Below are 56,864 nucleotides of genomic sequence, written 5' to 3'. Positions count from 1 at the left end.
CAACACCGGTTCAGCTCTGTCCCCAATGAGTGCCTTCATGCTGCTCCAGGGTATTGAGACACTTCCTCTGCGCATGGAACGTCATTGCGACAATGCACTGGCAGTGGCCAGATATCTGCAACAGCACCCTCTGGTGGAATGGGTGAACTTTGCCGGCCTAGAAGGTGACCGCTACTACGACCTGGCCCAAAAATATTTCGATGGCCGCCCCTCCTCTCTGCTGACATTTGGAATCAAGGGCGGATTCGACGCCGGGGTCAAATTCTACGATGCGCTGAAAATGGTTAAACGCCTTGTTAATATCGGCGATGCCAAAACCCTTGCCTGCCATCCTGCGTCGACCACTCATCGCCAGTTGACCGAGGAAGAACAGAAAACCGCTGGCGTCACACCAGAGATGTTACGTATTTGCGTAGGCATCGAACACATCGATGATATTATCGGTGATATTGAACAGGCCTTTGACAGCCTGAATCAATAATCCCGATTCATCAGGAGACCAGAGTGACGATTCCTATAGACGCCCCCGAAGTTCTCAGAAAGTATGAGGCTTATCCAAATGAGGTTCGTCCCGGAATGCTGTCGCTCAGGTCCCTGATTTTCGAATCCGCCCGGGATCTTGACATTACTGATCTACAGGAAACATTGAAGTGGGGAGAGCCCAGCTACCTGTGTCATGGCGGAAGCACTGTGAGGATCGACTGGAAACCGGCTACTCCCAACGTTTACGGCATCTACTTTCACTGCCAGACCTCTTTGGTTCAAACTTTCAAAGAGCTGTACGGAAACCTGTTCCAGTACCAAGGCAAACGCGCCATCCTGCTTGATATGGCATCGCCGATTCCCTCTCAGCAGATCAGACACTGCATTGGACTATCCTTGCAATATCATAAGGTTAAACATCTTCCACTGCTGGGTGCAGTCCCTGCCTGCTGAGCTCCAAAGACTCTTCCTGAATCACTCGCCGTATTTGACCTCTCAAATCATGAACAGTATGAACAAAATAGGCTAAATGCCATAAAAACCTTTTAGTTACACATTATTCAGTTTCCAACGGGTTGGGCGTAGTGTCGAAGCCACGACGTAAATCGTCATACCCATACACAACTAAGTACAAAAACAAGAAGCGGAGACTGAAAATGAATGTAAAGTTCTTCTCACGTAAATCTCTATCACTGGCCGGCGCTTTGGTTCTCGGGGCCGCATCACTCACCTCTTCAGTTAACGCTCTTGCCGTTGACGAACTCCATATTCTCATACCTGGTGGCGCCGGCGGCGGCTGGGATGGCACCGCACGCGGTACCGGGGAAGCGCTGACCAAATCCGGTATGGTTGAGACCGTATCCTACGAAAACATGTCCGGCGGTGGTGGCGGTAAAGCTATCGCCCACCTGATCGAAACAGCCGATCAGCAGGACGGAACCATCATGGTCAACTCCACGCCAATTGTGGTGCGTTCTCTGACCAAAGTTTTCCCACAATCTTTCCGCGACCTGACACCTATTGCCGGCATCATCGCCGACTATCAGGCCCTCATCGTTACCAACGACTCCAGATATAAAACCTGGGGTGATGTTGTCGCTGATCTGAAGAAAAACCCCCGTTCCGTCAAGATTGCTGGTGGGTCTTCCAAAGGCAGCCTGGATCATCTGGTTCCTGCAGCCGCAGCCAAGGCCGAAGGCATTGACCCACGCCAGATCCGCTACATTCCTTATGATGCAGGCGGTAAAGCCATGGCAGCCTTGCTCAGTGGCGAAACAGAATTACTTTCCACAGGCCTTGGTGAAGCGCTTGAAATGGCACGCGCCGGTCAGGTCCGCATCCTGGTCAACACAGCGCCAGCCCGCGTAAAGGCCGCTCCGGACGTCCCGACTTTGAAAGAACTGGGTAACGGTACTGTATTCGCTAACTGGCGCGGATATTTTGGCGCACCTGGTCTGGCCAAGGACAAAGTCAACGAATACGCGCAACTGCTGGAAAAGGTACAGGGCACTTCTGAGTGGGAAACTGTGCGTGCCCGCAACGGCTGGGTGAATGATTACAAAGCTCCGCAAGATTTCTATGCTTTCCTGGAACAACAGGAAGAAGACCTGGGCGCGCTGATGCGTGAACTTGGCTTCCTTCAATAAGTCCTGTTAACGGCAGGACCTCAACCACAGGTCCTGCCGAATCCATGATCAACCACATTACCTGAACACGTCCTCTCCGAGGTAGCTATGACCATCTCCAGAGATCAGATTGCAGGGCTTGTGTTTCTGGTTTTCTCACTAGCCTACGGTTTCTACGCCACTGACATTGCGTTGTTACCGGGTGAAGAATTCGAACCAATCAATGCCCGCACTATGCCTTATGTTCTGAGCGGATTAGGCGCTGCTCTATCGTTTTTCTTTGTACTGGCCTCCTGGCGCAGTGCTGGAACTCTCAAACCATTAAAGCTTGGCCTGATGGCCTGGCCTCCAGTGATTGCACTACTGGTGGTAATGGTGATTTATGGCTTGATTCTGAATTGGCTGGGGTTTGTGGTAAGTACTGCACTATTCCTGATTGCCGGATTCAGAATCATGGGGGAAAGAAGACCCAAAATACTCTTTGGTGTATCCATTCCCTTTGTCGCCATATCCTGGTTCTGCCTGACACAGTTACTCGATATTTATCTCGCACCGGGCAGGCTGTTCAGCCTGTTAGGAGGTTAAACCAATGTTAGAGGGAATTCTTACCGGTCTGTCCACCGCGACGATGCCGGTCAACCTGTTCATGGTGTTTATCGGCTGCTTTGTCGGTACTTTTATCGGCATGCTACCGGGTCTCGGACCAATCTCCGCCATCGCACTGATGATCCCCATTACCTACGGTCTTGATCCGGCTTCCGGCATCATTCTTATGGCAGGTGTCTATTATGGTGCTATCTTCGGCGGCTCCACGTCTTCTATTCTGATCAATGCCCCTGGCTGCTCAGGCACGGTGGTCACCGCATTTGATGGCTATCCTCTGGCACAGAAAGGTCAGGCGGGCAAAGCCCTGGCACTGGCGGCTTACGCCTCTTTCACCGGCGGGACCATTTCCGCTGTATTCCTGTTGGTGGCCGCTCCGGCACTGGCATCGGTTTCTTTAAGTTTCCAATCGGCCGATTACTTTGCCTTGATGGTTCTGGGTCTAAGTGCCGTGGCAGCATTTTCCGGTAAAGGAAACATTCTCAAAGCGCTGATGATGACAGTCCTCGGGCTGATGATTTCCACTATCGGTACGGATCGTTCCTCCGGTGTCGACCGGTTTACATTCGGTCGCATGGACCTTGTGGACGGGATCAGCTTCCTCCTGCTTGCCATGGCCACTTTTGCCCTGGCTGAAGCCCTCATGTCGGTATTAAAGCCGGAAGACAATGGTGAAGCAGATGAAGATGCCATGAGAAATCTTGGCAGCATGAAGCTGAACAAGGAAGAGATTAAGGAAGTGGCACCAGTCATTGCCCGCTCTTCCGTGCTTGGTTTCTTTGTCGGTGTCCTGCCCGGCGCAGGAGCCACCATCGCGGCTTTTCTTGCCTACGGATTCGAACGTAACCTGGCCAAAGCCAAGGAAAAACTCAAATTTGGTCTTGGCAGTCTGAAAGGTCTTGCCGCGCCTGAAGCTGCCAATAATGCAGCCTCTTCCGGCTCTTTTGTCCCTTTGCTGACTCTCGGCATTCCGGGATCAGGTACCACCGCCATCATGCTCGGTGCATTGATTTCCTATGGTATCCAGCCTGGCCCACGACTATTTCTTGATAACCCGGAAGTGTTCTGGTCGGTGATTATTTCCATGTACGTTGGGAATATTGTTCTGCTGATTCTGAATCTGCCGTTGATCCCCTATATCTCCCGACTGCTGGCAGTTCCCCGTCAGGTTCTGGTTCCCATGATCCTGCTGTTCTCCATCACTGGCGTATATCTGGTGTCATTCAACAGCGCCGATATTCTGATCATGGTGATCATTACAGTACTGGCCATCGTCCTGCGTCTTCTGGACTTCCCCCTTGCACCACTGCTGCTGGGATTCATCCTGGGCGGTATGCTGGAAGATAATCTGAGACGGGCTTTGCTGATTAGTGATGGTGGTTACAGCTTTATCTGGGAGCGTCCGATTACCCTGACCATCTTCTGCATTACCCTGTTTGTACTGGTGGCACCTTTAGCCAGTGGTATGTGGAAAAAGTACCGCAAAAAAACGGTTGGCTACGGGGCCTCAATGCAGGAGTAAAGAAACAGAATCCCAGATAGCTTCCATGCGTTCATTCTGAAGCTACCTTATACCTAGTCCCATGCGGTACCCCGCGTTGGTATTGGGGCATGATCTCGCGATCATGCCCTTTTTTTATCCCTGCGCTTTTTCAGTTTAAGGAATCAACCGCCTAAAACTGATAAGTCACTGCCACTGAAACGAAACCAAACACATTGCCAATGTCATCCTCGATCTTCTGTCTTTCCCGATCAATGTTTTGCACTGACAAGCGATTACTTGGATCTGTCGCATTGAGTTTCACGTCCGCATCGCTGAAAGGTGCCATAACACCCAGTTCCGCCTGAAAGGAGAGTCCTCCCTCCTCTCGGATCCGGTTCCCCCAACCCATACTCAAGTAGGGAGCGATGGAAGACTGCTCTATCTCAGCATTCAGCTTCACCCGGTCCGCCTTTGTCACACTGGTATCACCAATATTGGTGCTCAGATAGTCCTTGCTGGTGCCTTCAATATCATGGTCAAAGTAGGTGAGTCCGGTCGAGAAGAAAAAGTTATCGGTATACTTTCCGGAAAACGGATACCAATCTACGCCACCCTGCAATGAGTAGGCGCTGACATCCCCTTTATAATCCCGTCCATTCAATTCCAGGTCATCAACATCATTGACATCCACTCCCATGACCAGAAATCTGAGCTGCAACTGATCGCCGTCGACCAGTGTCCAGTCCTGTTTTACTGTATAACTGGCCCCTATTCCCTGAGACCCCAGCCGTCCGCCGACGCTATGTTCCGCACTGTGGGCCAGTGAAGTCGTCACTAATGTAACAGCCAAGGTTACCGGTCCTGTTAGTTTCAAAGAAGAAACGCTTTTTGCCTTCCATATACCTGTCATTTTTTACTCTCCAGTTTGCATAATCGAGCATTCAACCCAGAGAAAATGCTAAATCGGGATTTGTCTGGAGTATGTGGCTTGATTGGGACTGACTGTGACTCAAAAATGACAAAGAGACGAGTTATGGACAATGCTGTACGAGAGAGTTGCCCGGTGGACTTATCCGGTTTTCACAGGCCAGGAAAACTCAAACCCCGCACCTCCCAGTGGAGAGTCAAAAATCTTCAGCGTCCCTCCATGCCACTGGGCGATCTGACTGACTATCGCCAGCCCCAAACCGTGACCTGAGCTGGCTCCCCGTTCAGGATTATTCAGTTGGGCAAATGGTTGCAGAATTCGTTCACGCTCTGACACAGGAATTCCCTGTCCATCATCCTCAACCTTGAGATAACAGGTTCCCGACTTCTGGTAAAGGGTGACCCGTATGACAGATCTGGCAAAACGGCTGGCATTACTGAGCATATTGTCCAAAGCCCGGGTAATGGCTCTGGAATCGACCCATACTGAGCGCCCCTCCATAAATTCATCACAGATAAACTCACAATGCAGGCCATTGGATTCCGCCTCCTGCATTTCAACCTCTTCCCTCACAATCACGCTTAATTTTGACTGGTTGAAGTGATTGATATCGGTCTGTCGACTGTAACGGGAATAGATCAATAGCTGATTTATCAGATCTTCAAGCACTCCGATGCTGTTGTTCACACTTTTACGATATCGGGTACGTTCTTCATCCGTACAGTCATCGGATTCCAGCATTTCTACCGCAAACCGCAAACGTGCCAGCGGGGTTCGCAAATCGTGAGCCACCGCATTGGTTAACTGCTGATGGGATCGCAACAGTTTTTGTATGCTGTTGGCCATTCCGTTAAATGAGCCGGCAAGGCGTGCAGCTATCGAACTTTTGCGTATTTCCACGCGTCTCTCCAGATGCCCCTGGCCAAACTCCCGCGCCGTCTGATCAAGTGTTTTCAGATCCCGCCACAACGGCATTAACCATGACAGCAAGGCCAGGGATATCACCAACAGAAACGCGACAACCAGAGTGGATACCAGAAGATAAAAAACATTGGTCGAAGGAAACGTCGGCCCGGCAATCAATACTTGACGACTACCTTCCATCGCCAGATAAAAAACAGAAGATTCATCTTCCTCGTCTTCCCAGGTATAACCGGATTCTCTGAATTCGGAGAGCTCTTCCTCCGCAAGCGGGAGGTCTTCAAGGTCGACCAATTTCAGCTCAAAACCAAACGCGGACTGCAATCGGCCAATCTGCTTGGGCCATTCCGATTCAGGTGTTCGGGAAAAATAGTCCTTGAGTAAAAACAGTGTCCCGCTGGCAGCTCTCTGAGTCTCTTCATCATCGGTTTCTTCTAACGCCAGGACTATCGCAGCTCCACTTTGGCCGATTCTACGAATCAGATGACCCGTGTCATCGTTATCGGTAAAAACAAACTCGCCATTATAGATGTTTTCACCAACCTCAAATTCCTCAATCACCTCGTTCAACGAACTAATACTGAGCTGATAACCAAACTCATTTTTCCACTGTGCTACTTCAGTCTCCCACTCCTCTTCAGGCAGGCCTTCCAGTTTCTGCTCTATCAGAAAAAATGTGCCTTTAAACAGCGTCGTAAAGTAATATTCAGCGGTTTGCTTCTGCACCCAGAAAACGGGGTTGTAGGATTCCACATAAATCGCCAGCACCAGAGGTACCAGTATCACCAATAACAAGCGGAAAAATGCTCTAAACATCCAGGACCTTCACATTCACTTGACCGCCTATACCACACACAACTGATAGCCCTTGCCACGGACTGTTTTAATCAAGTCCATGGGCTGAGATCCCACCTGCAGTTTTTGCCTCAGTCTGGACACGCGGCGATCAATGGAGCGATCCAATCCGTCATAATCAAATCCCCTGAGGGTCTGGAGAATCGTATCCCGGTCCACCACCTCTCCCGGAGACTGAGCCAAAAGATGAAGCAGATCAAATTCTGCCGTTGTCAGTTCCACGGACTGGTCTTCCAGTAATACTGAGCGATTGCGCAGGTCAATGGTCAGGGGAGGCACTTCAATCACACCGGACTTGCTGCCAATGTCTGCCACAGCTAATCCATTGTTGGTTCCAGTACTAACAGCATTCCCCACCGCCAGGTTTGCACGGCGCAATAGTGCGCGCACCCGGGTCAGCAGTAATCTCGGCTGAACAGGCTTGATGATATAGTCATCTGCGCCAAGCTCCAGACCGAGCATCTGATCCATGTCTTCATCGAGCGCGGTCAGCATCAGTATCAAGCCCGAATAAAAGGTTCTTGCCTGACGGCAGACATCCATACCGGACAGTCCGGGCAACATGACGTCCAGAATCACCAGATCCGGATTCAGAGCATTGATTTCTCCTACGGCAGTAATGCCATCACTGACAACAGTGACCTTGAACCCGTTTTTTTGCAGATAATCCTGTATCAGCGAGGACAGCTCTTCATCATCCTCCACCAACAGCAAGTGACACGCCTGATCACAGCTGGCATAGGTCGTTTTCATTCCAGCAGAGAACTCCACAATTGTTTGTGGGATGAGTTTAGGCAAAAAAGCAGACAGGTGATACCTATACAGGTATCCGTTTGTGACAGATTGGGACTGTGACAACTTGTGACAATCGGAGGCAATTACCGGGAAGACAGGGGATAGAGAGCCAAAGGGAGTGCTAACACTCCCTTTGAAGTTAGACTTTTTTATCCCGTATCAGATGTCGGGGAAACTAATCCCGCTTATAAGAACCAATCAGACGGCTCATCCCCAATACGTGTGGCTCAATTTCCTTCAACAGTTGCCACATCGTCAATCCTTCCGGTAGGACCGTTTCAGAATCCAGCGCCAATACCCAGAAATAATACAAGTGAGTTCCATGACCATTGGGAGGCATCGGACCTCCATAGCCATGTTTGCCAAAATTATTCGATCCCTGAGTAAACTTCTGCACACCTTCCTCGAGAGCACTGACATCACCGGGAATGTTATAGAGCACCCAATGTACGAACCCATAGGTGCCGTTATCAGAAACCAGGGGGGCATCCGGATCATGGCAGATAACCGCGTAACCTTTGGTTCCTTCCGGAGCGCCGGACCAACGAATCTCGGGAGATACGTCCTCTCCTTCCCCTGTATATCTGGTCGGGATTGATCCGTGATTTTCAAACGCCGGACAGGTGACCGACATGGTCGATGGTGCAAAACCCATAGTGTTACTCCTTTCAAAATATCCTTAGACTAATATGGCGTGTTATCGCGTAACTTCAACCAGAAACGCGGCAAAGCGATTCCAGGATTTCATATCCGCATCCGCACGATAACGGTCTGAACCGTATACAGTAAAGGCATGAGGGGCGCCGCTATAGGTAATCATTTCATGCTTGACTCCGGCCGTCTCCAATTCTGCTGCCAAAGTAGCGAAATCCTGCATGGAAATGGCGGTATCCGCTGTCCCATGCATCACCAGAACAGGTCCGGATGTATGACGGTAGCCTTGTCCCTCCGGCGTACTCAGACCACCGTGGAAGGTAGCAAAGCCTTTCATCGATTGACCTGAACGGGCCAGTTCAAGCACTGCTGCACCACCGAAACAGTAACCCATTGCAACGGCATTTCCGATGTTGGCTCCATTAGCCCGCGCCGTGGCCAACGCGCCATTCATGAGCGCACGCACTTTGTCACGGTCTTTGTATAATTCTCCCGTGTGCTGGCGTTTGTCTTTGACCTCTGTGGGGCGAACTCCGGCACCAAACAAGTCCGCTGCAAAGACACTGTAGCCCATTTTTGCAAGCATGCCGGCCCGTTGAATTTCGTAGTCAGTCAAACCATCCCAGTCATGTATTAATAAAATCAAAGGGGCCTGAGGACCAGCATCCACATAGTAACCTTCGTAGTCCTGTCCATTAACGCTGTAGACAACAGTCTTGCCAGCCGCCATGACGCTTCCTGCCATCAGTATACATACAGCCAGCAACAGTGATTTACTCATCTTCATTCTCCTTGCCATTCTGAGGTCGCTATTGAATAGGGTCATACGAAAATTCTATTAAAACCGCTCTCTTTAGTTTCAGGAGCATTAGTATGGATCCACGAAAAGATCAGGCTTTTTGACCTGCTGCATAATTAGCCTACTATTATATTCATCATTGCCCTGATGCAGGTTCAGTGATATGACCCAGCACCTCACTCCCAACCTATCGCAAGTCATGGAGTTTATTGACCGAAGCCAGGACGGATACGGTATTTTCGACCACGAAGATGTACTGAGTTATTGCAACTCCCAGTTCGCAGCACTGTTTTGCTACCAGACCGGGGAAGCAACTGGGAAGCACTTTTCTGAGCTTGTGAAACACGCCCACTCTCTGCAACAGGGTATTCGTCTTGATCATCAAAATATTGATGCATTTATTGACGATGCCAACCATAAACGACGGTCCCGATTGTTTCGAATTTTCGAGGTCGACTTGATCGACGGTCGCTGGTTTCTCTTCTCTGAACAATGCAACCCCCGAGGAGACATGCTGGTCCAGGCCAAGGACATCACCAAACAGAAAATCCTCGAGCAGTCACTGCAAAACTCCATCGAGGAGCTGAATGAACTCGCCTTGACCGATGAACTCACCCGGGTGGCCAACCGACGCAGTTTTGTGGGGTCTGTGGATTCAGAGCTGTCCCGTTGCAGACGCACGGGTGCATCAATGACATTGGCATTATTGGATCTGGATCACTTTAAAGCCGTGAATGACACATACGGCCATATCGTCGGCGATGCAGCATTGCGACATGTGGCGCAACTGATTCGTCAAAGTTTGCGACAATATGACATTCTTGGTCGCATCGGTGGAGAAGAGTTTGCCGTATTCCTGAGCAACACGGACCAGGCTTCTGCCTTTACGGTCGCGGATAGAACCCGCAGGGAAGTCTATCAACACCCTCTGCAATTCGAAGGCAGTTATGTGCAGCTATCAGTATCCATAGGGTTGAGTACACAAGGTTGCAATGCCACGTTCAATGATCTTTATACTGAAGCAGACAGTGCCCTGTATAAGGCCAAACATGAAGGGCGCAACCAGATTGCAATCGCTTCCTGAGCCAATGAGAACGCTCAGGACACCAGACTGTACATTCTTTCTGGCCGGCCAACGGTGCCGTATACCACATCAGCCTGCAGCTCATTCGTAGACACCAGATATTCCAGGTAACGCCTGGCCGTGGTTCTGCTGGCACCGACTTCCGCGCCCACATGCTCGGCACTGAACGAGGACTTCGGCGAACTCTCAAATACTTCGCGGACCTTTTTCAGGGTCAACTGGTCGATCCCCTTGGGCAACCTCTGAGGTTTACTAACTCCACTACTCCGTGGCAGCAGGTGATCGACATCTTCCTGCTGAACATTACTCAATCCCAGAATTTTACGGTGGTGTTCACTGTAACGATCCAATGCTTCTTTCAGACGTTCAAATACCAGCGGCTTGAGAATGTAGTCAAACACGCCACCACGCAGCGCTTCCTGCACGGCAGTCGCTTCTTTTGAAGCGGTTATCAAAATAACATCTGTGGCCTGATTGCCCGCACGCAGCTCACGCAGAAATTCCAGCCCGTTACCACTGGGAAAGTGAACATCAAGCAGCATAAGATTAGGTTTCATCACCTCTACCAAGTCTTTTGCCTGATCCAACTGATGGGCAATTCCAACCACTTCAAATTCCGGCAAACGCTCAAGAAAACGCCGTTGAATTTCCGCGTTCTGGGGATCATCCTCAGCAATTACTACCGTCAGTTTTGTCATGGTTACGTCTTAATCTCTTACCGCTATGCTCTGGCTGCCCACAGTTCAGGCAAGAATGGCCTGACCGGCTTTTTGTTTTGGAATATAAACGGTGACCCGTGCGCCGATTTCACCATCCTCAACAACAATGTCACCATTCAGATTTTCCAGAATGGTCTTAACAAGATAGAGCCCGATGCCATGGCCTTCAATGTTTTTTTGACTGACACCCTTAACGAATATTTTATCCCGGATTTCCGGGCTGATACCTGAGCCATTATCCTCTATCTCAAATATCAGATCTTTGCCCAGATCAGTCATGCTCAAACGCACTTCCCTGGGCGAATCCGGACGTCTCAGTGTCGCTTCAAAGGCATTATCCAGCAGATTCCCAATCACAGAGACCAGCTCATCCCTGGACAAATATTCCGGGACATCCGCCATATGACTTTCGCGATCGATTTCCAATTGCAGACCCAATTCTCTGGCGCGGTTGAATTTCCCCAGCAGACAGCCCGACAGAACCGGGTCAGGCACGGCCTCAACCAGAAACTGGATCAGATTCTGGTGAGTACTGGTCTCCTGATTAATTAACTCAATGGCCCTATCCGGGGCACCGATCTGGATGAGCCCGGCAATGGTACTGAGTTTATTGGAATATTCATGGGCCTGACAGCGCAAAAGGTCTGCATACTCTTCCAGATGCTCTATCTTGTGGGTTAACTGGTCAATCTCATCTTTGGCCCGGAAACTGGACACCACTCCGGCAATTTTATCGCCAATCATGATCGGTATCCGGTTAACGATAAATACCCGATTGTTCCTGACAATTTCCTGATCGTACTGGGGCTCACCGGTTTGCAGAACATTGGTAATTTCACCGTGGATCAACACCTCCTTGATAGGTTTTCCCTTACAGATCTGGCTGCGAGGTAAATCCATGGTTTCTATCGCCGCTTTATTTATCGTCATGATCTCGCCATCGGAGTTAATGGCGATAATCCCCTCACGAACCGATTCAAGAGTGGCGTCCCGCTCCTGCAGCAGACGGGCAATTTCCTCAGGTTCCAGGCCCAGTATCGCGCTTTTGACATAACGGGTAATGCCAATCGCGACGAGGATTCCCAAACCAATGGTCAGAAGAGTGACCACCTCGACAGTTGACTGGTAGCGTCCGACCGTCTGCTCCACTTGATCCAGCATATAGCCGACAGACACCAGGCCGATAATATTTCCCTGCTCGTCAAAAACCGGCGCCTTGCCTCTCATGGATGGCCCCATGCTACCCACCGCTCTGGAGACGTAGGACTGTCCTTCCACCAAAGCCGGCGCGTTATCCCCACCCACCATCCGTTTACCGAGGCGATCTTCAAGCGGATGAGAGTAGCGAATGCCTTCCGTATCACCCACGACAATAAAGGCTGCATCCGTTTTTCTGCGTATTTCCTCCACCAGTGGCTGAACCAGAGACAGATCCTGACTTTCCAGACCTTCCACCACCTGTGGAATCTGTGAGACCGTATGCGCCATCTGCAACGCCCGGCGCCCCATCTGCTCCTCAAGATTGGTAGCGACAAATTGCAGGGTGAATCCACTCAACAGCACTGACTGGAACAGCACCAGCACCACTAGGAACACCATCATGCGCTTCTGCAGGGAAAGGCTGGAAAACCAGCCGGAGAACGCCTTCAAAAACCTGGAAGCCGCAGACTTCACCGCCAGGTGGCTAACGCTGTTATTCGTACTCATGGACCCAAACCTCCGGAAAATGCCTGACTACCGGCGAAGACTGTGACTATATTAGCACGGGATTCCCCTTATACCCTTTGGTTGATTGACACAGACTCTCAGCAACTGAACAATTTATCACCTTTGAAATTCTGAAAATTTATCTGCAGGGATAAGGAAAAATGGCAGACGTCTATATCGCCAGGCAAGGCGACCCCGTTAAATCCATCGCACAAGACCTCCCAAACAATAGCTCCATGTCGTTAGAAGCGCGCATGGAGTATGTCATGGCCTTCAACAAAGAACTTAGTCAAACACCCGTTGTTCCAAAGAATGATTTGGTGATCCTGAATAAAGACGTCCTCTGTAACCCTCTTCTCAAGAGTGAATATCAATCTCTGAGAAATGAGCTACAGTGCATGTCGAGCGGTGCATTTAATAGCATCACCGAAATTGGTGGTAATGAGTCCATCGTTCTGATTCAGGCTATTACCCAATTCCTCAAAGATCAGGACTGGTTCAGCCACGCTGGAGATCTCAATACATTTGGCGGCGCTGGATTGGGTGCAGTATCTCAACGGACAGAGGGATTTGTTAAAGCACTGAACAACATAGAAGTGCTGCTGGAGCAGTATGGCAAAGCCCCTAGTCTGGAAAAAGCAAAGTTAAAAGCCAAGATCACCGATGCATATAAAGCGCTGGATCATCGCAATTGTTGTTATAGGTGCTGCAGCTGTCTCGGCTGACTATGCTTCAAAATCACTGGCGGGCACTATGTTTGATTTTGTTGATACACAATTTCAATATTACAACAGCCCCCCTAAGATTCAGCATCCCTATTTTGGCAACTAATCATATGGAGTCTGTGAATTGCCTACCAGCCCCCCTGAACTAATATTGAGCCCTAACCCGGTTTGGCACTACATATGGCTTGTTTGGATGCTGGTGTCCTTTTCGATACTGATCATACAACTGCCTGTCGCCTATTTTGCCCTTGTCAGGCCTTTCGACAAAAAGTTTGAAATGAAGAACGTTATTTTCGAGAAAGGGATCTTCTACGGTAGTTTTATCTCCCGATTGACTAACTACACTCATGGCATCGTTTTTCAGCCATATCGGGGCAAATTATCAAACCGGCTGATGAAAAGACTGGTTGACGGTAAGTTCAAATATCAGGACAGGCTGTATGAAAAAAAGATCGACATGAGATCTTACGCAAACCGGTTTCAAATCGGCTTATGCTACCTTCTGGTTGGCAGTACGATCATCATGGTGGTGGGTATCATCCCTTTTCTCATCCATGACTTTATTCTCTATCCTGAATTTGCCGCTGCCCGAAACAGGTGATAAGTGACAGTTATATGGAATCCGTCAGTATGCCAACAGCTCCTCCTGAATTTCTCTTCAGCCCTAACCCCGTCTGGCACTACATATGGTTATTTTGGGATCTGGTCATGTTTTCAATACTGCTCGTACAGCTCCCTTTGGCGTACTTCACAATAGTCCGTCCATTTGACAGGAAATTTGAAATAAAACATTACACCCTCGAGAAAGGGATATTTTACGTCAGTTTTCTGATGCGGCTTTTCAACTATGTCACAGGGATTCTATTGCAGCCATATAAGAAAAGGCCGCTTAAAGGTATCGCTAAGAGATTTGTCAGGGGAAGATTTGACTATCAATGGGGCGTTTATGAGAAAAGCATCAACTTTCGCGCTCATGCTTCTAACTTCCAGATCAGGCTCTGTTACCTGATGTATTACAGCACCATCATTTTTTTCCTGGGGCTCCCGGCTTTACTGGTACATAACTTTATCCTGTACCCGGAGTTTGCTACGGCTCGCGGAGGCTGAGTTATATGGGGACTATGGGGAGTTTCGATAAGTATCGATATCGATAAATGCCCCTACCTCTCCCAGAAATCGGACCACCTCAGGATCAAACCCCATCGCAGGAGTTGGGATTTCATCGTTCGTGGCGATTCTCAATACAACCACGAGTCGGGTCGTAAGGCTAAACCGATTCCTGGCCAAATTTACCAGATCTTTTTTACCCTTCAGTTGATCAACTATTTCCTTCGACAACTCATAAATATCGACATAATCATCAGCAATCTTGTCCGTAGATAATATCCATGAATCATGTTTAGGTAATCGACCTCCCATTCGATCCCCTTTCCGCCTAATTTCACTTGGCGTAATTTCCAGGACATTTGTCACTTCTTCTGGATCAATGTCTCCGTCCAAAGCAAAGTAAACCCTGGCTTCATTAGTCGACATTTCAAATACCTCTTTATCTGGAACTACATGGAATGCTTCTTCCGGAACCTTTACTAAAAGCTCGCAGTAGCCAGAATGAATCCCAGTAGCCCAACCGTAATCTCTGCGGTCTGACAAAGTTGACCCATCGATATTCTCAGTTCACTAATGTGTAATTCAGGCTTCATTCCCAGTATTTCTTCAATCTGCCGCAGTATTTCATGCAGCTCATCAGGTTCAATACTGGGAAGACTCACATGCTGGGTACTGCCTTGAAAGACAAATGCCAGGTATGTCGCACCGTTTTCTTCTGCAACAAACTCCCATCGTAGAATGTCAGCAACTTTTAAGTGGTAGTCCGGGAAAAACAGTCCGAGGTTTAAATAGAGTAATTTATTATCGCCTGAAACTTTCATTGCTGTATTTCTGGCCTCAGTTATCAGTAATTATCGTGATAGAATCAAACGCATCAATCGAATTCTGACCTTTGATAATCTTCAGAGCAACTCCAATAAATTCAACAAATAAAAAAGCCCTGCAAAAACAGGGCAAAGCAGGGATAGTTGGTGGTCGGTCATGGAACCTCAATGCATAAAATGGCGCTTTCCATCACGGTGTTTTTCCAGCCATTTGATCAGCGTATCTTTTTGCTCTGGTGACAAAGAGGCATGAAGCTCATTGATCCTGGGTAACACAGTTCTGAAACTTTCATTAATGAATTGCTGATGCTGCTCAAATGCCAGGAGAAGTTTGGCTTCATCCATCTGATCTGATTTCAGTTCATTGATCACCATTGACCTGGTCGTTTCACGCTCTTCCTTCATGGAACTGCGAAGTTGTTTCACGTCCCCCAGTAGTTGATTCCACATTTCATTCTGCTGTTCGTTGAACTCCAGCTCATCGCTGACCTTCTCAGCCAGATAATCCATTCTCCCGTCTTCACCATGACGACAGGCAACCAGACCCAGTACCAGAAACATGGATGACAACCAGATCATTGGTTTCTTCAGAATTGAGGCTTGCATCGTTTGATCTCCTATAAATAAATCTTCCGGCTGTCTCGTACGCCGTGTGATCATCTTAAAACCCCTGCCGCCGGGGTTCTTTTCGGCGGAGTATCAGGCTGTATCACTTTGTAACAGCCTATCCTTATGATTTTCATAGATATTTATCCATCTTCGATCAAAGCCGGAAGAATCAGCATATGGACTGGAAAAATAGTCTGGTTATGATGCGTTCATGAACGTACTTTTGATTGACGACGATATTAACCTGGCAAAATTGCTCGGGCACTACCTGGAGAGCTATCAATGGCAGCTCAGGCATGCTGCGGCACCTTCAGAAGCTTACGCTCAGCTGAAAGAACACCAGCCGGATGCCATTATTCTGGATATTATGCTGCCGGAAGAAGATGGCTTTCAGGTGTGTCGCCGTATCCGGGAAAAATGGGATATCCCGATCATTATGCTGACCGCCAGAGGTGATGTTACAGACCGGGTGGTGGGACTTGAGCTGGGTGCAGATGATTACTTGCCCAAACCCTTTGAGCCTAGAGAACTAGTGGCCCGGATTCAAACGATTGTACGCAGACTGGGCAAAGCCTCAGAACGTTCGCAACCGGTAATCGAGAATGAGCCTCTCAATTTCAAAGGCCTGACCATCCATCCCCTGCCTCAGGAAGTCATCGTGGAAGGACAGAAAGTTAAACTCACCACTTCTGAGTTCAGACTACTCTGTCTCTTTGCTGCCAGTCCGGGAAAAGTTTTCTCCCGGGACGACATCATGAATGAGTTAAGAGGTACGGAAGTGGAGCTGTTCTCACGCTCCGTCGACATTACCGTCAGCAGACTCAGGCAGAAACTGAAGATGAAATCCCAACGCATGTTTATCACAACCGTCTGGGGCAGTGGTTATCGATTTACCGGTGAGTCCCTGTAATGTTGGGTATCTGGACGTCAAAACGTCACAAAAAACCACACAGTTTAAGTGTCCGCCTGACGTTGATATTTCTGCTGACAGGTATTCTGCTATTGGTGCTGGCCATCGGCGCATTCAGGTTTTCGGCTGAGGAACACATACAAACTCGATGGCGCGACATGCTGGTGGATTATGTGGCCATTATTACTCAGGGTATCAATCCTCCTTTTACAGAAGCACAAACTCAAAGTCTTGCTGAACGAACCAATACTCAGGTCAGCATACTATCTGATCAGGGGTACTGGATTCCTCAGCAGCCTCCTTTCAGCCTGGAAGACCCTCACTGGCGAACAACCCCGGATGCCGACCTGAAAATCAGTCGATGGCACGGTTACTTCATTCTGACCCGCCAGATTACTGGCGGCACCATCATTTTTTATGACAGGCCAATAAAGGGATTCAACTTCCTGACGCCGGGAAGCATGATTTCGCTTGGACTGATTGTATTGGTGGTATTCGGGAGCTTTCATTACGTGAAGAAACTCCTTCGCCCGATCAAAACCCTCACCTCCGCCGCAGAGCATATTCGGGACGGAAACCTGGAAGTCAATGTCCCTGCCCGGAGCCGGGACGAACTGGGCGTTCTGACAATGACCTTTAACAGCATGTCACAACAGATCAAGCACATGCTGGATGCCAAACATCAGCTACTGATCGCACTAAGTCACGAGCTCCGTTCTCCGTTAACCCGTCTGCGTATCGCCGGTGAGCTTCTACCGAAATCAGCCACGAGAGAGAGTATCATCAGCGACTGCAGAATCATGGAAAGCCTCATAGCGGATATCATGGAGGGTGAGCGGCTAGGCGCAAATTCCCTTCATTTGAGATTCGAAACAATTCAGATACCGAAGCTGATAGACGAGACCTGTAAGGACTTCCCCACAAACCAACAAAGCCTTATCCAGATAATTGGTGGCCCTGGTGTTTCTGTTGTTGGAGATCCGATTCGCTTGAAGATATTACTTCGTAACCTGATTCAGAATGCGTTGGATTATGGCAATGCGCTACCTGTCACTGTGCAATGGACATTGAACAGTGAGCAAGTGGAAATATCAGTTATTGATCAAGGTCCTGGATTTGATGACAGTGACTTGCAACACATCGGAGAGCCTTTATTCAGAGCAGATAAAGTCCGCAGGCATCATCAGGGAAATGGCATGGGGCTATACCTGTGCACATTAATCTGCAGAGCTCATAACGGTCGTCTTCGGGTCCAAAACCGCCCCTTATCTCATCAGGAACGATCCCCTCAGGAAGGGCAAGAGATCACCGGAGCGGAAATCACCATTGAACTTCCCATAGCCTCACCTGAAATCTGATAAAGCTCACTTTGGCAAACGTCCTTCCAGCGCCTGCATTCGCCGCATTTCAAAGTCATTGAACCCTAATTCCTCACGCATTATCTGATCCAGGTGTTGGGAAACATCCTGCGGCGAAATACCGGAGCGGCTCAAGAGAACGTCCTTTCTGGCCAGGTAGGCAGATTTCTTCTGCTCCCAACCCTGCTTTTCTCTCTCTACCCGAGCCATCTTATCAGCCACATCACTCCCAAGCTCCCTGGACACCTCCTGGTACCAAGTCCCCAATCCGGGATGCATCCCCTCTTTCTGCATCAATTGTTTATATCGTTGAATCAACAGTGTTTGCTCTCTATGGGATCGTTGCTCAGGAGAAAGCGCCTGTTCGAGATTCGCGGACATCATTCTGAGCTCGGATTCACCCAAGCCGGATCGACCAAGGCGGATCTGAGCCAGCATAAATTGATCGTAACGCTGCTCTTCTGCAAAGAATGCATCGACTTCCTCGGGACTGAACAGTTCACGCTGAAGTCTGCTTCTTTCGTCATGAAAGAGTTCTACCGATGCCAGTGCATTCTGTTCATAACGACCATGAAAGCTGGCTTTGGCCTGCTCAATCTCCGGGTGCTGCTGCAGACCATTAACATATTCCGAATATTCCCAGTATCGTTGCAGAAGATCCATCGCCTCAGAGAGTGCTGGTTCCTCCAATTTGTTTTCAAGATATTGCCGGGCAAGTCTCCAGGCTGATTCCTGCGGAACATCTTCGACGCCCATCAATTGGGCAAAATAGTCCATCACCTGGCGCAACTTAAAGGAAACCACCAGGCGCCCTTCCTCATTCACCTGCAATCCATCAGGAGGTTCAGTTCCCTGTAATACTTTGGGAACAGAGATTGAATCTAGACTAGCCTTGCCTGACTCCCACTTACTGGCCGTATTGTCAGACAGGGTATCGGCTTTTAATAAAAACGCGCCAGACTTAGCGCCCGCTTTGCCTGATGCCAAAATGTCAATCGGTTCGGCCGCACTTTCTGAGAGTACGTACTCGTGCACCAACTGCACCGTCATTATCCCGCATAACAATACCAGGATGATCGCGGAAACCATCAGATTATGACGAACTTCTGGCCGCTTCATTCTATTATCCTCCGACATTTAAACAGACAAGTCGCCGCCACCAGACATTCCAGTGGCGGTAACTCACCGATCGGCTACAGACCAGCGTTTTTCAGTCGATTTGCCTGAGTTGTATAAAGGCTTCTGACAAAAGAGGGGGTTATACCGGCAAAGTGTCCTATCGCATCGAAGTGACTCATGTAGTAGTTACCGACAAAATCGCCCAGTTTGTGCCCACATTGCGGAACCAGGCCATCCCACTGGTATTGATTATCGAACCTGGGCACAACCACATTGTCCAGAACTCCGGTGATTGCCCAGTAAACCGGATCAAAGATTTCCCAGAAAGTCGTGAAGTCGGCATTGGATCTGGCACCGATTGAATAATAACGAACTCCGTTGACGACCGTGTTGTCAGACTCAGCGACATCCCCTCGCAACCCCCCGTTGATCTCCATACAGTTCTGGCTTGGCAGGCCGGCAGGGTATTGCTGGTTAAACACTTCGACGTTTGCCGGGTTGGTGGCGGCTTCCAGTGCCAGGAAGGACTGCCACTGACGGGTTGGACTGTTGTAATCACCATCGGTACCGGAGGCACTTCCCCCCTCCCAGCCAAAGGTAAAGATCAGCCCGATAAATATCTCCAATAACTGCTCCGCGGCACTTCCAGAGGTGACTCCAAGATCTTCAACCACTTGCCGGCTCCATGGGGAAATATGCGTGCCTCGATTCATCCCCGCAACGGTGGTTACCGAGGCGACTTGCCCGGGCATCACAGCCGCCACATAGCGAGAAGCCAGCGCTCCCTGACTATGCGCGATCAAATTCACTTTTTCCGCCCCAGTGAGCGTCAGTATTGCCTGAACGTCAGTAATCAGTTCGTCGCCACGGACTTCATTGGACTGTAGTCCGCTGAGATTGGTGACATAGACGTCTGCACCATCCCGACGCAACGCATTGGTAATGCCGTACCAATAGTCAATTTCAAACAACCCCAGATCGAAGGTGTCGAATGACGTTGCTCCCCCCACCATAACGATGGGATAGCGGGTTGAGGAATTTCCAGCCTGAGCCGTAAAAGACAGCGCCAGCAAACAGGCCACCACAGCAGCAGTTAATGTTTTCATCCATTGATTCCTTGTTTGTTGTTATTGGGATCTTTTGATACTGCGAAGGCAGAAGATTAGGGGAATCTTCTCTTATCCGAATCACACATTCGGGTGATAGCCAGTCAGACTAAAGGGGTTCCGGCTCTATTGAGTTACAACACTGATCTCATTCGGCCAGCACTCCTTTTACGATTTCTCACAATGGCCCGAAACCCCTTTGCTATACTCGTAGAGTCTGTCTGCTGACCGAAGACTCCATATGTTCAACAACCTGTCTATTTGTCTGATATGTTTTATCGCGGGATTGGCGGCATCCCAGATACTGGCTCCGGGGAGTGCGATTGCTGAAGACCCTCAATATTTCCGATTCCAGGTAGTTGATGACAAACAACAGCCCGTCGCCAACGCGGTGGTAGAACTGGTTACCGACACGTCTTCCCCCCCTGCCATGCCGCAGGTCCGTATGGATCAGGTGAACAAGTCTTTTGTCCCACATGTCCTGGCTATCACCAAAGGACAATCTGTGTCATTTCCCAACAGCGACCAGATTCGGCACCATGTTTATTCTTTTTCGCCTCCCAAACCGTTCGAAATCCGGCTCTACGCAGGCACGCCGGGAGAACCGGTGGAATTTGAAAAAGCAGGTGTTGTTGTCCTTGGATGCAATATTCACGACCGGATGGTGGGCTATATCTACATTGGCGATACTGTCTATACAGGGACCTCTGACACTCGTGGAGAAGTCCTGATTCCAGTACCGGCGGACTTCTCTGCCGTCAGGCTATGGCACTCGCAACTATCACTCGACGGTCAGACGCGGTTGACGCTGTTAAAAAGCGAACTGAAAAGGGAGCTGTCCCCGGAAGGCGATCCTACTTACCAGCTTAAGCTTCCGTTAACGATTCGCCAGACAGTACAGCCAACAAACGAATCCAAAGACCTGCGCAATAAGTTCCAAAAGTTCGGCTCATAACTGGCTTATAACTGACTCAAAAGAATAAAAGGATACGATCAGTGGGAGTTAACCGCCTCGGATCACAGATATTGCTACTTACCACCGTGCTGGTTTGTGCAGTCTCTCTGACAGTGCTTATCACTGTATGGATCTCAACAGCCACCTACACCCAAAGACAGGTATCACAGGATATCGCTGGCGCCGTCAATGTTTTCAATCAGTTACTCAATGAACGTCAGAATCAGTTGATAGCCTCTGCCGAAGTCCTGACCTCCGACTTCGGTTTCAAGCAGGCGGTCGCTTCCAATGATCGGGCAACGATAGAAAGCGTCCTGGAAAACCACGGAGCCAGAATTGACGCCGACCTGATGTTTCTGATCGGTCTGGATGGTGAAATGAAAGCCTCCTATGGCGAGAGTGGAATTCGCCCTGGAACCTACTTTGAACCACAGCAATTGCTGGAAGAAGCTCTGGCAGATGGAGGCGCCGCGTCTTTTGTGGTGAACAACAACGAACTCTACCAAATTATCATTCTACCGGTAAAAGCACCTGTCCCCGTGGCATTAACCGGAATCGGATTTCGCCTGGATCAGGAATTGGCTCAGCAACTTCTGCAACTGAGCAACCTGAACATCTCCTTTGTAGACATGTCCTCAGACTCACAAAATGTATTGGTCAGTACACTGCGAGATACTATCCGCGAAGAAGCCCTGGCAGCCTCGGACTCCGTCGATATGACTTTCCGGCTACCGTTTCTCAGACATCAGTCATTCACCTCTAAACATCAGCCCATTACCAGTTATGAGGGACACCGGATAGAAGCCATACTTACCGTAAACCTGGATCAGGTTTATGAAGACTTCGACAAGCTTCGGGACACCATTTTCCTCATTACACTGACCACCCTGATACTGGCCATTTTCGGCAGTGCTCTGCTGTCCCGTAACCTGGCAGGTCCTCTGGCAGAGCTGGAACGGGTTGCCGGGCATATTGCCAAGGGGGATTATCATAACCTGCCAACCATTCAGTCGCGCACCCGGGAAATCAAGGCCTTGTTCCGTGCCTTTGTACAAATGCGCAACGATATCAAGCAACGGGAACAGCGTATCAGCTACCAGGCCACCCATGATCACCTCACCGGCCTTTATAACCGTCCCAGTCTGATGGAGCAGGTCGATGCCAAAATCAGATCAGGACAAGCGGCATTTATTGTTGCCAGTATCAACATCAATGGCTTCCGAAACGTTAACGACACCTTTGGTCCCCAGGTTGGAGACCAATGCCTGTGCGCAGTAGGCGAACGTCTCACACAACTTTCCCAGGAAGACTCCCTCGCCGCCCGATCCGGTGCTGATGAGTATTTCATAGTTCTTCCGGTGCCTCCAGGGGCCTCCCCCTACATTTTGGGCCCCCAGATTCTGGAACAGTTATGCGAACCACTGGCATTTAAGAACCTGCGCTTATCACTCTCCTTCAGTGCCGGCATATCTATTTACCCCAATGACGGTGACAACGCTGAGAAACTGATCCGCCGGGCCGGGATTGCGTTGGATAAGGCGAGGACATCCCGCCAGGACCTCAGTTATTACCAGGAAGGAGAGGAGGAAGCCCACCTGGACCGCCTGACTCTGCTCGACGACCTGAAAAGAGCACTCAGGGATGACGATGGCCAGTTACTGATGTATTACCAGCCCAAGCTTAATCTTCAAACAGGCCAGATTGACAAGTGCGAAGCATTGATCCGCTGGATTCATCCAGTGCGTAAGTTTGTATCACCGGAGCTGTTTGTCTGCCTGGCAGAGCAATCGGGGCTCATTGACCAATTGACCGATTGGGTGATCAATGCCGTCATAAGGCAATCATCTGCATGGCAGAAAGAAGGTATCCGGATCCAGATTGCCGTCAATATCTCTGCACAGGATCTTGAACGAGAAGAACTTTTACCCAGTATCTGCGCTCAGCTTCAGGACCATGACCTTGCGCCAGATTGCCTCAGCTTTGAGCTGACGGAGCGGGATATGATGTCCGATGCAGAAAAGGCCGTTTTACTGATGGAACGTTTCACCCGAGAAGGATTCCATCTCTCCGTCGACGACTATGGAATCGGGCATTCTTCACTGTCCAAGTTAAAACAGATGCCAGTCAGAGAATTGAAGATCGATAAAAGCTTTGTACTACAGTTGGAACAGTCGGAGAGTGATCAGATTATTGTGCGCTCAACCATTGAACTGGGGCACCGCTTTCAACTTAAAGTCATTGCTGAAGGCGTTGAAACAGAAAACGCCGTCGGCATCCTCCGGGACATGGGGTGCGATTATATTCAGGGTTACCACCTGGCCAGACCTATGCCGCCAGAAGACTTTCAAAGCTGGCTGCTGCAACAAAACTCGTTTGAAGCCACCAGACCAATGACTTGATCCAAAGAGGATGACGCTCGAACCTCCAGTCATCTCTAAAAAACCAATATGGGCATAACGCATATGTGTCGGACTGCAGTACATTTTTTCTTACTATGTTGCGCAGCCACTGGAGTTCAGGCTGGCGAAGGAAAACTTCTCGGTACACCGGGCGTGACCCAACTGGAAGGTAGCGGCGGCGGAGGCATTGTCCCCTGGGCAACCATGGCAGGTTATGCCAGCCGTGACGAAACAGCTATATCCGGCTTTGCCACTAGGGTCAATGTGGACGACTATCGCCTCAGCGTCTGGGGAGCGGCAATCAATTTATATGATCGGGTTGAAGTCAGCTTTGCCCATCAGAATTTTTACCTTAAGGGCGCCGGTTCGGAGATCCGACAGGATATTGCAGGGCTGAAAGTCCGACTTTCCGGCGATCTGGTTTACACCGATTGGCCCCAGATCAGTGCCGGAATTCAGCACAAAATGCTGGCGGATGACACCATCGCTGACGCTGTCGGCGCCAAAGATTCCAATCACGGAACAGATCTTTATGTTGTGGCCAGTAAACTCCATCTGGGTGCGATTGGCGGCTACAACGCCTTATGGAGTTTGGCCGGCAGAGCAACCAAGGCCAATCAACTGGGCCTGCTTGGTTACGGTGGTGACGACAAGGACAGCTACTCGCTCAATCTGGAAGCCTCAGTCGCTGTCTTGCTAAGCCGCCAGTGGGCACTGGGTGCCGAATACAGACAAAAACCGGACAATCTATCCTTCGCCGAGGAGCAGGACTGGATGGACCTCTTTGTCGCCTATCTTCCCAATAAACACATCAACGCTACCCTGGCCTACGCGGACCTCGGCGATATCGCCGGCGCCGACCATCAAACCGGGGTCTATCTGTCCATTACCGGGTATTTCTGGTAAGGAGATGTTCCTGTGATGACTCGCAATGCCCCAGCTATCCAAGCTTACAACTCCCTGTCGATCCTTCGCGTTATGCTGACCGGTCTGATCGGAATCATGCTCACAGCCTGCGCTCATCAACCTGCCACCCCTTCGCTCTATGATTCGCTAGGGCAAAAAACGGGGATAGAAAACATTGTGTCCAGATTGATCTATGAAATCGGGGATGATCCAACAATCCGCCCCTACTTTGAAGACTCAGACCTTGACCGTTTTCACGAAAAGCTCAGTGAACAAATCTGCGAGGTCAGCGGTGGTCCCTGCACTTACTCCGGGGACAGCATGGTAGATGTCCATACCAGGATGAACGTCAACGAAGCCGATTTTAACCGTTTGGTGGATTTACTGATTGCGGCCATGGATCATCAGAAGATTCCTCACCCAACACAGAATCGACTGCTATCAATTCTGGCGCCGATGCGAGGTGATATTATTTACCGTTAACGATGACGGTTTACCAATAGAGTGGTCGCTTACCAGTGCTGTGGCCTCATACCGATATGGTGACACTGACCATCGGCAATCCTTCGACGGAGTCAACGATTGGCTGATGCTATTGCTGGATAGACCATTCATAAGATAGCCATCACCCCGGAATAATGTCTATACTGCGTCACTTTTAATACGCTGAACTAACAATGACTTTCTCCAAGGAGCTGACAACATGGCAGGCACCAGCCTACTGGCCCTGATAGACGATATCGCCACCCTACTCGACGATGTCTCCGTAATGACCAAGGTTGCGGCTAAAAAAACTGCCGGAGTATTGGGAGATGATCTGGCACTCAACGCACAACAGGTCACCGGAGTTAAGGCCGACCGTGAACTCCCTGTTGTTTGGGCCGTCGCAAAAGGCTCTTTTAAGAATAAATTGATCCTGGTCCCGGCGGCTTTGGCCATCAGCGCCACAATCCCCTGGCTGATCACTCCCCTGCTGATGCTTGGCGGCCTGTTCCTGTGCTTCGAAGGGTTTGAGAAGCTGGCTCATAAGTTTCTCCACGACCATGGCGAGGATGAAAAACACCACAAGGAAATGGTGGAAGCCATTGCCAAACCCGAAGTGGATATGGTCGAGTTTGAGAAGAAGAAAATAAAAGGGGCCATTCGGACTGACATGATACTGTCGGCAGAGATCATCGTGATTGCTCTGGGGACAGTGCAGGAGTCGGCTTTCGGGATTCAGGTGGCAGTGGTATCCACAATCGCTCTGTTAATCACCATCGGTGTGTACGGACTGGTCGCCGGCATCGTAAAGCTGGACGACGCTGGACTTTATCTGATGCAAAACACTGGTGAGGACGGTTGGAGCAAAACGAAATTCCATATCGGCAAGTTAATTCTGGCGTTTGCGCCCAAACTGATGAAGACGCTTTCAGTCGTGGGTACCGCTGCCATGTTTCTTGTTGGAGGGGGAATTCTGATGCATGGCATTCCGGGGGCGGAAGAGATTCTTCATCACGCAGCAGAGTATGTTGCCGGACTACCCGCTGTAGGGGGAGCCATATCCTGGGTAATACCTTCTCTGATCAGCGCCGTCGGAGGGATTGTTGCAGGCGGTATCACACTAGCCGTCGTCACCCTGATCACCTCGTTTCTTCCTTCCAAAGCTGCGGACTAAAGAACGGGCATCAGGCAACGCAATTTAAGGAAGCGGTAATAACCGCTTCCTTATGGTCAACACCGGTTAACGGTTTCTCGGTTTCGCCTGATTCACTTTCAGGTTGCGCCCTTGTAAAGCCAACCCATCGAGTTTCTTGATCGCCGCTTCGGCATCAATCTGACGCTCCATTTCAACAAACCCGAACCCTTTGGATTCTGCAGTAAAGTTGTCTTTGATAATCGTTACATTAGACACGGCACCATACGCTTCAAACAAATCCTTAAGCTGATTTTCTGCAATCGTATATGCCAGGTTACCTACATATATGTTCATAATGTTTTCTCTGTCATTCGCGCGTTGTTCTGTCAGCACCATCAAAATTCAACGCACGCAATGCACTTCGAAGGTGAACGCCCCTCGGGGCAAATTCAATGCCGCCGATATTCCAGTATCCGTCCTTTGAATTGTGGGGAGATATTCTCGTCGGTCTTAATAACTGTCTGGTGCAGGGAATAGCCCAAACGCTGCATTTCTCTGCTGAAGCGCGAATGGTTTCCGCGACCGGGATCAACAATGATCACTTCACAATGTTGACTGGCATGACGCTCGATGAAATTGGAAAGAGTCAGGACGTGACCAGACTCATATAGCAGGTCACTGCCGATAATCAGATCGTACTGGCCAAGAACTGATTCCGTGTCTTCCCAGGCGGTACGGACAAAAGGTATGGTTGGCCCCTTGTTAAGCAATACATTCTCTTCGAGAAACCGCCCCGCTTCGGGATGATAATCGGTAGCGGTGATATTACCCCCGCGCTGATTGAGGACCAGGCTCGCCAATGCAATACCGCACCCCACTTCGAGAATGCGTTTTCCCTCAATGTCATAATCGACGATATAGCGGGCAAGGACTTCACCGGATGCCCAGATGACACCAAACAAAGACCAATTAGCGGATGATATTCCGAGCTTCTCGGCAACTTGACCGACATCCAGAAACTGTTGGGTATCACGCAACGACCGGATGTGGATATCGAAGTTATCAAACTCCAGGGTTTGATAACGGAGTCTTACTGACGACATATACCTCCTGCCCGATCATACGTAGCCAGCCGGGATCAGGAGAGAAAATGCCACGCAAGTGCGTTCATCCTACTCCTTATCCAGTGGATGAGCGAACTATTTCATCGGTATTGAGAAAAAATCATCTACCAACCGGTTTGAATTACGGTAAAATTCGGCAAATTTTTAGCAATTCCACGGAATATCTGATATGTCGATCACAAAAGACAAGGTTGTACAGTTTAACTACATCCTGAAAGACGCCAGCGGCGAACAGCTGGAAACCACCTATGATGACGAACCGGTCACCTATCTCCACGGACACGACAACGTCCTGGCAGGATTGGAAGAAGTGCTGGAAGGTAAGAATGCAGGTGACAAGTTTGATGTCACTCTCCCACCAGAAAAGGCTTATGGTCTGCCACAGGAAGACTCCATCAAACGCATTTCCAAGAAATACCTGAAGCATGCCGGCCGTTACAAGGTTGGCGATACTGTGCCAGTGAAATCAGATAATGGCGTACACCTGGTAACGGTCAAAAAAGTCGGTCACTCCATGGTAGATATTGACACCAATCACCCGTTCGCCGGCAAGACTCTGACCTTCGAACTTGAAGTCATGGATATCCGGGACGCAGAGCCTGAAGAGATCGAACACGGCCATGTGCACGGACCTGGCGGTCACCAGCACTGATCATCGCAACAATCTCCGGAGCAAAACTCCGGAGATTGTTTTTCACGTCAAACGTCCTGTAATTTCAGGATTTTGCCAAATCCAGATTACAGAGCATCCGATATTTCTGTCAGAATCGCCGGATCATCAATAGTCGAAGGCACCTGATACTCCTCCCCATTGGCAATCTGTCTCAAGGTTTTTCGCAGAATTTTACCGGAACGGGTCTTCGGCAGGCGGTTGACGACAATTGCCTCGTTAAAGCAGGCAATAGCACCTATCTGTTGGCGCACAGAGGCAATCAGCTCCTTCTGCAGTTCTTCCGCGACGATATTGACACCGTCTTTCAGAACCACCAACCCCATAGGTCTTTGGCCTTTGAGATCATCATTGACGGCAAATACGGCACACTCTGCCACCGCCGGGTGAGCGGCAACAATTTCCTCCATTTCGCCAGTGGACAACCGGTGCCCGGCCACGTTAATCACGTCATCGGTACGGCCCATGATGAACAGGTAACCGTCCTCATCAATATATCCGCCGTCACCGGAAACATAATAACCATCGAATGCGTTGAGATAACCTGCCCGGAACCGTTCAGGGTTGCGCCAGATCGTAGGCAGACAACCAGGAGGTAACGGCAGTTTGACCGCAACAGCCCCCTGCTCACCAGCCTGACAGGCATTGCCTTCAGCATCGAGGATTTCCACCAGAAAGCCCGGCGTGGGTTTGGTGGCTGACCCCGGTTTGGTTGGGAGTTGCTCTATTCCCACAGGATTACAGGCAATGGCCCAACCCGTTTCAGTCTGCCACCAGTGATCCAGAACAGGGAGACCGGTTTGTTCCTGCAGCCACAAGTATGTGGGAGGATCCAGCCGTTCACCGGCCAAAAACAGTTTTTGAAGGGAAGATACATCATAGTCTTTCAGTAATTTGGCATCCGGGTCTTCTTTCTTTATGGCACGGAAAGCTGTTGGCGCTGTAAACAGGGCATTAACGCCATAATCCTGAACCACTCGCCAGAAAGCACCTGCATCAGGCGTTTTTACCGGCTTACCCTCATAGAAAATTGTCGAACAACCATAAATCAGCGGGGCGTAGACAATGTATGAATGACCAACCACCCACCCGACGTCAGAGGCAGCCCAAAAAACCTGTCCTGGTTTCATGCCGTATACCACATCCATGCTGTAGTGCATCGCCACTGCATGACCGCCATTATCCCGGACAACACCTTTGGGTTTGCCCGTGGTTCCTGAGGTATAGAGGATATAAAGCGGGTCAGTCGCTTTAAGTGCCACAGGGGCAGCTGGCTCAGCCGCATTAACCAGCTCATACCAGTCAAAGTCTCTGCCTTCCACCATCTCCGCCGCTACCTGAGGCCGCTGCAGAATAATGCAGGCATCCGGTTTATGAGTCGCCTGCTCAATGGCGGAATCCAGTAGCGGCTTGTAAGGAATGACTTTGGACACCTCAACACCACAGGAAGCTGAGAGTATCAGTTTGGGCTCTGCATCATCTATCCGAACCGCCAGCTCATTGGCGGCAAAACCTCCGAACACGACGGAATGAATCGCGCCAATCCTCGCGCAGGCCAGCATGGCAACAGCTGCCTCAGGCACCATGGGCATATAGATAACCACCCGGTCACCTTTCTCTACACCTTTCGCTTTGAGAGCTCCAGCAAAAGTCGCCACCGCATCACGCAGTTGCGAGTAGGTATATGAGCTTTTGGTATCGGTTACAGGCGAATCATAATACATCGCCACCTGTGCGCCCCGACCTTGTTCAATCTGATAGTCCAGCGCCAGATAGCTGGTATTCAGTTCTCCATCGGCATACCAACGATAAAACCCTTCTTTGTCCTGCGACACACCCTCTTCGGGTGACCGGTACCATTGAATGCGTTGACTTTGGGACAACCAGAACTGGTTGGAATCTGACAGAAAGTCCTGCACAGCATCCTGGTACGACGCGTAATCCGGATAGCTGGCATGTCTGGATGAATTGTGGGTGGGCTGCTCGGCGGACAGCGTCGCGCCGTCGTTGTGTACGACTGTGTTGTGCATGTTTCGACCCTTTTATTGTTTTTTAAGGTTAATTATTGCGCACCTATCAGTGTTAGTTTCTCCACATGCAAAAGAAATTAGACCTTGGGTGAATTCTGCTCAAAAACCAGAATTGACTTGATCCTGATCAACTTTGATCCCACAGGACACTCCAATGGCAGCGCAAAACAGCCGCCTCAGATTCCCGCACAGCCAGTAGTCCTGTGGCTATACGGGCGTCCTGTCAGATCTGCAAGAGTCTAGCGATTCACATCTACCAACAGACGACCACGAACCTTACCACTGAGAATCTTTTCCCCGTACTCCACAACTTCAGATAAACCGATCTCCTCCACCAGCTCACCGAGACGTTCTGCTTTCCATTCCTGACTCAGGGCTTCCCAGGCACGCAGCCTTTTCGGCATTGGGCAATAAACGCTATCCACACCAATTAGCCGAACGCCACGCAAAATAAACGGAGCTACCGACGCAGGAAAGTCCATTCCCTGGGCCAAACCACAGGCCGTCACCACCCCGCCATATCGAGTCGTGGCACAGACGTTGGCTAGCGTATGACTGCCGGCCACATCCACAGCTCCCGCCCAACGCTCTTTGCCTAACGGACGACCCGGCTCACTCAACACGCTACGGTCCATGACTTCAGTTGCCCCGAGTGACTTCAGATAGGCTGTTTCAGATTCCACTCTGCCGGTACTGGCCACGACGGAATACCCCCTTTGTGCCAGCAGAAACAACGCGATACTGCCAACACCTCCTGCCGCCCCTGTCACCAATATTTCCCCGGCATCCGGCATCACACCCTGCTCTTCCAGTGCCTGTACACACAGCATGGCGGTATAACCGGCAGTTCCGATGATCATCGTCTGACGCGATGCCATTCCTTCCGGCACCTGAAATAGCCACTTGGCCGGCACTTTGGCTTTTTGCGCCAATCCTCCCCAATGAACTTCCCCAACCCCCCAGCCATTCAGGAGTACTTTGTCACCAACCTTGAACTCATCGGATTGGCTATCAGACACCGTGCCTACAAAATCGATGCCGGCCACCATAGGAAACTTGCGGACCACTGGACTTTTGCCAGTAATGGCCAATCCATCTTTATAGTTCAGAGTGGAGTATTCCACATCAACAGTGACCTCCCCCTCCGGTAGCGAAGCTTCATCAATATCCGCCAGGCCGGCACTGTAGGTATCATCGTCTTTATTGATCAGTAAACCTCGAAACATGACATCACCTTTATTTAGACCGATCGTCTAATTAATGAGTTAAAAAAAACCGGATATTGCTCCGGGTATTCACGCTCAGTTCAACGCTTGACAACCATGCCGTCACAGGTCCTATGGCGTCTTATCAGGCCTGATCAGACTGTTAATAAAATAGTCACCAAACTGCTTCATCGGTTGAGTATCCAGTTTCATACGCGCTCTGAGTACCGCCCCTTCCCAACCAGTCCAGAAGCAGGCCGCCAGGATATCAGCATCCGCTTGTTCATCCAGCTCCCCGGCCTCAATAGACTGGCTCAGACACTTGGCCAGGCGCTGCTCCCAATCACGCATGGTGGCGTCAATTTCTTCTCTGAGAACTGCTGGTAATAGTGGCATTTCCTGTCCCATGGTACCCAGCAGGCAACCCCTGCGAAAATCGTGTTTCTGCATCCACACACAGGCACCGTCTATAAAATTCTGAAGACGCCGCATAGGACTGTATTGTTCATCCTTGAAGTAGCCATCGAGGAGTCTGGCAAAAGACTGGCCGTAGGCATTCAGCACAGCTTCCAGGAAGGCGTCTTTATTGGAAAAATAATGATAAAAAGACCCCTTGGGCACCCCGGCTCTCTTCAGAACCTGGTCAATACCGGTGGCGGTGGCTCCCTTCTCAGTCAGCAACACCATTCCCTCCCGGATAATAGATTCACGGGTCGCCTCGGGATTGCTTGATCCAGCCGGAGGACGCCCTCTGCGCCGTGTTCCCTGAGGAACTTTTGTAGATGAGAAGGTTAACGTCATGCAAAGAATATTAGACCGACCGTCTAATTCTTTCAATCAGGTAAATCGCTTCATCAGAAATCGCCATAATCAGACAAGAGCGATACTGAGAATTCCCAGCAGGATGAATACAGCACAGGCAGTCCAACGCATCAGGTGCATTGGTAACCTCTGCATGATCCAGTTGCCGGCAAGTACCACCGGAACATTGGCAATCAACATTCCCAGGGTGGTTCCCAGGGTCACGAGTAATAAGCTTTGATACTGGGCAGCAAGAACGACCGTTGCCACCTGAGTCTTGTCACCAATTTCGGCCAGGAAAAACAACACCGTCGTTGCGACGAAAGCACCATAACGATCAAGAGATCCAGAAGCCCCTTCATCCTTATCGGGAATCAACACCCAGAGACCAACAAGGATAAAGCTTCCGCCGATCAACCAGTGTTCCCAGCCATCCGGGACAAATTGCATCGCCCAGACTCCCAGCCAGGCAGAAACGGCATGGTTGATCAGAGTGGCAACAAGAATCCCCAGGATAATCGCATAGCGATGTGCAAACCTGGCAGCAAGAAAGAGAGAGAGGAGTTGGGTTTTATCGCCGATTTCCGCGATAGCGACGGCAAGAGTGGAACTGAAAAGGGCTTCCATTAAATAACCTCAGGTGGGAATCAAACCAAAGACAAACGCCACTGCCCACCTAGACCAGTGCCACTTGTCTCAAGTCTCATCAATCCTCTTTCAATGAAAGCAGGACGTCTGCACCATGAACATTGAGGTTCAAGTTTGTTGATACAGACTCCGGTCATTTGTTGCCCGGCTGATTACTCCCTCAAGAGCCAGCGCACTTTACCATTAAAATCAGAAAGTCATCAATACTGGGATCTTAACAATAGTGATCAGTATTAACTTCATCAACATCATAATCCGGCATTAAATCAATGCCTGTACACAGTGGTATAAGAACAATTTTATCTATAAGTTCTTCACCGATAGCATCACTGATGTATTATCGTCCTCTGGTCTCCCGGTCCCCTCTTGCTGAATCTCAGGTCTGTCAAAGGAAATGCTCGAATCACATCTTTTTTGGTTTCTCGCTGCAGTGGCTTTGTTTACAGGGTTTGTAAAAGCTGGCGTTCCAGCACTCGGAGCATTGATATCAGCAACAGTTGCCCTGATGTTTCCACCGAAGGACGCTTTGGGGATTACCTTATTGTATTTGCTGACCGGAGACCTGGTGGCAGTGAGTCTCTATTGGCGACAGGCACACTGGCAAGAGCTGAGAAAGATGATGCCGACCATACTGGCCGGTATCGTGGCCGGCGCAGGTATCCTGCTGCTGTTGGATAACAATAGTCTGGGGCCTGTCATTGGTATATTGATACTGATGCTGGTCAGTCTGGAACCTTTTCGCCCCAGGATTACACAATGGGCGCTGGATCATCCTGGAAAGGTCAGAGGAGCATCAGGCGTTCTTGCCGGTATTACAACAACGGTCGGCAATGCCGCAGGCCCTATAATCTCTCTTTACCTGCTTCTGCTGAAGATCGACAAGCACGGATTCGTCGGCACTTCCGCCATATTTTTCTTCTGTGTGAACTTGACCAAGATACCTGTTTACGGGGCATTGGGCATTTTCAAGGACTACTACCTGCTCACCTACCTGAGCACCATTCCGCTGGTTCTGATTGGCGCTTACGCAGGTAAACGATTTCTTAAATGGATCCCACAACTATGGTTTAACCGGGTGATTCTGATCTTTACCGCGCTGGCCGGATTAACACTCGTAGTGCGGCCGTTACTATAAGATAGCGGCATACGTGCGTTGTCATGAGGCCGTTGCCTTGAGACCACTAACCGGACGATATGGTGGCCAGTGCAGCTCTCACCGGATACCCAGAAGGCCCACCATAAACGGGATATAGAACAAGGCGATCATTGTGCTGACCAGCGTCAGCAAAGCGACCCTCTGTGGATGTATGTTGAGCAACGCTGCAATCACGACAGAATTGGCCGCCAGAGGCGTAATAGACACCAGTAATATGGAAGCATGTATCTGACTGCTGTACGCCTGGAAAAACCAGGTATCCAGACTCACCAGAATAACCGCCAGTATGGGCCAGCTGACGAATTTCCCAAACATGACCAGTAATGAAAAATTCAGGCTTGCCGCCTCCACCTTCAGGCGGGATATCCCCACCCCGATGATCATCATCCCCAAGACTGTATAGGCGCCGCGTATGTTCTCTACCAGAGGCCCAAACAGTTCAGGGATATCCTGGTTCGAAAGATTCAGAGCCAGCCCCGCCAGGAAGCCATACAGAGACGGTAAGCGAAGCACTTTGAAGAAGCTTTCGCGCGCAGAATAACGGCCATTGGCGGCCCAATAGAATCCCAGGGAGTTTTCATATAAGGTCACCCCCAGCATGGCGATGATATACAGCCCAACCTGATCGGCGGGAAACAGGATCAAGGCAACTGGAATCCCAAAATAACCTGTATTGCCGGTTCCCACTAACAGCGCCAGGATATTGGCCCGACTATCCCCCAGCACCCGCTTGCCCAGATAAAGAAAAGCACCACCATTAAGTGCACTCAATCCCCACATCCATAGCGGGACAAGAATCACTGCCGGGGAAATCTCTGCCTGAACCGTGCCCGTGAATATCACGATCGGGGTAATGATATAGATCATCAGTCCGGCAAAGTGACGGCTCTCAACCTCAAGAAAACGACCACCAATGAACCCCAGCCCTATCAAAAGATAAAGCGGAATGAGCTGTACCAGTAAGGTGAAGAATACATCCATCGGGGTAGGCCAGACTCACTGCAGAGCAAGATATACCCAGATAACTGCCAACGGGACCATTAACAGCAGCGGCAGAAAACGGGCGGCAAAATCCAGCTGGTCAGTATAGGACTGACGCACAATATCCGTAATTCCCGGCTCCCAGAGCTTCCCTCCCTTGGGGTGCTGTTCTTTAGGCTGTGCCGTGATTCTGGTTTCAGCCAGTATGCCACTGGCAATAAACGCCTTGGAAATCTGATTACCATTCGCCACATCCGCGGCAACGCCCTGATAACGCTGCCTCAACCAGCTGATAGGTTCTGACTTGGCACAGACTTTCAGGGACCGGGACAAATCCATACCTCCCTGAATACAGAGCCCCAGGTTCAACAGATACTGATATACGCTGCGAGCCACCACCAATGAACGGAATTGCGGCAGTCTGGCTGCCAGTCTCCAGAACCTGGAATCCGGGGCCACCCAACCACCCATTGCCGGTGAGGCCGCAAGTACTCCCACTATCAAGAGTAATACCAAAGTCCCCACTCCATACCATAACGACGTGGATACAGGGGATAGAACATAGGCCAGATAGCCTCCGGTAAAAGACAGGATTCCCCAGAGTCCCGCTGTCCAGCGCATTAGACGTCCCGTGGGCTGACCAATCATCACGTAATATTCACAGAGTCTGGCAAACACTTCTTCAATTTTCAGGGTTGCCAGACCAAATTGAATAAATCTCAGCTCCCAAGCCAGAAACAAAGGAGCCTCTTTCATATGTTCCAGAAGCGGCTTATCAGGTTGCTCACGCACGGCGTTAGCCAGGCCGGCCAGTGATTTGGCAAAGCAATCCGGCGAGATATCGGCCACGTTATCAAAAATTTCGGGAAACTTGTCCCCGTTATGCAAGGCTTGGCCAAGATTGGCAAACAACACGGCCCGGTTACTGGCCAGGTAGGAAGAGTATGACATTAAAACAAACGAATCCTGTTCTGCAGGTTAACTGCAAAACAGTATAGAGACGAGACACAAAAAAGAAAGGCGCCTTTACACGCCTTTCTTTATCAGTCGGTATCCAGATCGGTTGAATCTGACATATCGGACATGGCAAACGCCATTCCAGTCGTGTAAGCAACACGCCGTGTACCGATATGCTTCAGATATTTCAGCCAGACTTTTTCATGCTCAGTCAGAACGGGCTCTTCTCCGTTCATAGCCTTGACGAAACGGGCTTCTGCGTCAGTGCTGGGGTCACGATTACCATTGGTCAGCTCCTGATAGGCAAAGCCGTTACGCTCAATCAACTCAGCTTCTTTCCTGGCAAAAATACCGGACCGGGCCAAGCCCCGGGGAAAGTTTTTGTTGTCGTAAAAAACTTTACTGCTGGCAAAGTCTTTCTGGTTCATAACAAGGCTCCTCATCCGTCTAGCAAGAAGCAAAAATCTTACAAACCTGAAACACCGGGAGGCCATAGGCTACGAGGCTTCCACCGGTTTTCAGACGACCTAAATATGACCATAGTCTATTTGGCGCGATTATGTGCAAACATCAGGGTCAGCACAACAAAAAAAAACGCAAAAATGTGAAAAAATTGTGGTTTTTGCGAGATGCTATGAATTTCGTCTTACGATTGGATGACAATAGAGCAGATTTTGAGGAATGTCTGGCGCAGGAATGAGGATAGTGTATGTCGTTATAAAGAAGCCTGTGTAACCACTACCCTTCCATCACCACAGCCATGACATCAGAGTCCACACGCACTTTCTTAATGACGTCCAGCTTGGACAAACGACGTTTCATATCATGCAGGGTTAATCTTTCAAAGATCTCATTAACGGTCTGATTGATCACCGACCAATTTGCATGAACAGTACAAGCCTGCATGACGTCGCACAGGCGGTCTTCATCACAGCAGTCGGTCAGTGCGACACCACCTTCCAGCGAGCGAATGACTTTGGCGAGACTGATATGATGTGCTGGAAAAGCCAGACAATAGCCCCCTTTGACGCCACGCTCAGAGCGAACCACACCACCATCTACCAGCTGTTTCATGACCTTCCTGACGGTTGGAATTGCCAGATTGGTCTGTTCTGCCACCTGGTCCAATTTCACCAGCTCCCCTCCCGGGTCTGCCAGGGATGAGGCAATGAGCAATCCGTAATCGGCTAGTCGGGCCAGTCGTAACATAGGATAGTTCTCTGATCATTTTAGGTTTCTGGAAGCTTGAAGCCCTTTGATTCTAACGCGTTTCCCGATTGATTACCAATTTGGTATTGATTTAAACGGGCGGTTTAAGTACCCTAGCAACCAACTCAAGAATTATGAAAAAACTCTGACTCAGAGCGGGACGACAACTTGTTGAACCACCCATGATGATCACCAGATTCAAGATGACAGTGAACACAGGAGTGGAAAAGGATCGTCAGGCAATGACTCGGAGTATTGCTGTGACTTCGGATTATTGATCTTAGCGGGATTTATTGATCCGGGCAGCAAACTGAATGTTGTGAATGTCTTTGTTTTTGCCTGTCGGAAGCAAAGCTGACAAGTGTGAATCAAACCGTTATCCGCAAGTGGAGTAAACCCATGGCCACCCCGGAAAATTCCGTCGACCAATACATCAAGCGCGAGTACGAAGCCGGCTTTATTACCGACATCGAAAGCGATGCGCTCGATCCAGGTCTGAATGAAGACGTTATCCGCTTCATCTCTGCCAAGAAAAACGAGCCTGAGTTCATGTTGAACTGGCGCCTGAAGGCCTATCGTGAATGGCAACAGATGGAAGAGCCGGAGTGGGCGCACGTTCACTATCCCAAGATTGATTACAACGATATCATCTATTACTCCGCGCCCAAATCCCAAAAAGACGGCCCCAAGAGTCTGGACGAAGTTGATCCGGAACTGCTGAAGACCTACGAAAAACTGGGTATCCCATTGCATGAGCGTGCTGCTCTGGCAGGGGTTGCCGTCGATGCTGTATTCGACAGTGTATCGGTTGCCACCACCTTTAAAGAAAAACTCGCTGACGCCGGCGTGATTTTCTGCTCCATTTCTGAAGCCGTTCAGAATCATCCGGAGCTAGTGGAAAAGTACCTGGGTAGTGTGGTTCCCACCCGGGATAATTTTTTCGCCTCACTAAACTCCGCTGTTTTTAGCGACGGGTCCTTCGTATACGTGCCCAAGGGTGTTCGCTGCCCAATGGAGCTTTCGACTTATTTCCGTATCAACGCTGCCAAAACCGGCCAGTTCGAGCGGACTCTGATCATCGCGGACGAAGGTAGCTATGTCAGCTATCTGGAAGGCTGCACTGCGCCAATGCGCGACGAAAACCAGCTGCATGCCGCGGTTGTCGAATTGGTGGCACTGGAAGGGGCGGAAATCAAGTATTCCACCGTTCAGAACTGGTACCCGGGTGATGAAGAAGGTCGTGGCGGTATCTACAACTTCGTCACCAAGCGCGGCCTCTGCGCCGGGGCTCATTCCAAGATTTCCTGGACCCAGGTCGAGACGGGCTCAGCCATCACCTGGAAATACCCGAGCGTTATTCTCAGAGGCGACCACAGTGTGGGCGAGTTCTATTCCGTGGCCCTGACCAATAATATGCAGCAGGCAGATACTGGTACCAAGATGATCCACATGGGGAAAAACACCAGGAGTACGATCATCTCTAAAGGCATTTCAGCCGGACGAAGCGATGCTAGCTATCGTGGTCTGGTACGTGTTGGCCCCAAAGCCGAAAATGCCCGCAACTACACCCAGTGTGACAGCCTGCTGATCGGTTCCAAGTGTGGAGCCCATACCTTCCCCTATATCGAAAGCAAAAACAACAGTGCCGTCGTTGAACACGAGGCCACTACTTCCAAAGTCAGTGATGAACAGTTGTTTCTATGCCGCCAAAGGGGCATTGATGCAGAACGTGCCGTTTCCATGATCGTCAACGGCTTCTGCAAAGAGGTATTCAAAGAATTGCCGATGGAGTTTGCGGTAGAAGCCGGCAAACTTCTGGAAGTCAGCCTGGAGGGCTCGGTGGGATAACCCTGCCCGGCCTGAAAGAATTAGCAACAAAGTTTTGAATTCAGACTGAAAAGCGTTGCCGACGGCTCAGATACAGGCAGCGAACAAAGATAACGGGATCAAATATGTTAAGCATCAAGAACCTTTACGCACGAGTCGAAGACAAGGACATTCTCAAGGGATTGACCCTGGAAGTGAAACCCGGCGAGGTTCACGCCATTATGGGCCCAAACGGTTCCGGTAAGAGCACCCTGACCCATGTACTGTCAGGTCGCGATGGTTATGAAGTGACCGAAGGGGAAGTCAGTTACTTCGGTAAAGACCTGCTGGAACTGGAGCCTGAAGACCGCGCCCGTGAAGGTATTTTCCTGGCTTTTCAATATCCCGTAGAAATTCCAGGCGTCAGCAATATTCAGTTCCTGCGCACCGCCATGAACAGCATTCGCAAATATCGTGGGGAAGAAGAACTGGATGCCGCTTCATTTCTGAAACTGGCCCGCCAGAAAATCGGCATGGTCAATCTGGACCCCGACTTCCTGAAGCGTGGAGTCAACGAAGGATTCTCCGGCGGCGAAAAGAAACGTAATGAGATCATGCAGATGCTGATGCTGGAGCCGAAACTGGCTTTGCTTGATGAAACAGATTCCGGTCTGGACATTGACGCGCTGCAAACCGTTGCCAACGGTGTCAATGCACTGCGTAGCCCTGACCGTGCCGTCATTCTCGTCACGCACTATCAGCGCCTGCTGAACTATATTGTGCCGGACTATGTACATGTTCTGGCCAATGGACGCATTGTGAAATCCGGAGGTCGCGAGCTGGCTCTGGAACTGGAAGAAAAAGGCTATGGCTGGCTGAACATTGATGATGAGAAGAGCGTGGCCTGATTCCGTGTAACACGAATCACCCGGAACACGGATTAGACTGAACAGATACAGGTTAGATATGTCAACGCGCACCAATCCTTATCAAGAATTCCACCAGGACTGCTTCAATGCAGCCAAAGCCTGGGGAGACCAACTTCCTGAGGGCCTGCATTGGCTGAATGCCGAGCGTCAACTGGGGCTGGAACAGTTCGAACAAATACAGTTACCGACTCGTAAAACTGAAAACTGGAAGTACACCCCGATAGCGTCGATTGTCCAGGGCAATGTCCTGCAATTAAAAAGTGCGGCGGATTCAGCCCAGGTTTCTGGTATCGACGGTGATTTTTACACGATTACCCTGTTGAACGGCGAACTGCAGTCAACACCGGAGATTCAGGATCCCGCATTACAGCTAGTCCCGTTTGCCAATGCCACAGCAGACCAGCAAAACCTGATCAAAGCCCATCTCAACAAGACATTCGGTATTCAGGATCATCCGTTTGCTGCATTGAATGCCAGCACACTCCAGGACGGCGTGCTGATTCATATCAAGGCCGACAGCAAACCACTGAAACCAATACAGATTGTTCACGCCAACGGCAGCCAGGATGAAGGCTTCTCAAGCCATAATCGGGTACTGATCGTGGTTGAGCAGGGCGCCAAAGGTACCGTGCTGGAAACCTTCCTGGATACAGCAGGCAAAGTGCAGATGCGCAACGTCATCACGGAAGTATTTTTGGCAGATAACAGTCACCTGACCCATTACGCTCTGAACTCCGAAAGTGCCCAGCACATTCATACCGGCGCAGTTTTCGTGGAGCAGCAGGCAGGCAGCCAGTTTATAGAACACAACTATGCCACCGGCAGCGCTCTGAAGCGCCGGGATATCCAGATCAAACTGCTCGGCCCGCAGGCTGACTGCAAACTCTTCGGTGCCTATCTGATCGGCGGCCAGTCACACGTGGATTACCACACCGCTATCGATCATGTTGCTCCGCATTGCACCAGTGAAGAGGTTTTCAAAGGCATTATCACAGACCAGGGGAAGGCGGTATTCAATGGCCGCATCCATATCCACCGGGATGCCCAGCAGTCCAATGCCAATATGAGCAATAAGAATCTGCTGCTCACCAACACGGCCGAAGTCAATACCAAGCCTGAACTGGAAATCTACGCTGACGATGTCAAGTGTGCTCACGGAGCGACTGTCGGACAATTGGATGAAATGTCCCTTTACTACTTCCAGACCCGCGGCATTTCCAAGGCTGATGCGAACCGGATGCTGAGCCATGCGTTTATCGAAACAGTACTGAACGAAATGGATATCGACACTGTTCATGCCCATGTCCAGCAGTCCGCGGAAGAGTTTTATCAACATTGCCAGGACGGCGCTAAATAGCAGGCAGGCCGGGAGAAAACAGATGACTCAGGCAATTAAGCGGCCTTTTGATGTAAACGCAATTCGAGATGACTTTCCTATCCTGAATCAACAGGTGAACGGTCACCCACTGGTTTATTTTGACAATGCCGCCACCTCTCAGAAGCCTGAGGTGGTGATTGAGGCCATGAACCGCTACTACCGAGAAACCAACTCAAACGTTCATCGCGGAGCACACGCTCTGAGCGACCGGGCGACGGGTGAGTTCGAAGCAGCGCGAGATCAGGTACGCAAATTCCTGAATGCTCCTTCTCGGGAAGAGATTATCTGGGTACGTGGTACCACCGAAGGCATCAATCTGGTCGCCCAGAGCTATGGTCGATCCAACCTCAAGACCGGTGATGAGATCATTGTCAGCCAACTGGAACACCACTCCAATATTGTTCCCTGGCAGATACTGGCACAACAAACTGGTGCCAACCTGAAAGTCATCCCTATCAATGAGCAGGTAGAGCTCGATATGGCGGCCTTCAAATCGCTGTTGACCGAAAACACCAGGATTGTGGCGGTTAATCATGCCTCCAATGCCATGGGGACCATTAATCCGATCAAGGAAATCACCCGCCTTGCTCATGAAGCAGGAGCCATCGTTGTGGTTGATGGCGCCCAGGGCGCCCCTCACTTGGAAGTGGATGTGCAGGATCTGGACTGTGATTTCTATGCATTTTCAGGCCACAAAGTATTCGGACCCACCGGTATCGGGGCACTTTATGGCCGCAAAGAGCTTCTCGACGCCATGCCGCCCTACCAGTCCGGCGGCGAAATGATCGAAAGAGTTTCGTTCAGTGGCACCACCTTTAACGAGCTGCCTTTCAAATTCGAAGCAGGCACCCCCGCCATCGCGGAATCCATTGGCTTGGGCGCCGCATTGAACTATCTGGAGCAGTTCGATAAAGCACAGCTCAAGGCCCATGAAGACCAGTTACTGCAAACCGCCCTGAAGCTTTCTGCCGATGTTGTCGGACTCAAGCTGATCGGCAAAGCTCCTGACAAGGTTTCGGTCTTTTCATTTGTGGTAGACGGATTGCACCCAAGCGATATGGGAACATTGCTGGACCAACAAGGTATAGCAGTACGCACAGGGCATCACTGTGCACAGCCTCTGATGGAATATCTGGGCATACCCGGCACCAGCAGAGCGTCCTTTGCGTTTTACAACACTGTAGACGAGGTTGAAAAACTGTTCGCCGCCCTACAGAAGATAGTAAAGCTATTTCGCTGATTGATTTGGGAATGAAAGAAACAGCAGGAGATGCACTTAGTATGAGCGCGCAAACCTTTACACCAGAAGTGGGAGTGCGTATTACCCCGTCCGCGGCGGCCCACATTCGCAAACAGATTGATAAGGCGCCGGGAGCAGAAGGGTTTCGTATTGCCCTGAAACCCAGCGGCTGTTCCGGCTACATGTATGTCGTGGACCTGGTTACCCAGCCTGGGGAAGACGATCGCAAATTTATTGTCGACGGTGATATACCGATTTATGTCGACGCCAAGAGCCTGCCTCTGCTCAATGGAACGGAAATCGATTTTGTTAAAGAGGGCCTGAACTCCATGTTCAGATTTAATAACCCCAATGCCGAATCCGAATGTGGATGCGGTGAGAGTATATCCATCCGACAGGAAGCCTGATTTCATCAGATTCCCTGGTAACTGGTTTTATTTATTCGATAGACTCTTTTTCGGCATACTTTTTTCTTGAGATAAAGGCAAAACATGGAACGCGAAGTCGTCCTTACCAAACGCGAATGTCCAGCCCGACTGGTGCCAGCCGGGACCGAGATCACGATCCCGTCTGACACCTTTGTGACGATTACCCAAGCTCTGGGGGGCTCATTCACGGTAGTCGTAAATGGCAACCTTGCCAGGGTGGAAGGCAAAGACGCGGATGCTCTGGGCAAGGATACCGCCGACTTCAATTTCGATGACGTCAAAGACGGAGAGATCAATGAGCGGCATGTCTGGGAAGCGTTAAAAGCGGTTTTCGATCCGGAGATTCCCGTGAATATTGTCGACCTGGGACTGGTTTACAACGTCTCCATCGGCAAGGACGGTGATAATAATCACGTTTATATCGAAATGACGTTGACCGCCCCCGGGTGTGGAATGGGTCCGGTCATTGCGGATGACGTCAAATTCAAGGTCAGCCGGGTTCCCAATGTCGACAGCGTGAATGTTGAACTGGTCTTTGATCCTCCCTGGAACAACGATATGCTGAGCGAAGAAGCCAAACTGGAACTGGGAATGCTTTAGCTCTGTCATTCCAAGAATTCGCATTTCCAGAACACTCTGAGAAGAACCCCCCATTAACCGAATTGACACAGAGAAACAGATACTTCAATGACTGCCGTAGCTGACATCACTATTTTCAAGTCCAACCCACTGGGTACCGATACCACCCTGGAAGAAGTGAAAGAAAACTTTGAGTTTCTCGATGACTGGGAAGACCGCTACGGCTACGTTATCGACCTGGGGAAAAAAGCGCCGGCCATGCCTGAAGAGCATCGCACCGAGGAAAACTATATCCATGGCTGCCAAAGCCAAGTCTGGTTTGTGCATTATTTCGATAAAGAGCACAACAAACTGTATGTTCTGGTAGACAGCGACGCGATGATTGTCAGGGGCCTGGCAGCTGTAGTCATGATTGCCTTTAACAGCCGATCTCCCCAGGACATTGCTCAATTCGACATGGATGCCCTGTTTCAGGACCTGGACTTATTAAAGCACCTGAGCCCTACCCGCGGTAACGGCTTGCGAGCAATGGTAAAGAAAATTCAGGATACCGCACGTCAGTGCGCGCAAGCCTGAACAGATTCGGGACTAGCGCTACAACGGTTTTAGTCGGGATAAATACTAGAGTGGCTTTATTCTGGGTGTGCCGGAATATGATCTACAGCGATTTTCGCAAGTTGGGCCAGACAGCATTTTTATGGCTTTTGGCCTCATGATTTTTTGACGCAGCAACCCGATTTCCACCGGCCGCCCTAGCCCTTTCCAGCGCCTGATTCGCCCGTTTGATCACCTCATTCATGTTTTCCTGGCTCTGCTTTTCCGCGCAGCCAATGCTGATGGTGAAGTTTGATCGATAGCTCCTCGGTTTGATGTCTTCGACGGCCTGCCGAATTCTTTCTGCCAGGATGACCGCCCCATTCAGCTCAGTCGAAGGCAGGCAAATGATGAACTTACCACTCCCGTAGCGGCCAAAAATATCCACTTCCCTTATTACATTGGTGACTGACTGAGCCAACACAGACATGGCTTCCTGTCCGGCCTCCGGCCCGTGATCATCATATATGCGTCGAAAATGATCTCCGTCAAGCATCAGAAAACTGATGGCTTCCTTGTATCTCTCACAATGTTTTACCATGCGAGAGGCTTCCTGCTCGTTGTAAGGCCACTCCAGAGCATGGGTTGTGTGATCGTGTATGGTCGCATCCTTGAGCCTGAGTTGCACCGTTCTCAACTTCCAGGCCATTGCTGAAATAATCAGCAGCAGAACAATACTGGCCCAGAGAAACGGAGAAGTAATCAAGCTTTCACTCATATTTTGGGGAGGCCCCTAAACTATCATGTCTTTCAAGGTTTTAGTTTAGACTATGCAACACAAATCGCCTCCCGGACTGCATCTCAATGATGAGTCAGACACATTGGCTATATATGAAGTCACAATTTCTCAACTATACTTTTTCAAAAAAGTTCGGGCCATAAAACATAAGCCGTATACACACCACAGGCGTGATAGATGAACCGTAAGACTGACCTCTCCGAGGCAATTCAGTATCTTAAGCAGACGCTCCCTGAAATGAGCAAGCGTAAGATTCCCACTACCCCGGAAAACTACGCTGTCTGGTACGAATATACCGTTGGTAAGAACCTGGGGTTGAAGTCTCACGTATATGAGTTGGATAAAAAGCAGTCCGAGTATACCGATGAAGTCAACGCTGAGCTCTACGAGAAGTACATCCTATGCAGCAGTGAACAGGCTGAAATCAATAAACTCAAGGACAGTGTCCGCAAGATAATCACTGAACTCTTGGACAACCTTGCCGATGAGGGCGAGCAACTGTCTGACTTTTCCAAAACACTGCAACAGTTTTCAGCCCAGATCCAGCATGTATCGACTTCCGACGGGCTGCAGGAAATGATCAAAGAGCTTTTGACGGAGACCCGTAAACGGGAACATGCGACCCACAACCTGCAGCAGACTGTCTGCAGCATGGCCAATGATATCAAGGACCTTCGCCAGGAAATGGAGCGCCTGAATGAAGAAGCGAACACCGACTCGCTGACCCGGGTCAAAAATCGCCGGGCCTTTGATATAGCGTTGGATAAAGCTGTTCACCTAAGCGCTCAGGAACAGGCACCTTTATCTGTCATCCTGATTGATATTGATTGCTTCAAACAATTTAACGATCAGTTTGGTCATTCTATCGGGGATAAAGTATTGCGCTACGTTGCCTCCAGTCTGACTCAGTGTGTCAGAGGCAGCGACGACGTTGCCCGGGTAGGTGGAGAGGAATTTGCCATTCTATTGCCTGATACAAGCTACGAAGGTGCCATGTCTGTGGCAGAAAACTGTCGGCTGAAAATTTCCAAACAGCCACTTTCGGACAGCAAAGAAAACAAGAAACTGGGCTCTCTGACAATTTCCGCTGGCGTAGGCAGCTACCAATCGCGGGAAAGCATTGAGGATTTGATGCGACGCGCAGACGCATGCCTTTATCAGTCCAAGAGAAACGGCAGAAATAAGGTTACCGGCGAAAAAGAACTCGAAGGCAACCTGTCTGAGGACTTTACCTGGATATAGCCAAGCCCTTTCCCCTTCTCTTTCCTGTCTCGGATCTGTTCTAGCCGGGCAAGTGATCTTTGATAATTTCGTAGATCTGGGGACGATTACGGGCAATCTCGTCCGCGCTCAAGCCTTCCAGTGAGTGTGGATATTTGAGCCAGGCTTCCGTTTCATGAATAAAATAATCAGGAACACGACCGGTCTGGTTACGACTGGGTTTGTAGTAAGGCACGGCAACCCGGATATCCTCAGGCGTGTTCAATCTAGCCCGCTTACGCAACTCATCGATAATGGCTTCTATTGAGCGCCCGGTATCAAAAACATCATCCACGATTAACAGTCGGTCATGGCTTTGCACGTTCTTGACCAGATAATTGAGCCCAAACACTTTGACCTGGCGGCTTTGCTGGTCAATGCCGCTGTAGGAAGAGGTACGAATGGCGATATTGTCAGTTGTGATACCGTGGAAGTCGAGAAACTCCTGTACCGCAGTGCCGATGGGAGCCCCTCCCCGCCAGATGGCCAGCATAAACGTGGGTCGAAAGCCACTGCTGATAATTTTTGCCGCCAGACGATAGGAATCTTCCAATAGCCCTTGTGCTGTCAGGTACTGTTTTTCGCTCATACGTGGTTACACATCTTCTCAATAACATTATCCGGGCCTTACGGCCCAACACTTAAATGGGACCTGCCACCTTAATCGCATATTGTAATCGCATCGGGTGGCGGGAAGGCAAATCCGGCGGTATATTACTGCGCCCGGACCCTGCTTCAATGTCGCATTTTTTTTGCAATCCGGTATATTCACTCTCTAATTCGACTTTGGCAACCATATGGCTATGAAAAAACGCTATCTTGATGAAGAATCACTCATTCTCGATGCATTCCGCCTGGGCGTGAAAATATTCGAGAGCGGATTCCGCCCCACTTTCATCGTCGGGTTATGGCGGGGTGGCAGCTCCATCGGTATTTATGTTCAGGAGTGTCTGCAGACCCTTGGCGTGGAAACGGACCATATCGCCCTGAGAACCTCCTACCGGGGACAACCCTACTATCACAACATGGTTGCCTCTCCGAACACGGAAATCCGTGTACACGGCACCCAGTACCTGCTGGAAAACCTCAATGCAGATGATGGCCTGCTGATCGTTGACGATGTTTTCAGTACCGGCCTGAATATCAAAGCGGTAGTGGATAAACTGGAACGCAACTGTAAGCGCAACATGCCAAAAGAAGTCCATATTGCAACATTGTGGGAAAGGCCCGCGTTCAACAAAACCACCCTGAAGCCTGACTATTGCCTCCACACCACGGATGACTGGCTGGTATTCCCATACGAGCTTAATGGCCTTTCGCTGGAAGAAATCAAACAGAACAAACCCTACGTCCTGCCAATTCTGGAAGAATGCCAAAAAAGCTCCTGATCGGGGCTTTTTTTCCATCCGGAAATTTCTTTCATCCTGATTGCATCCAAACCCGGTCTCTCTGACGTCTTAATGATTGAATACTTCAATTATTGTGAGGAGAGATATCGTGAACTTTAAACCCATCGCCACTATTCTACTGTCTATGAGCCTTGCCGCCTGCGCTTATACCGGAGGCAATACTCCTGTGAATTCCCACGAAACCTCTGCCGGCACCGTACTGACAACCCCTGAAGGCAAAACACTCTACACCTTTGATAAAGACCGTGATGGTCAGTCCAACTGTTATGGTGAATGTGCCGCCAAATGGCCTCCCTATCTGGCAGGTCAGGATGCACAACCGGGTGGAGACTACAGCATCATTGTCCGTAAAGACGGAAGCCAACAATGGGCTCACAAAGGATCACCGCTGTATACCTGGTTTAAGGATACAGGACCCGGTGACGCTGCAGGCAATGGCCGAGGCGGTGTCTGGCACGTAATTCCGTACGAAACCCCGAAACGTCAAGGCGGATATGGCGGAGGCGGCAGTTACTGATTCCGGTCTTGTGCCAGCCCACTCCCCCGATATTGTTCTTGAGGGGTAGATAAACCTTGTAGTAGACAAGTATGATGCGTACCTGGATCTGCTGCACCGCCAGCAGATCCCCATTGTACTTATCCACGTTTAGGGCAGGGATAACACTGAAGGCAGAAATCGACCCAAGAGCAAGAAGACAGGAAACGACTGAGGTTCCACTGTTTGGAGATCTGGATGATCTTTTCCGGCGCATTGCCCTGTCAGACAGAAAAGCCTTTGAGGCTCTTTACCACAAGACTTCCGGCAAACTCATGGCCGTCATTGACAGGATTCTAAGAGACCCCCATGAAAGCGCCGACGTGCTGCAGGAAGTTTTTGTCAAAGTCTGGCATCAGGCGCAAACCTATGCAGGAACGGGTTCTGCCTGGGGATGGCTGACGGTCATGGCACGTAATGCTGCGTTGGACCGGCTGAGAAGCCTGCAACGCAAACCGGAAGATACCAGGGAAGACACGGATCTTCTGTTACAGACAATGTCCGACAACCTGAGCTGCCCCGCTGACAGCCATGGACTGCAGCAATGCCTGTCACAGCTGTCGCCGGATGCCCGTGAAGCCATATTGCTGTCTTATGTTCACGGATACAGTCACAGTGATTTGAGTACCAAAATGCAAAAACCTTTAGGCACCCTGAAAGCCTGGATCAGAAGAGGTCTGCTGGAGTTAAAGAAATGTCTGAGTGCGTAAGATATAAAAACCCGGAGGTCTGCGACCACCTGGCTGCACAATATGTTGCCGGGCATATGACTCCGTTGGTACAAAAGCGCATGGAAACATTGCTCAGGGTCACGCCTCAGCTCCGACAAGCCGTTGCGGACTGGTCCGACAGCTTATCCCCGCTACAGGCGGATTTACCTTCTATGCAGCCTCCAGCTCAAACCCTGGAGAATTTGCAGAAACGCCTTTTCCAGGAGACTTCGCGGGAGTCACACAGATCAGCAACCGAAAGCCGGTCTTTCTCGCCTTCTAACATGATCTGGAAGTGGCTGGGACTTGGCAGTGCCCTGGCCAGCCTGATGCTCCTGGTATTTGTTGTTACCCAGCCTGCCGGCACAGAGTGGAAAGCGCGGGGCGCTGATTATCTGGCTCCCATGCAGGCAATGACCAATGCTGATGACGTTGTTTTCGTCATCAGCGGTTACCAGGGCACAGCGTCCGGCAAATCATTCCTGACATTGCAGTGGTCAAAACAGGCCGACCCGGCTCCCGAGCAGGAATTACATCTATGGGCAGAAGACAGTGAGACCCACGCCTACACCTACCTGGGTGCACTCCCGGAACCAGGAAGTTCTTGGTCTTTATCCAAACCCGGATGGAAAGCTTTGACACAGAGCAGCCGATTACTGGTGAATACGAACTCTTCGCAGCTTGATCCCAACCGATTGGTGTTCCAAGGCCCCTGCCTGCAGCTGAAAGAGTGGTCACAGACCTGATCCCAGACGCTCCCGGATCAACCCGGGAGCCAGTCGACACACCGGCCCTTGACAATCAAGACTTCCATTGAGCCAATAGACAATCCACGGTTGCAGCAAGCCTGATAGAGTCTTCGGGGGTATATACTGGGCTTTTTGTCTGCCCGGATAACAGGCATTCATTGACATGTGTCGCTTCAAAGTGCCACCCATTGCCCGGAAAATCGAAAGAATACCATTCCGCTTCTTCCCCTTCCCTGTAATACCTCAGCGACCTGGCTGCAAACCAGTGGCTGGGGAATTCAATATAACCTTTACTGCCACTGATTACCGCAGTATTGGGCAAATATCGGTCGATTGAAGCGGTCAGACTGGAGGTTCTTCCCTCCTCATGTTCAAGCCAGATGTCTTCATAAAGATCGACTCCCGTTGCACCTGTCTCAACCCGGGATTGAACTTTCTTAACATCCCCCAGCATCAGTAGCGACAGAAACAGCGGGTAAATTCCCACATCCAGCAAAGCTCCACCACCAAGCGCGGGATTCAGGAGTCGGTGCGAGTCAGGGACGTCAGCCGCAAACCCGAAATTGGCCTGCACACTTTTCACTTCACCTATTCGCCCTTGTCGAACCATATCCACCGCCTCAGCAATGGCGGGGTTAAATCGGCTCCATAATGCTTCCATCAGGAAAACGCCAGCCTTGTCGGCAGCTTCGTAGAGAGCTTCCGTCTCCTGCAGTGTCAACGTCATGGGCTTTTCACAGAGAACGGGAATTCCGGCCCTGATCGCTGTCATCGCGGCGTCATAATGATGGCTGTGAGGGCTGGCAATATAGACAATATCCACCTGCCCCTTCTCCAGCATATTGTCCAGTGAGGAATAGGCATATTCCAGGCCAAACTCCCCGGCAAAACTTTCAGCGTCTTTCTGCTGGCGGGAACAAACAGCCTTTAATATTCCCCCTTGGCTATACTGAAAGTCTTCCACAAACTGGCGAGCCATGTTGCCGGTCGACAATATCCCCCATCGAATCGCACTCATTGCAGTCTCCTGGTCAAACAGCATTAATAGCTGTCCAGCATAACCGAGGAGACGATGCCTTAACAGGTTATCCTTGCATAGGAGCAGTGGCGCTTATATCTAACGACTCTATTATCTGGCGTGAATACAGGTTCACCACAAAGTTAACGTTGTTTTCGTTGTAATTCATATACGAGCTGCGAATAAAGTTCCATTTGATCTGAGCCTTCTTCAGCAGGGTATTGGTGGCTGTATCTACGTAATCTGTATTGATGAGCAGTCCAAGGTTACGGTCAAACTCTCCGGCCAGAATATCAAGAGTCTCTTCGGGGTCTTCCCCCTGAAACACCTGACTGATATTGGAGGTACTGCGGGCCGAGTATTTCGTCATCATGACAGCCATGGTAAAGGCGGAATGCCTGGTTCTGATAATCACATCCGGCAATTTGATCTGCTTTTGATCTATCACCAGTTGGTAAAGGCGTCCAAGCGCGGTGCCAACATCGACATTCAGTTGCGCGAGTTGAAACACAAGCTGCAACTCGTGATATCCGAGTGTTTTAAGGTCATTGATATTTTGTGACAACAAAGATTTGTATTTAACCCAGTGTTCCTGGGTTTGGCTAAGTGTCGCCAGATATTCCGGGGAGTCATGCCCTGCTGAAAGTCGCTTGATCAACGAATCTATAGCGTTCTCTCCTGCGGCCATTCCCTCCAGTAAATGTTTGTCGCCCACATTGGCGCTGAAATTATAGTAGTCGGTCAACAGCAGATAGGTCTGAAGACGGGCCTGATGAATTTTCTGAAGCAACTCCTCACCACTTTGAGCGGCCAGGCTGTTGACGGAAATCAAAACTCCGGAAGAGAACAGTAGAAAACAGAAAACGCGGGATATCCAGCGCTGAAGATAGCGGTTGAAAGTGCAGTACATGGCGGTCTCTCATTCGTCTTTTATTTTTATTGCTCGACTGATCGATAAGGCAGAAGGCCTCTTGAGCCATTCTGCCTGTACAAAGCATAACCGGACTTACAACACTAACCAGAGCCGAAATGTAATACAGTGTAATATTTCAAATATTCAGTGCAGATTACCGGCTTTGAGACACCATATATTCAACGGCTGATCTGAGCTGCGCGTCCGGCAACCCCGGGTTCCCTCCCCGGGCTGGCATCACACCTGTAGATCCCGAGTATCCTTGAGTTGCATGCTCGATTAACACTGGCAATCCTTGCGCGATTCTGGGCTGCCACTGCTTTTGGTTTCCAATCATAGGCGCGCCACCAAGCCCCTGCTGGTGACATACCCTGCAGTTGGCTTCCCACACTGCCTTGCCAGTTTCGGAGATTTCCTCATTACCACGGCATCCGCTAGTAACGACAAAAGCCAGGATAAGCAGAAGTTTCACGCTTCCTTTCCGACCTCTGAGCCTGGAGCTCATGCAATCCTCCTTATCCAATCTAAATATCACGACCCGAGTGGCACCCGGATAACCACGCCGCCCATCACATCACCGACTTTGAAGTCGCTCCGCGGTGTGTCCTTATGTTCGTTGTGACAGGAAGCACATACGGGAGCGACGGCAATATCCGGATATACCGCCGTAAAATACTTTTGCCCGCCCAGTTCTTCCTCGCTGTAATAGTTTTCTCCTGGGTTATCAGAGATAAACTTCAAACCAGTTTTTTCCACTTCTGTTACCGGAGCATTCTGTTTATTGATCGGCCACAGTGACTGCAGTGAATAACTGAACTCATCTGTCTTGCTTGCCACCATTTCTGCACCGAAGCGGAACATTTGCGCTGGTAGCGGCAGGGCTTTTTCATCCATAAAATGCTCGCTGGCCTTAATGACTTTCTCATCCTTGGCCAGACGATTGACCACTTGTTTCGTGTATACCGCACGGTCAGATTCCATAACTTTGTGTAGTGCATCCGTAAACTGTTGCGGTGATATTCCTTCTGGCTCGCTTTCACAGCCACTGAGAATCATTCCGGAGGCAACAGTCAGTCCAAATGTTGTAGCCTTCATCATTCCAGAAATTGTGGTTACCGGTTTCAGTTGTTTCATGTGTTTATCCTCTCACCTTTTTAGCATTAACCCGACAGGAGCTGCCGAAAGAGAATCCACGCTCTGCGTTTTATTACCGGCCTTCTGACGAGGCCGTGTTTGGAAGTGGTGGTTGCGCGCCCGATCTATGAAAACATCTATGGCAACCGCCTATATTTGATGTCCGTCCTTTTTCCTGGCTACCAGCCCTACCGCTCTGTCGCCCATTCGATACTTTTCACATGTACCGAGGGCTGACCATTAAAGTTGCTCCTGATCAGTTCAGGATCAGCCAAGGCATCAAGGACAAAGGGAAAACCGTGACAATCCATACATACTGAACGAATCATTTTCTCGTTAGGGCGCAGGTTGTCATTCTGGTTGTGCATCACCTGTACAGCTTTGGCTTCCAGCTCAGAACCTTCCGGCTTGCTCCTTTGCAACCTGGCCCCCTCCAATCTGGGCATGTGACAGGTAGCGCAAGTCACTCCGGTTCCTGGATTTCCCTGTCCCGCCACTTCAAGCTCATGCAATAAGGCGTGGGGGGACGCCTGATAGTTCAGAGAGTGCTCATCGTTATGACACCCCAAACAACTTTCCACAGCCGCTTTTTGGGCATCAAACCGATGTGCCCCGTGACAGGTTGTGCATGAGAGTTCAGTGTCAATGGACTCAAGCTTGAACGGAAGCCGCCCCATGGCTGGGGTCATAGGTGACAAAGGTAATTCATCACTCACTGCCAACCGCATCCCATGCTTACCCTGCATAAAGGTTTCTGCTTCCATCTGATGGCAGGTTTGACAGGCACTCAGGCCCGGTTTCTCCACCCAGTCATCAGCATCCTTCCCCTGGTGACATCCCTGGCAACTGATCCCCGCCTGGGCATGAGCCGTTTGCAACCAGTCATCCAGAATCGCCGAGGAAACATCCAAAGATGCAGGATGATCCGCACCGGCCTGGGTCATAGGTTCGACAAAGCCTTGTTCTGCGATGACTTGCTCAAGCAGGTTACGTGCGGGTTGGTGAGGATTTACACCAAGCGCCGGCTGATCGGCATGCTTGACCAGAAAGTCCTCATACAGGGCCTTATTATCGTGGTAGTTATGACAACCTGAATTCAGACAATCGGTAAACGGCACGTTTTCATGGGTAGGACGTTCTTCTGCAATATCTTCATGACAGTAGAAGCAGAAGTCTTCGGGCAGCGTCACCCCCATGGCATGGGTTTCGTCTTTGCGATGTTCAATGTGACAAGTTGCACAATAACGAGCATCGAGTAGGTCAACACGGGCAGCATTGCGCGGATCAGTGAATTTGGATTTCGGATGACTGTCTTCTGCCAGAGCCAACTCCGCACCATGGCAACTGGTACAGGCCTCCTGTATCAGCTCGACACCACCAAAGGGCGCCACATGACAGCTGTTACAGGCCAGCTCAATCTGGTGATGGCCGTCAGTCGTCTCACCAATCAGGTACCGCGCATTCTGATCTTTGGCAAATAGACTCCAGCCCCAAAAAACACTGAGCAGAATACTGACGCCCCCCCAACTCAACCACTTCATTCTGCTATCTCATTCTGCATCAACAAGATCTCCGGCCGCCGACCTGTCAAAAGTAATAAACACTGAGAATGTGTAAGCCGAGCAATACCGGTAACGGCCACAGCACGACAATATGCAGCCAATACATCCATGCTCTGACCCGCTCCCCCAGTTGCCTCCCCATCCGGTGCTGCCAGGCAATCACATAGGTCGTTAAGGCTCCCAGGGCAGCGGCAGCCAGAAAGTCCATCATCAGCCATCGGTTCAGATTGTGTCCCAAGGCGATGCCGGTATGGATAAGCAATGCAAACAGCGCCAGAACCCCCAATATCACATGAGCCAAACGCCAGTAATCGAAAGCTCCTCGCGCACCTTTACCAACCGAAAAAAAGCGGACCCGTTTGCGTAGCGACAGGGCCAACCCCACAAGAACCAATCCCAACAAAGTAAAGCCGGATATTTGTTTATACAGGCTGTCACGCCATAGAAAATCAGGAGGCCACAAGTTCTGCACAGAATCCTTGACTCCGATTGCAGGAGCCACTGTAAGCAGCGTAGTCAAAATCAAAGCCGCGATCCCCCAGGCTGTATGGGAAGGCCCAGCTTTAATGGGATCAGCCTTGCGAGGGGCTCCAATCAGTTCAGCCAGTAAAGGTTTACAACTGCCGCATACCGTAGATGCGCCTGTACAGGCTGCCAACGCTTCAATCGTGGTAGCTCCGCCGTCTATGGTTGAGCTCAACGTTCCTCTGGGAACCGCCATGCACTGGCAGACCAGGGCATCCGCCGGCCACTCACTGACCTGTCGACTCTCCTCTTGCTTCCAAAGCAGACCGGTACGTCGAAATGCCAATCTCTGCCAGGGCCATAAATAACGCTGGGTGGTTACGGCTTCCAGAAGGCGATTCTTTTCCTGCCACTCCCCAACGGCAATAACCGCCAAGAGACGACCATCCCGCATAATAATCTTGCGATAATGCTGCTGATCACTGAAAACCAGCTCATTGACTCTGGTCTGCCCTTCCAGTTGCTCCCATGAACCAATACTGGTAACTGCCAGACCAGCCACCTTCAGTTGACTGGCCATCATAGAGCCCCGATACAAGGCACCTTCGTCACAGATATGAGCCGCCGCCACCGCCGCCTGTTCCAAACCCGGAGCTACCAGCCCGTATACATGGCCGTTATGTTCAGCACACTCGCCGACGGCATAAATATCAGGATCAGAAGTCAGCATGGCATCATCGACACGAATACCGCGACCGACTTTAATCCATGCAGACCTGGCTAATTCAACGTTAGGAACGATACCGGCTGCCAACAATACGCTATCGCAGGGGATCTCGGTTCCGTTTCGCAACAGGATGGAGGAAACTTCGGTGTCCCCACGGATTTCTGCCAGTCCACTTCCCAGCCGTACCCGAATCCCCAACAAACGCAGATAATCGCTGACACGCTCCCCACCCCGCTGATCCAACTGACGGTTCATGACGTGTGAAGCCTGCTGTATGACTTCAACTTCAGTACCATCTCTGGCCATCGCCTTGGCAGCTTCCAGGCCGAGCAAACCTCCACCGATCACCAGCAGCTTTCTGACTCTGGCCCGTCTCGCCAGCAAAGCCTCGGTATCACTCAAAGAGCGCAGGGAATACACCCCTTTGAGCTGAACTCCGGGAACACTTGGTATATAGGCGCTCGATCCCAGAGCCAGGACCAGCTTGTGGTATGAATGCCGGCGCCCATACTGATCTGTGATCTGCCGCAATGCCGGATCAATCGCTACCACCCTACACTGACTGACGTGAACTACTCTGCTCATGGATCTTGCTGAGAGGCGCAGATCAATATCGCTTAAACGAATGTCTCCTGCCAGAAGGCTCGAAAGTCGAACCCGGTTATACGGCTCCCAGCGCTCCTCACCAAACAGCCAAACCGGCCGCTTCAGTTGATGGCGAAGCAACTCTTCCACACAGCGCAGTCCAGACGGCCCTGCCCCTACCACTATGACGGGAGCAAGATCTGACTCACTCAACAGCTCTGATCTCTCCACATGGGCGACTGATTCTGGCATGGCAGCGATATCGCTGTGCATGAATGGAAACTCCACAGATTCGTTATCGATAAGTCACAGACTTTGATCAGCGATGGAGCAAAGTACTTGCCAATCTTTGTAACTAACTATTTTGTTTACAGATTTCGAATCAATCTCTCAAGATGCACGCATCTGGTGCGCGTCAAATCCATAGTTCGCACCATGACCTGCCCTAATTTGGTATTTGATTTACCAGTTAAAGCATCAAAATGAACCATCGTCTGGTACAACATTCCAATAAAGCGGCGCAGAAACCGGTCTTAAGAAAAGTGGTGTGGTGTGGTGTAAAAACTGTATTAAGGCAGGTGGAAAAGCGCCGGATCAGAAAGATCCGGCGCAGGAAGAACAGAACAAATTAGACAGATACCGGCTCAGCAGTCTTGAGCCCCATGGTATTCAGGGTTCGTTTGCGAACCGTTTCGGCCAGCTCGGCATCATCAATGAGGGAACGCCCATATGAGGGTACCATTTCCTTCATTTTTGCTTGCCACTCCTCAGAATTCAGTCGATCTGCAAAGCAGTTTTCGATGATATTCACCATCGTCATTGCCGCTGTGGAAGCACCGGGAGAAGCCCCTAGCAAGGCAGCCAGTGAGCCGTCTTTGGAGGAAACCACTTCGGTTCCGAACTCGAGCTTACCGCCTTCCTCTTCGCACTTCTTAATGATCTGCACCCGTTGACCGGCGACCGCCAGATCCCAGTCACTATCTTTGGCTTCCGGATAGAAGTTTCGAAGTGAGTTGACCCTTGCTTTGTGG

The 56,864-nt window shown here is 50.3% G+C and carries 61 protein-coding genes (2 of these 61 cut by a window edge); 30 read left to right on the top strand and 31 right to left on the bottom strand.

All coding sequences use genetic code 11. The features are described 5' to 3' along the window. From F566_RS0126640 to F566_RS0126620, 5 genes are all read left to right on the top strand, one after another. Window positions 1-481, top strand: the 3' end of a protein-coding gene (locus F566_RS0126640) for an O-acetylhomoserine aminocarboxypropyltransferase/cysteine synthase family protein (RefSeq protein ID WP_020410098.1). 797 nt of this gene lie to the left of the window's left edge; the window shows 481 of its 1,278 coding nt (coding positions 798-1,278); the start codon falls outside the window, past its left edge; it ends in the stop codon at window positions 479-481. Between the two features lie 23 nt (window positions 482-504). Next, window positions 505-936, top strand: coding sequence for a DUF1801 domain-containing protein (locus F566_RS0126635; protein ID WP_020410097.1), 432 nt, complete (start codon window positions 505-507; stop codon window positions 934-936). Window positions 937-1,139: 203 nt separating this feature from the next. After that, on the top strand, window positions 1,140-2,129 hold the full coding sequence (locus F566_RS0126630) for a tripartite tricarboxylate transporter substrate binding protein (RefSeq protein WP_020410096.1): 990 nt from the start codon (window positions 1,140-1,142) through the stop codon (window positions 2,127-2,129). Between the two features lie 87 nt (window positions 2,130-2,216). Next, window positions 2,217-2,693 carry a tripartite tricarboxylate transporter TctB family protein gene (locus F566_RS0126625; protein ID WP_020410095.1) on the top strand — a complete coding sequence of 159 codons (477 nt, stop codon included), beginning with the start codon at window positions 2,217-2,219 and terminating at the stop codon, window positions 2,691-2,693. A gap of 4 nt (window positions 2,694-2,697) precedes the next feature. Then, complete coding sequence (locus F566_RS0126620; protein WP_020410094.1) at window positions 2,698-4,233, top strand: tripartite tricarboxylate transporter permease; 1,536 nt, start codon at window positions 2,698-2,700, stop codon at window positions 4,231-4,233. A 151-nt stretch (window positions 4,234-4,384) separates the two neighbouring features. On the opposite strand, the gene F566_RS0126615 is transcribed toward F566_RS0126620, so the two are convergent. From F566_RS0126615 to F566_RS0126595, 5 genes are all read right to left on the bottom strand, one after another. Next, window positions 4,385-5,044 (bottom strand): hypothetical protein, encoded by a 660-nt coding sequence (locus F566_RS0126615; RefSeq protein ID WP_245555312.1) that lies wholly within the window; start codon window positions 5,042-5,044, stop codon window positions 4,385-4,387. Between the two features lie 219 nt (window positions 5,045-5,263). Beyond that, window positions 5,264-6,859 (bottom strand): ATP-binding protein, encoded by a 1,596-nt coding sequence (locus F566_RS0126610; protein ID WP_020410092.1) that lies wholly within the window; start codon window positions 6,857-6,859, stop codon window positions 5,264-5,266. 27 nt (window positions 6,860-6,886) lie between these two features. Then, window positions 6,887-7,651 carry a response regulator gene (locus tag F566_RS0126605; protein WP_020410091.1) on the bottom strand — a complete coding sequence of 255 codons (765 nt, stop codon included), beginning with the start codon at window positions 7,649-7,651 and terminating at the stop codon, window positions 6,887-6,889. Between the two features lie 217 nt (window positions 7,652-7,868). Next, complete coding sequence (locus F566_RS0126600; RefSeq protein ID WP_020410090.1) at window positions 7,869-8,348, bottom strand: YbhB/YbcL family Raf kinase inhibitor-like protein; 480 nt, start codon at window positions 8,346-8,348, stop codon at window positions 7,869-7,871. Window positions 8,349-8,390: 42 nt separating this feature from the next. Then, window positions 8,391-9,128 (bottom strand): dienelactone hydrolase family protein, encoded by a 738-nt coding sequence (locus tag F566_RS0126595; protein WP_020410089.1) that lies wholly within the window; start codon window positions 9,126-9,128, stop codon window positions 8,391-8,393. 181 nt (window positions 9,129-9,309) lie between these two features. Between F566_RS0126595 and F566_RS0126590 the strand changes: the two genes are divergently transcribed. Beyond that, a complete protein-coding gene (locus F566_RS0126590) occupies window positions 9,310-10,230 on the top strand; it encodes a GGDEF domain-containing protein (RefSeq protein ID WP_020410088.1) in 921 nt (306 codons plus the stop codon). Between the two features lie 14 nt (window positions 10,231-10,244). Here F566_RS0126590 and F566_RS0126585 read toward each other — a convergent pair whose 3' ends face one another. Further along, a complete protein-coding gene (locus F566_RS0126585; RefSeq protein ID WP_020410087.1) occupies window positions 10,245-10,928 on the bottom strand; it encodes a response regulator in 684 nt (227 codons plus the stop codon). Window positions 10,929-10,973: 45 nt separating this feature from the next. Next, a complete protein-coding gene (locus tag F566_RS0126580; RefSeq protein ID WP_020410086.1) occupies window positions 10,974-12,656 on the bottom strand; it encodes an ATP-binding protein in 1,683 nt (560 codons plus the stop codon). 161 nt (window positions 12,657-12,817) lie between these two features. Between F566_RS0126580 and F566_RS0126575 the strand changes: the two genes are divergently transcribed. From F566_RS0126575 to F566_RS0126565, 3 genes are all read left to right on the top strand, one after another. Further along, complete coding sequence (locus F566_RS0126575; RefSeq protein WP_020410085.1) at window positions 12,818-13,381, top strand: hypothetical protein; 564 nt, start codon at window positions 12,818-12,820, stop codon at window positions 13,379-13,381. Between the two features lie 193 nt (window positions 13,382-13,574). After that, window positions 13,575-13,982, top strand: a complete 408-nt coding sequence (locus F566_RS0126570; RefSeq protein WP_020410084.1) for a hypothetical protein — start codon at window positions 13,575-13,577, stop codon at window positions 13,980-13,982. A gap of 14 nt (window positions 13,983-13,996) precedes the next feature. Next, complete coding sequence (locus F566_RS0126565; protein WP_245555311.1) at window positions 13,997-14,488, top strand: hypothetical protein; 492 nt, start codon at window positions 13,997-13,999, stop codon at window positions 14,486-14,488. 12 nt (window positions 14,489-14,500) lie between these two features. Here the strand turns inward: F566_RS0126565 and F566_RS0126560 are convergent, their stop codons facing one another. From F566_RS0126560 to F566_RS0126550, 3 genes are all read right to left on the bottom strand, one after another. Continuing rightward, complete coding sequence (locus F566_RS0126560; RefSeq protein ID WP_020410082.1) at window positions 14,501-14,914, bottom strand: DUF4279 domain-containing protein; 414 nt, start codon at window positions 14,912-14,914, stop codon at window positions 14,501-14,503. Between the two features lie 53 nt (window positions 14,915-14,967). Next, window positions 14,968-15,309 (bottom strand): hypothetical protein, encoded by a 342-nt coding sequence (locus tag F566_RS0126555; protein ID WP_020410081.1) that lies wholly within the window; start codon window positions 15,307-15,309, stop codon window positions 14,968-14,970. A gap of 168 nt (window positions 15,310-15,477) precedes the next feature. Continuing rightward, entirely contained in the window at window positions 15,478-15,918 is a 441-nt protein-coding gene (locus F566_RS0126550) for a Spy/CpxP family protein refolding chaperone (RefSeq protein WP_026180338.1), read from the bottom strand. 214 nt (window positions 15,919-16,132) lie between these two features. Between F566_RS0126550 and F566_RS0126545 the strand changes: the two genes are divergently transcribed. Then, window positions 16,133-16,831 carry a response regulator transcription factor gene (locus F566_RS0126545; protein ID WP_020410079.1) on the top strand — a complete coding sequence of 233 codons (699 nt, stop codon included), beginning with the start codon at window positions 16,133-16,135 and terminating at the stop codon, window positions 16,829-16,831. Next, the gene (locus tag F566_RS0126540; RefSeq protein WP_020410078.1) at window positions 16,831-18,189 is read left to right on the top strand and encodes a sensor histidine kinase; all 1,359 of its coding nucleotides are present in this window, start codon (window positions 16,831-16,833) and stop codon (window positions 18,187-18,189) included. Before F566_RS0126545 ends, F566_RS0126540 begins: the two co-directional genes overlap by 1 nt. 6 nt (window positions 18,190-18,195) lie before the next feature. On the opposite strand, the gene F566_RS0126535 is transcribed toward F566_RS0126540, so the two are convergent. Together F566_RS0126535 and F566_RS34220 are read right to left on the bottom strand one after the other, a co-directional pair. Continuing rightward, the gene (locus tag F566_RS0126535) at window positions 18,196-19,308 is read right to left on the bottom strand and encodes a lipase secretion chaperone (RefSeq protein WP_020410077.1); all 1,113 of its coding nucleotides are present in this window, start codon (window positions 19,306-19,308) and stop codon (window positions 18,196-18,198) included. 74 nt (window positions 19,309-19,382) lie between these two features. Continuing rightward, a complete protein-coding gene (locus F566_RS34220) occupies window positions 19,383-20,414 on the bottom strand; it encodes an esterase/lipase family protein (protein ID WP_020410076.1) in 1,032 nt (343 codons plus the stop codon). 241 nt (window positions 20,415-20,655) lie between these two features. Here F566_RS34220 and F566_RS34215 point away from each other — a divergent pair, with 241 nt between their 5' ends. The 5 genes from F566_RS34215 (at window position 20,656) to F566_RS0126505 (ending at window position 26,331) form a co-directional block, all read left to right on the top strand. Next, complete coding sequence (locus tag F566_RS34215) at window positions 20,656-21,369, top strand: methylamine utilization protein (protein ID WP_020410075.1); 714 nt, start codon at window positions 20,656-20,658, stop codon at window positions 21,367-21,369. Window positions 21,370-21,410: 41 nt separating this feature from the next. Beyond that, on the top strand, window positions 21,411-23,768 hold the full coding sequence (locus tag F566_RS0126520) for a bifunctional diguanylate cyclase/phosphodiesterase (protein WP_020410074.1): 2,358 nt from the start codon (window positions 21,411-21,413) through the stop codon (window positions 23,766-23,768). A gap of 63 nt (window positions 23,769-23,831) precedes the next feature. Further along, the gene (locus F566_RS0126515) at window positions 23,832-24,674 is read left to right on the top strand and encodes a DUF3034 family protein (protein ID WP_051085435.1); all 843 of its coding nucleotides are present in this window, start codon (window positions 23,832-23,834) and stop codon (window positions 24,672-24,674) included. Between the two features lie 15 nt (window positions 24,675-24,689). After that, window positions 24,690-25,157 (top strand): group I truncated hemoglobin, encoded by a 468-nt coding sequence (locus F566_RS0126510; protein WP_020410072.1) that lies wholly within the window; start codon window positions 24,690-24,692, stop codon window positions 25,155-25,157. 220 nt (window positions 25,158-25,377) lie between these two features. Further along, on the top strand, window positions 25,378-26,331 hold the full coding sequence (locus F566_RS0126505) for a DUF808 domain-containing protein (RefSeq protein WP_020410071.1): 954 nt from the start codon (window positions 25,378-25,380) through the stop codon (window positions 26,329-26,331). Between the two features lie 66 nt (window positions 26,332-26,397). On the opposite strand, the gene F566_RS0126500 is transcribed toward F566_RS0126505, so the two are convergent. Together F566_RS0126500 and F566_RS0126495 are read right to left on the bottom strand one after the other, a co-directional pair. Continuing rightward, window positions 26,398-26,646: an RNA recognition motif domain-containing protein gene (locus F566_RS0126500; protein ID WP_026180335.1), complete on the bottom strand. Its 249-nt coding sequence runs from the start codon at window positions 26,644-26,646 to the stop codon at window positions 26,398-26,400. A 95-nt stretch (window positions 26,647-26,741) separates the two neighbouring features. Then, window positions 26,742-27,395 carry a class I SAM-dependent methyltransferase gene (locus F566_RS0126495; RefSeq protein ID WP_020410069.1) on the bottom strand — a complete coding sequence of 218 codons (654 nt, stop codon included), beginning with the start codon at window positions 27,393-27,395 and terminating at the stop codon, window positions 26,742-26,744. A gap of 190 nt (window positions 27,396-27,585) precedes the next feature. Between F566_RS0126495 and F566_RS0126490 the strand changes: the two genes are divergently transcribed. Beyond that, window positions 27,586-28,068, top strand: a complete 483-nt coding sequence (locus F566_RS0126490; RefSeq protein ID WP_020410068.1) for an FKBP-type peptidyl-prolyl cis-trans isomerase — start codon at window positions 27,586-27,588, stop codon at window positions 28,066-28,068. 86 nt (window positions 28,069-28,154) lie between these two features. On the opposite strand, the gene F566_RS0126485 is transcribed toward F566_RS0126490, so the two are convergent. From F566_RS0126485 to F566_RS0126465, 4 genes are all read right to left on the bottom strand, one after another. After that, window positions 28,155-30,116 (bottom strand): propionyl-CoA synthetase, encoded by a 1,962-nt coding sequence (locus tag F566_RS0126485; protein ID WP_020410067.1) that lies wholly within the window; start codon window positions 30,114-30,116, stop codon window positions 28,155-28,157. Between the two features lie 239 nt (window positions 30,117-30,355). After that, window positions 30,356-31,342, bottom strand: coding sequence for an acrylyl-CoA reductase (NADPH) (gene acuI / locus F566_RS0126475; protein WP_020410065.1), 987 nt, complete (start codon window positions 31,340-31,342; stop codon window positions 30,356-30,358). Window positions 31,343-31,453: 111 nt separating this feature from the next. Beyond that, the gene (gene acuR / locus F566_RS0126470) at window positions 31,454-32,122 is read right to left on the bottom strand and encodes an acrylate utilization transcriptional regulator AcuR (protein ID WP_157497111.1); all 669 of its coding nucleotides are present in this window, start codon (window positions 32,120-32,122) and stop codon (window positions 31,454-31,456) included. A 69-nt stretch (window positions 32,123-32,191) separates the two neighbouring features. Beyond that, complete coding sequence (locus tag F566_RS0126465) at window positions 32,192-32,749, bottom strand: TMEM165/GDT1 family protein (protein ID WP_020410063.1); 558 nt, start codon at window positions 32,747-32,749, stop codon at window positions 32,192-32,194. 415 nt (window positions 32,750-33,164) lie between these two features. On the opposite strand from F566_RS0126465, the gene F566_RS0126460 reads away from it, so the two are divergent. Then, complete coding sequence (locus tag F566_RS0126460) at window positions 33,165-33,905, top strand: sulfite exporter TauE/SafE family protein (protein ID WP_020410062.1); 741 nt, start codon at window positions 33,165-33,167, stop codon at window positions 33,903-33,905. Between the two features lie 78 nt (window positions 33,906-33,983). Here the strand turns inward: F566_RS0126460 and F566_RS0126455 are convergent, their stop codons facing one another. The 4 genes from F566_RS0126455 to F566_RS0126435 all read right to left on the bottom strand — a co-directional run bounded on the left by F566_RS0126455 (window position 33,984) and on the right by F566_RS0126435 (window position 37,073). After that, window positions 33,984-34,907, bottom strand: a complete 924-nt coding sequence (locus tag F566_RS0126455; protein WP_020410061.1) for an AEC family transporter — start codon at window positions 34,905-34,907, stop codon at window positions 33,984-33,986. Window positions 34,908-34,922: 15 nt separating this feature from the next. Then, window positions 34,923-35,858, bottom strand: coding sequence for a type II secretion system F family protein (locus F566_RS0126450; protein WP_020410060.1), 936 nt, complete (start codon window positions 35,856-35,858; stop codon window positions 34,923-34,925). A gap of 92 nt (window positions 35,859-35,950) precedes the next feature. Further along, window positions 35,951-36,292 (bottom strand): MaoP family protein, encoded by a 342-nt coding sequence (locus F566_RS0126445; protein WP_020410059.1) that lies wholly within the window; start codon window positions 36,290-36,292, stop codon window positions 35,951-35,953. A 310-nt stretch (window positions 36,293-36,602) separates the two neighbouring features. Further along, window positions 36,603-37,073 carry an SUF system Fe-S cluster assembly regulator gene (locus F566_RS0126435; RefSeq protein ID WP_020410057.1) on the bottom strand — a complete coding sequence of 157 codons (471 nt, stop codon included), beginning with the start codon at window positions 37,071-37,073 and terminating at the stop codon, window positions 36,603-36,605. A gap of 399 nt (window positions 37,074-37,472) precedes the next feature. On the opposite strand from F566_RS0126435, the gene sufB reads away from it, so the two are divergent. The 7 genes from sufB (at window position 37,473) to F566_RS0126400 (ending at window position 44,009) form a co-directional block, all read left to right on the top strand. Continuing rightward, window positions 37,473-38,921 carry a Fe-S cluster assembly protein SufB gene (gene sufB, locus F566_RS0126430; RefSeq protein ID WP_020410056.1) on the top strand — a complete coding sequence of 483 codons (1,449 nt, stop codon included), beginning with the start codon at window positions 37,473-37,475 and terminating at the stop codon, window positions 38,919-38,921. A 104-nt stretch (window positions 38,922-39,025) separates the two neighbouring features. Then, window positions 39,026-39,787 (top strand): Fe-S cluster assembly ATPase SufC, encoded by a 762-nt coding sequence (gene sufC, locus F566_RS0126425; protein ID WP_020410055.1) that lies wholly within the window; start codon window positions 39,026-39,028, stop codon window positions 39,785-39,787. A 58-nt stretch (window positions 39,788-39,845) separates the two neighbouring features. Next, entirely contained in the window at window positions 39,846-41,165 is a 1,320-nt protein-coding gene (sufD, locus tag F566_RS0126420; RefSeq protein WP_020410054.1) for a Fe-S cluster assembly protein SufD, read from the top strand. A gap of 22 nt (window positions 41,166-41,187) precedes the next feature. Then, the gene (locus tag F566_RS0126415) at window positions 41,188-42,426 is read left to right on the top strand and encodes an aminotransferase class V-fold PLP-dependent enzyme (protein ID WP_020410053.1); all 1,239 of its coding nucleotides are present in this window, start codon (window positions 41,188-41,190) and stop codon (window positions 42,424-42,426) included. A gap of 41 nt (window positions 42,427-42,467) precedes the next feature. Then, the gene (locus tag F566_RS0126410; protein WP_026180333.1) at window positions 42,468-42,833 is read left to right on the top strand and encodes a HesB/IscA family protein; all 366 of its coding nucleotides are present in this window, start codon (window positions 42,468-42,470) and stop codon (window positions 42,831-42,833) included. Window positions 42,834-42,917: 84 nt separating this feature from the next. Continuing rightward, complete coding sequence (gene sufT / locus F566_RS0126405; protein WP_020410051.1) at window positions 42,918-43,454, top strand: putative Fe-S cluster assembly protein SufT; 537 nt, start codon at window positions 42,918-42,920, stop codon at window positions 43,452-43,454. Between the two features lie 87 nt (window positions 43,455-43,541). Next, complete coding sequence (locus F566_RS0126400) at window positions 43,542-44,009, top strand: SufE family protein (protein WP_020410050.1); 468 nt, start codon at window positions 43,542-43,544, stop codon at window positions 44,007-44,009. 82 nt (window positions 44,010-44,091) lie between these two features. Here F566_RS0126400 and F566_RS34210 read toward each other — a convergent pair whose 3' ends face one another. Continuing rightward, entirely contained in the window at window positions 44,092-44,745 is a 654-nt protein-coding gene (locus F566_RS34210; protein ID WP_020410049.1) for a GGDEF domain-containing protein, read from the bottom strand. 198 nt (window positions 44,746-44,943) lie between these two features. Between F566_RS34210 and F566_RS34205 the strand changes: the two genes are divergently transcribed. Beyond that, entirely contained in the window at window positions 44,944-46,008 is a 1,065-nt protein-coding gene (locus tag F566_RS34205) for a diguanylate cyclase (protein WP_020410048.1), read from the top strand. A gap of 40 nt (window positions 46,009-46,048) precedes the next feature. Here the strand turns inward: F566_RS34205 and F566_RS0126385 are convergent, their stop codons facing one another. Next, window positions 46,049-46,615, bottom strand: coding sequence for a phosphoribosyltransferase (locus F566_RS0126385; protein WP_020410047.1), 567 nt, complete (start codon window positions 46,613-46,615; stop codon window positions 46,049-46,051). 208 nt (window positions 46,616-46,823) lie between these two features. Between F566_RS0126385 and F566_RS0126375 the strand changes: the two genes are divergently transcribed. The 4 genes from F566_RS0126375 (at window position 46,824) to F566_RS0126360 (ending at window position 49,426) form a co-directional block, all read left to right on the top strand. Continuing rightward, window positions 46,824-47,414: a phosphoribosyltransferase gene (locus F566_RS0126375; protein ID WP_020410045.1), complete on the top strand. Its 591-nt coding sequence runs from the start codon at window positions 46,824-46,826 to the stop codon at window positions 47,412-47,414. Between the two features lie 109 nt (window positions 47,415-47,523). Then, window positions 47,524-47,952, top strand: coding sequence for a COG4315 family predicted lipoprotein (locus F566_RS34200; protein WP_020410044.1), 429 nt, complete (start codon window positions 47,524-47,526; stop codon window positions 47,950-47,952). A gap of 71 nt (window positions 47,953-48,023) precedes the next feature. Beyond that, window positions 48,024-48,680 (top strand): RNA polymerase sigma factor, encoded by a 657-nt coding sequence (locus tag F566_RS0126365; RefSeq protein ID WP_020410043.1) that lies wholly within the window; start codon window positions 48,024-48,026, stop codon window positions 48,678-48,680. Continuing rightward, window positions 48,665-49,426, top strand: coding sequence for a hypothetical protein (locus tag F566_RS0126360; protein ID WP_020410042.1), 762 nt, complete (start codon window positions 48,665-48,667; stop codon window positions 49,424-49,426). Before F566_RS0126365 ends, F566_RS0126360 begins: the two co-directional genes overlap by 16 nt. Before the next feature lie 55 nt (window positions 49,427-49,481). On the opposite strand, the gene F566_RS34195 is transcribed toward F566_RS0126360, so the two are convergent. The 7 genes from F566_RS34195 to mqo form a co-directional block, all read right to left on the bottom strand. Next, window positions 49,482-50,447, bottom strand: a complete 966-nt coding sequence (locus tag F566_RS34195) for a Gfo/Idh/MocA family protein (RefSeq protein WP_033416954.1) — start codon at window positions 50,445-50,447, stop codon at window positions 49,482-49,484. 67 nt (window positions 50,448-50,514) lie between these two features. Further along, window positions 50,515-51,357: a hypothetical protein gene (locus tag F566_RS0126350; protein WP_020410040.1), complete on the bottom strand. Its 843-nt coding sequence runs from the start codon at window positions 51,355-51,357 to the stop codon at window positions 50,515-50,517. Window positions 51,358-51,514: 157 nt separating this feature from the next. Next, on the bottom strand, window positions 51,515-51,832 hold the full coding sequence (locus tag F566_RS0126345; RefSeq protein ID WP_026180331.1) for a c-type cytochrome: 318 nt from the start codon (window positions 51,830-51,832) through the stop codon (window positions 51,515-51,517). A gap of 59 nt (window positions 51,833-51,891) precedes the next feature. After that, window positions 51,892-52,494: a Tll0287-like domain-containing protein gene (locus tag F566_RS0126340; RefSeq protein ID WP_020410038.1), complete on the bottom strand. Its 603-nt coding sequence runs from the start codon at window positions 52,492-52,494 to the stop codon at window positions 51,892-51,894. A 188-nt stretch (window positions 52,495-52,682) separates the two neighbouring features. Then, window positions 52,683-54,035 carry a cytochrome c3 family protein gene (locus tag F566_RS0126335; RefSeq protein WP_020410037.1) on the bottom strand — a complete coding sequence of 451 codons (1,353 nt, stop codon included), beginning with the start codon at window positions 54,033-54,035 and terminating at the stop codon, window positions 52,683-52,685. 46 nt (window positions 54,036-54,081) lie between these two features. Further along, on the bottom strand, window positions 54,082-56,106 hold the full coding sequence (locus tag F566_RS0126330; protein ID WP_026180329.1) for an FAD-dependent oxidoreductase: 2,025 nt from the start codon (window positions 56,104-56,106) through the stop codon (window positions 54,082-54,084). Window positions 56,107-56,461: 355 nt separating this feature from the next. Next, window positions 56,462-56,864: the final stretch of a malate dehydrogenase (quinone) gene (mqo, locus tag F566_RS0126325; RefSeq protein ID WP_026180328.1), read on the bottom strand. 1,100 nt of this gene lie beyond the right edge of the window; 403 of the gene's 1,503 nt are visible here — the last part of the coding sequence; the start codon falls outside the window, past its right edge; its stop codon occupies window positions 56,462-56,464.

It is taken from the genome of Hahella ganghwensis DSM 17046 (assembly GCF_000376785.1).
In the GTDB taxonomy this organism is placed as follows: Bacteria; Pseudomonadota; Gammaproteobacteria; order Pseudomonadales; family Oleiphilaceae; genus Hahella; species Hahella ganghwensis.
This window is presented reverse-complemented; position numbering and strand designations above follow the sequence as displayed.

Bases quoted from the DNA above. Each gene is read 5' to 3' on its own strand.
- F566_RS0126630 (WP_020410096.1), top strand. From the start codon at position 1,140: ATGAATGTAAAGTTCTTCTCACGTAAATCTCTATCACTGGCCGGCGCT.
- F566_RS0126625 (WP_020410095.1), top strand. From the start codon at position 2,217: ATGACCATCTCCAGAGATCAGATTGCAGGGCTTGTGTTTCTGGTTTTC.
- F566_RS0126620 (WP_020410094.1), top strand. From the start codon at position 2,698: ATGTTAGAGGGAATTCTTACCGGTCTGTCCACCGCGACGATGCCGGTC.
- F566_RS0126610 (WP_020410092.1), bottom strand. From the start codon at position 6,859: ATGTTTAGAGCATTTTTCCGCTTGTTATTGGTGATACTGGTACCTCTG.
- F566_RS0126605 (WP_020410091.1), bottom strand. From the start codon at position 7,651: ATGAAAACGACCTATGCCAGCTGTGATCAGGCGTGTCACTTGCTGTTG.
- F566_RS0126600 (WP_020410090.1), bottom strand. From the start codon at position 8,348: ATGGGTTTTGCACCATCGACCATGTCGGTCACCTGTCCGGCGTTTGAA.
- F566_RS0126595 (WP_020410089.1), bottom strand. From the start codon at position 9,128: ATGAGTAAATCACTGTTGCTGGCTGTATGTATACTGATGGCAGGAAGC.
- F566_RS0126590 (WP_020410088.1), top strand. From the start codon at position 9,310: ATGACCCAGCACCTCACTCCCAACCTATCGCAAGTCATGGAGTTTATT.
- F566_RS0126585 (WP_020410087.1), bottom strand. From the start codon at position 10,928: ATGACAAAACTGACGGTAGTAATTGCTGAGGATGATCCCCAGAACGCG.
- F566_RS0126580 (WP_020410086.1), bottom strand. From the start codon at position 12,656: ATGAGTACGAATAACAGCGTTAGCCACCTGGCGGTGAAGTCTGCGGCT.
- F566_RS0126575 (WP_020410085.1), top strand. From the start codon at position 12,818: ATGGCAGACGTCTATATCGCCAGGCAAGGCGACCCCGTTAAATCCATC.
- F566_RS0126570 (WP_020410084.1), top strand. From the start codon at position 13,575: ATGCTGGTGTCCTTTTCGATACTGATCATACAACTGCCTGTCGCCTAT.
- F566_RS0126565 (WP_245555311.1), top strand. From the start codon at position 13,997: ATGGAATCCGTCAGTATGCCAACAGCTCCTCCTGAATTTCTCTTCAGC.
- F566_RS0126560 (WP_020410082.1), bottom strand. From the start codon at position 14,914: ATGTCGACTAATGAAGCCAGGGTTTACTTTGCTTTGGACGGAGACATT.
- F566_RS0126555 (WP_020410081.1), bottom strand. From the start codon at position 15,309: ATGAAAGTTTCAGGCGATAATAAATTACTCTATTTAAACCTCGGACTG.
- F566_RS0126550 (WP_026180338.1), bottom strand. From the start codon at position 15,918: ATGCAAGCCTCAATTCTGAAGAAACCAATGATCTGGTTGTCATCCATG.
- F566_RS0126545 (WP_020410079.1), top strand. From the start codon at position 16,133: ATGAACGTACTTTTGATTGACGACGATATTAACCTGGCAAAATTGCTC.
- F566_RS0126540 (WP_020410078.1), top strand. From the start codon at position 16,831: ATGTTGGGTATCTGGACGTCAAAACGTCACAAAAAACCACACAGTTTA.
- F566_RS0126535 (WP_020410077.1), bottom strand. From the start codon at position 19,308: ATGAAGCGGCCAGAAGTTCGTCATAATCTGATGGTTTCCGCGATCATC.
- F566_RS34220 (WP_020410076.1), bottom strand. From the start codon at position 20,414: ATGAAAACATTAACTGCTGCTGTGGTGGCCTGTTTGCTGGCGCTGTCT.
- F566_RS34215 (WP_020410075.1), top strand. From the start codon at position 20,656: ATGTTCAACAACCTGTCTATTTGTCTGATATGTTTTATCGCGGGATTG.
- F566_RS0126515 (WP_051085435.1), top strand. From the start codon at position 23,832: ATGTGTCGGACTGCAGTACATTTTTTCTTACTATGTTGCGCAGCCACT.
- F566_RS0126510 (WP_020410072.1), top strand. From the start codon at position 24,690: ATGACTCGCAATGCCCCAGCTATCCAAGCTTACAACTCCCTGTCGATC.
- F566_RS0126505 (WP_020410071.1), top strand. From the start codon at position 25,378: ATGGCAGGCACCAGCCTACTGGCCCTGATAGACGATATCGCCACCCTA.
- F566_RS0126500 (WP_026180335.1), bottom strand. From the start codon at position 26,646: ATGAACATATATGTAGGTAACCTGGCATATACGATTGCAGAAAATCAG.
- F566_RS0126495 (WP_020410069.1), bottom strand. From the start codon at position 27,395: ATGTCGTCAGTAAGACTCCGTTATCAAACCCTGGAGTTTGATAACTTC.
- F566_RS0126490 (WP_020410068.1), top strand. From the start codon at position 27,586: ATGTCGATCACAAAAGACAAGGTTGTACAGTTTAACTACATCCTGAAA.
- F566_RS0126485 (WP_020410067.1), bottom strand. From the start codon at position 30,116: ATGCACAACACAGTCGTACACAACGACGGCGCGACGCTGTCCGCCGAG.
- acuI (WP_020410065.1), bottom strand. From the start codon at position 31,342: ATGTTTCGAGGTTTACTGATCAATAAAGACGATGATACCTACAGTGCC.
- acuR (WP_157497111.1), bottom strand. From the start codon at position 32,122: ATGACGTTAACCTTCTCATCTACAAAAGTTCCTCAGGGAACACGGCGC.
- F566_RS0126465 (WP_020410063.1), bottom strand. From the start codon at position 32,749: ATGGAAGCCCTTTTCAGTTCCACTCTTGCCGTCGCTATCGCGGAAATC.
- F566_RS0126460 (WP_020410062.1), top strand. From the start codon at position 33,165: ATGCTCGAATCACATCTTTTTTGGTTTCTCGCTGCAGTGGCTTTGTTT.
- F566_RS0126455 (WP_020410061.1), bottom strand. From the start codon at position 34,907: ATGGATGTATTCTTCACCTTACTGGTACAGCTCATTCCGCTTTATCTT.
- F566_RS0126450 (WP_020410060.1), bottom strand. From the start codon at position 35,858: ATGTCATACTCTTCCTACCTGGCCAGTAACCGGGCCGTGTTGTTTGCC.
- F566_RS0126445 (WP_020410059.1), bottom strand. From the start codon at position 36,292: ATGAACCAGAAAGACTTTGCCAGCAGTAAAGTTTTTTACGACAACAAA.
- F566_RS0126435 (WP_020410057.1), bottom strand. From the start codon at position 37,073: ATGTTACGACTGGCCCGACTAGCCGATTACGGATTGCTCATTGCCTCA.
- sufB (WP_020410056.1), top strand. From the start codon at position 37,473: ATGGCCACCCCGGAAAATTCCGTCGACCAATACATCAAGCGCGAGTAC.
- sufC (WP_020410055.1), top strand. From the start codon at position 39,026: ATGTTAAGCATCAAGAACCTTTACGCACGAGTCGAAGACAAGGACATT.
- sufD (WP_020410054.1), top strand. From the start codon at position 39,846: ATGTCAACGCGCACCAATCCTTATCAAGAATTCCACCAGGACTGCTTC.
- F566_RS0126415 (WP_020410053.1), top strand. From the start codon at position 41,188: ATGACTCAGGCAATTAAGCGGCCTTTTGATGTAAACGCAATTCGAGAT.
- F566_RS0126410 (WP_026180333.1), top strand. From the start codon at position 42,468: ATGAGCGCGCAAACCTTTACACCAGAAGTGGGAGTGCGTATTACCCCG.
- sufT (WP_020410051.1), top strand. From the start codon at position 42,918: ATGGAACGCGAAGTCGTCCTTACCAAACGCGAATGTCCAGCCCGACTG.
- F566_RS0126400 (WP_020410050.1), top strand. From the start codon at position 43,542: ATGACTGCCGTAGCTGACATCACTATTTTCAAGTCCAACCCACTGGGT.
- F566_RS34210 (WP_020410049.1), bottom strand. From the start codon at position 44,745: ATGAGTGAAAGCTTGATTACTTCTCCGTTTCTCTGGGCCAGTATTGTT.
- F566_RS34205 (WP_020410048.1), top strand. From the start codon at position 44,944: ATGAACCGTAAGACTGACCTCTCCGAGGCAATTCAGTATCTTAAGCAG.
- F566_RS0126385 (WP_020410047.1), bottom strand. From the start codon at position 46,615: ATGAGCGAAAAACAGTACCTGACAGCACAAGGGCTATTGGAAGATTCC.
- F566_RS0126375 (WP_020410045.1), top strand. From the start codon at position 46,824: ATGGCTATGAAAAAACGCTATCTTGATGAAGAATCACTCATTCTCGAT.
- F566_RS0126365 (WP_020410043.1), top strand. From the start codon at position 48,024: ATGATGCGTACCTGGATCTGCTGCACCGCCAGCAGATCCCCATTGTAC.
- F566_RS0126360 (WP_020410042.1), top strand. From the start codon at position 48,665: ATGTCTGAGTGCGTAAGATATAAAAACCCGGAGGTCTGCGACCACCTG.
- F566_RS34195 (WP_033416954.1), bottom strand. From the start codon at position 50,447: ATGAGTGCGATTCGATGGGGGATATTGTCGACCGGCAACATGGCTCGC.
- F566_RS0126350 (WP_020410040.1), bottom strand. From the start codon at position 51,357: ATGTACTGCACTTTCAACCGCTATCTTCAGCGCTGGATATCCCGCGTT.
- F566_RS0126340 (WP_020410038.1), bottom strand. From the start codon at position 52,494: ATGAAACAACTGAAACCGGTAACCACAATTTCTGGAATGATGAAGGCT.
- F566_RS0126335 (WP_020410037.1), bottom strand. From the start codon at position 54,035: ATGAAGTGGTTGAGTTGGGGGGGCGTCAGTATTCTGCTCAGTGTTTTT.
- F566_RS0126330 (WP_026180329.1), bottom strand. From the start codon at position 56,106: ATGCACAGCGATATCGCTGCCATGCCAGAATCAGTCGCCCATGTGGAG.